This is a genomic window from Microtetraspora sp. AC03309, assembly GCF_020826795.1.
Lineage (GTDB): Bacteria > Actinomycetota > Actinomycetes > Streptosporangiales > Streptosporangiaceae > Microtetraspora > Microtetraspora glauca.
In genome coordinates, this window is record NZ_JADDIL010000009.1 from 1 (window position 1) to 55,617 (window position 55,617).

General features: G+C 70.7%; 54 protein-coding genes and 2 pseudogenes (1 of these 56 only partly in view). 23 read left to right on the top strand and 33 right to left on the bottom strand.

The genetic code is table 11. The features are described 5' to 3' along the window. The 4 genes from IMZ11_RS06765 to IMZ11_RS06780 form a co-directional block, all read right to left on the bottom strand. Positions 1 to 982, bottom strand: a 982-nt coding sequence (locus IMZ11_RS06765; RefSeq protein WP_228638607.1) for a serine/threonine-protein kinase, incomplete at its 3' end; no start/stop codon positions are given. Positions 983 to 1,117: 135 nt separating this feature from the next. Next, positions 1,118 to 2,728, bottom strand: coding sequence for a penicillin-binding transpeptidase domain-containing protein (locus IMZ11_RS06770; protein ID WP_228638610.1), 1,611 nt, complete (start codon positions 2,726 to 2,728; stop codon positions 1,118 to 1,120). Between the two features lie 66 nt (positions 2,729 to 2,794). Beyond that, positions 2,795 to 3,445, bottom strand: coding sequence for a 1-acyl-sn-glycerol-3-phosphate acyltransferase (locus tag IMZ11_RS06775; protein ID WP_228638613.1), 651 nt, complete (start codon positions 3,443 to 3,445; stop codon positions 2,795 to 2,797). A gap of 465 nt (positions 3,446 to 3,910) precedes the next feature. Further along, positions 3,911 to 4,765 (bottom strand): patatin-like phospholipase family protein, encoded by an 855-nt coding sequence (locus IMZ11_RS06780; RefSeq protein ID WP_228638615.1) that lies wholly within the window; start codon positions 4,763 to 4,765, stop codon positions 3,911 to 3,913. 82 nt (positions 4,766 to 4,847) lie between these two features. Between IMZ11_RS06780 and IMZ11_RS06785 the strand changes: the two genes are divergently transcribed. Together IMZ11_RS06785 and IMZ11_RS06790 are read left to right on the top strand one after the other, a co-directional pair. Continuing rightward, on the top strand, positions 4,848 to 5,408 hold the full coding sequence (locus tag IMZ11_RS06785) for a TetR/AcrR family transcriptional regulator (protein ID WP_228638617.1): 561 nt from the start codon (positions 4,848 to 4,850) through the stop codon (positions 5,406 to 5,408). A 21-nt stretch (positions 5,409 to 5,429) separates the two neighbouring features. Continuing rightward, the gene (locus tag IMZ11_RS06790; protein ID WP_228638619.1) at positions 5,430 to 5,720 is read left to right on the top strand and encodes a hypothetical protein; all 291 of its coding nucleotides are present in this window, start codon (positions 5,430 to 5,432) and stop codon (positions 5,718 to 5,720) included. 26 nt (positions 5,721 to 5,746) lie between these two features. Here IMZ11_RS06790 and IMZ11_RS06795 read toward each other — a convergent pair whose 3' ends face one another. Next, positions 5,747 to 6,298: a hypothetical protein gene (locus IMZ11_RS06795; protein WP_228638621.1), complete on the bottom strand. Its 552-nt coding sequence runs from the start codon at positions 6,296 to 6,298 to the stop codon at positions 5,747 to 5,749. Between the two features lie 331 nt (positions 6,299 to 6,629). Between IMZ11_RS06795 and IMZ11_RS06800 the strand changes: the two genes are divergently transcribed. Beyond that, positions 6,630 to 7,376: a phosphotransferase family protein gene (locus IMZ11_RS06800; protein ID WP_228638623.1), complete on the top strand. Its 747-nt coding sequence runs from the start codon at positions 6,630 to 6,632 to the stop codon at positions 7,374 to 7,376. A 64-nt stretch (positions 7,377 to 7,440) separates the two neighbouring features. Here the strand turns inward: IMZ11_RS06800 and IMZ11_RS46625 are convergent. From IMZ11_RS46625 to IMZ11_RS06810, 3 genes and pseudogenes are all read right to left on the bottom strand, one after another. Further along, positions 7,441 to 7,524 (bottom strand): annotated as a pseudogene (locus IMZ11_RS46625) (IS5/IS1182 family transposase); the annotation flags it as partial. A 12-nt stretch (positions 7,525 to 7,536) separates the two neighbouring features. Beyond that, positions 7,537 to 7,686 (bottom strand): annotated as a pseudogene (locus IMZ11_RS46630) (transposase); the annotation flags it as partial. Positions 7,687 to 7,925: 239 nt separating this feature from the next. After that, positions 7,926 to 8,744 carry an NAD-dependent epimerase/dehydratase family protein gene (locus tag IMZ11_RS06810; RefSeq protein WP_228638624.1) on the bottom strand — a complete coding sequence of 273 codons (819 nt, stop codon included), beginning with the start codon at positions 8,742 to 8,744 and terminating at the stop codon, positions 7,926 to 7,928. Positions 8,745 to 9,058: 314 nt separating this feature from the next. On the opposite strand from IMZ11_RS06810, the gene IMZ11_RS06815 reads away from it, so the two are divergent. Beyond that, entirely contained in the window at positions 9,059 to 9,583 is a 525-nt protein-coding gene (locus IMZ11_RS06815; protein WP_228638625.1) for a GNAT family N-acetyltransferase, read from the top strand. Positions 9,584 to 9,644: 61 nt separating this feature from the next. Here the strand turns inward: IMZ11_RS06815 and IMZ11_RS06820 are convergent, their stop codons facing one another. Next, complete coding sequence (locus tag IMZ11_RS06820; protein ID WP_228638626.1) at positions 9,645 to 10,604, bottom strand: tyrosine-type recombinase/integrase; 960 nt, start codon at positions 10,602 to 10,604, stop codon at positions 9,645 to 9,647. Positions 10,605 to 11,007: 403 nt separating this feature from the next. Here IMZ11_RS06820 and IMZ11_RS06825 point away from each other — a divergent pair, with 403 nt between their 5' ends. After that, positions 11,008 to 11,760: an aminotransferase class IV gene (locus IMZ11_RS06825; protein ID WP_228638629.1), complete on the top strand. Its 753-nt coding sequence runs from the start codon at positions 11,008 to 11,010 to the stop codon at positions 11,758 to 11,760. A 45-nt stretch (positions 11,761 to 11,805) separates the two neighbouring features. Here the strand turns inward: IMZ11_RS06825 and IMZ11_RS06830 are convergent, their stop codons facing one another. Next, positions 11,806 to 12,987 carry a thiolase family protein gene (locus IMZ11_RS06830; RefSeq protein ID WP_228638632.1) on the bottom strand — a complete coding sequence of 394 codons (1,182 nt, stop codon included), beginning with the start codon at positions 12,985 to 12,987 and terminating at the stop codon, positions 11,806 to 11,808. A gap of 106 nt (positions 12,988 to 13,093) precedes the next feature. Here IMZ11_RS06830 and IMZ11_RS06835 point away from each other — a divergent pair, with 106 nt between their 5' ends. After that, positions 13,094 to 13,534, top strand: coding sequence for a helix-turn-helix domain-containing protein (locus tag IMZ11_RS06835; RefSeq protein WP_228638635.1), 441 nt, complete (start codon positions 13,094 to 13,096; stop codon positions 13,532 to 13,534). Here IMZ11_RS06835 and IMZ11_RS06840 read toward each other — a convergent pair. The 3 genes from IMZ11_RS06840 to IMZ11_RS06850 form a co-directional block, all read right to left on the bottom strand. Further along, positions 13,531 to 15,381: a SpoIIE family protein phosphatase gene (locus tag IMZ11_RS06840; RefSeq protein WP_228638638.1), complete on the bottom strand. Its 1,851-nt coding sequence runs from the start codon at positions 15,379 to 15,381 to the stop codon at positions 13,531 to 13,533. The two genes, IMZ11_RS06835 and IMZ11_RS06840, sit on opposite strands and share 4 nt — an antisense overlap. Positions 15,382 to 15,518: 137 nt before the next feature. Then, positions 15,519 to 16,343: an ABC transporter permease gene (locus IMZ11_RS06845; RefSeq protein WP_228638640.1), complete on the bottom strand. Its 825-nt coding sequence runs from the start codon at positions 16,341 to 16,343 to the stop codon at positions 15,519 to 15,521. Further along, positions 16,340 to 17,338 (bottom strand): ATP-binding cassette domain-containing protein, encoded by a 999-nt coding sequence (locus IMZ11_RS06850; RefSeq protein ID WP_228638643.1) that lies wholly within the window; start codon positions 17,336 to 17,338, stop codon positions 16,340 to 16,342. Before IMZ11_RS06850 ends, IMZ11_RS06845 begins: the two co-directional genes overlap by 4 nt. Before the next feature lie 80 nt (positions 17,339 to 17,418). Between IMZ11_RS06850 and IMZ11_RS06855 the strand changes: the two genes are divergently transcribed. Beyond that, on the top strand, positions 17,419 to 18,207 hold the full coding sequence (locus tag IMZ11_RS06855) for a TetR/AcrR family transcriptional regulator (RefSeq protein ID WP_228638647.1): 789 nt from the start codon (positions 17,419 to 17,421) through the stop codon (positions 18,205 to 18,207). A 150-nt stretch (positions 18,208 to 18,357) separates the two neighbouring features. On the opposite strand, the gene IMZ11_RS06860 is transcribed toward IMZ11_RS06855, so the two are convergent. Next, positions 18,358 to 19,005, bottom strand: coding sequence for a TetR/AcrR family transcriptional regulator (locus IMZ11_RS06860; RefSeq protein ID WP_228638650.1), 648 nt, complete (start codon positions 19,003 to 19,005; stop codon positions 18,358 to 18,360). Positions 19,006 to 19,163: 158 nt separating this feature from the next. Between IMZ11_RS06860 and IMZ11_RS06865 the strand changes: the two genes are divergently transcribed. Further along, positions 19,164 to 19,538 (top strand): nitroreductase family deazaflavin-dependent oxidoreductase, encoded by a 375-nt coding sequence (locus IMZ11_RS06865; RefSeq protein ID WP_228638653.1) that lies wholly within the window; start codon positions 19,164 to 19,166, stop codon positions 19,536 to 19,538. 256 nt (positions 19,539 to 19,794) lie between these two features. On the opposite strand, the gene IMZ11_RS06870 is transcribed toward IMZ11_RS06865, so the two are convergent. Both IMZ11_RS06870 and IMZ11_RS06875 read right to left on the bottom strand, forming a co-directional pair. Next, entirely contained in the window at positions 19,795 to 20,013 is a 219-nt protein-coding gene (locus tag IMZ11_RS06870) for a hypothetical protein (protein ID WP_228638656.1), read from the bottom strand. A 56-nt stretch (positions 20,014 to 20,069) separates the two neighbouring features. Continuing rightward, positions 20,070 to 20,765: a class I SAM-dependent methyltransferase gene (locus IMZ11_RS06875; protein WP_228638658.1), complete on the bottom strand. Its 696-nt coding sequence runs from the start codon at positions 20,763 to 20,765 to the stop codon at positions 20,070 to 20,072. A 191-nt stretch (positions 20,766 to 20,956) separates the two neighbouring features. Here IMZ11_RS06875 and IMZ11_RS45055 point away from each other — a divergent pair, with 191 nt between their 5' ends. After that, positions 20,957 to 21,088: a hypothetical protein gene (locus IMZ11_RS45055; RefSeq protein ID WP_255706112.1), complete on the top strand. Its 132-nt coding sequence runs from the start codon at positions 20,957 to 20,959 to the stop codon at positions 21,086 to 21,088. 141 nt (positions 21,089 to 21,229) lie between these two features. On the opposite strand, the gene narI is transcribed toward IMZ11_RS45055, so the two are convergent. From narI to IMZ11_RS06910, 7 genes are all read right to left on the bottom strand, one after another. Continuing rightward, complete coding sequence (narI, locus tag IMZ11_RS06880) at positions 21,230 to 21,976, bottom strand: respiratory nitrate reductase subunit gamma (RefSeq protein ID WP_061258565.1); 747 nt, start codon at positions 21,974 to 21,976, stop codon at positions 21,230 to 21,232. Beyond that, complete coding sequence (gene narJ / locus IMZ11_RS06885; protein WP_228638661.1) at positions 21,973 to 22,662, bottom strand: nitrate reductase molybdenum cofactor assembly chaperone; 690 nt, start codon at positions 22,660 to 22,662, stop codon at positions 21,973 to 21,975. The genes narI and narJ overlap by 4 nt, the downstream gene beginning before the upstream one ends. After that, complete coding sequence (gene narH / locus IMZ11_RS06890; RefSeq protein ID WP_228638664.1) at positions 22,659 to 24,314, bottom strand: nitrate reductase subunit beta; 1,656 nt, start codon at positions 24,312 to 24,314, stop codon at positions 22,659 to 22,661. Before narH ends, narJ begins: the two co-directional genes overlap by 4 nt. An 81-nt stretch (positions 24,315 to 24,395) precedes the next feature. After that, on the bottom strand, positions 24,396 to 28,151 hold the full coding sequence (locus IMZ11_RS06895) for a nitrate reductase subunit alpha (protein WP_228638667.1): 3,756 nt from the start codon (positions 28,149 to 28,151) through the stop codon (positions 24,396 to 24,398). 54 nt (positions 28,152 to 28,205) lie between these two features. Further along, positions 28,206 to 29,366 (bottom strand): nitrate/nitrite transporter, encoded by a 1,161-nt coding sequence (locus tag IMZ11_RS06900; RefSeq protein WP_228638670.1) that lies wholly within the window; start codon positions 29,364 to 29,366, stop codon positions 28,206 to 28,208. A gap of 309 nt (positions 29,367 to 29,675) precedes the next feature. Further along, a complete protein-coding gene (locus IMZ11_RS06905) occupies positions 29,676 to 30,113 on the bottom strand; it encodes a hypothetical protein (protein ID WP_228638673.1) in 438 nt (145 codons plus the stop codon). Beyond that, positions 30,110 to 32,641, bottom strand: coding sequence for a multicopper oxidase domain-containing protein (locus IMZ11_RS06910; protein WP_228638676.1), 2,532 nt, complete (start codon positions 32,639 to 32,641; stop codon positions 30,110 to 30,112). The genes IMZ11_RS06905 and IMZ11_RS06910 overlap by 4 nt, the downstream gene beginning before the upstream one ends. A 95-nt stretch (positions 32,642 to 32,736) precedes the next feature. Between IMZ11_RS06910 and IMZ11_RS06915 the strand changes: the two genes are divergently transcribed. Together IMZ11_RS06915 and IMZ11_RS06920 are read left to right on the top strand one after the other, a co-directional pair. Further along, entirely contained in the window at positions 32,737 to 33,012 is a 276-nt protein-coding gene (locus tag IMZ11_RS06915) for a hypothetical protein (RefSeq protein ID WP_228638679.1), read from the top strand. A 241-nt stretch (positions 33,013 to 33,253) separates the two neighbouring features. Beyond that, complete coding sequence (locus tag IMZ11_RS06920; protein WP_228638682.1) at positions 33,254 to 34,786, top strand: nitronate monooxygenase; 1,533 nt, start codon at positions 33,254 to 33,256, stop codon at positions 34,784 to 34,786. Between the two features lie 489 nt (positions 34,787 to 35,275). Here IMZ11_RS06920 and IMZ11_RS06925 read toward each other — a convergent pair whose 3' ends face one another. Further along, positions 35,276 to 35,911, bottom strand: a complete 636-nt coding sequence (locus tag IMZ11_RS06925; protein WP_228638686.1) for a TetR/AcrR family transcriptional regulator — start codon at positions 35,909 to 35,911, stop codon at positions 35,276 to 35,278. Between the two features lie 141 nt (positions 35,912 to 36,052). Here IMZ11_RS06925 and IMZ11_RS06930 point away from each other — a divergent pair, with 141 nt between their 5' ends. From IMZ11_RS06930 to IMZ11_RS06965, 8 genes are all read left to right on the top strand, one after another. Beyond that, positions 36,053 to 37,411 (top strand): Rieske 2Fe-2S domain-containing protein, encoded by a 1,359-nt coding sequence (locus IMZ11_RS06930; RefSeq protein ID WP_228638688.1) that lies wholly within the window; start codon positions 36,053 to 36,055, stop codon positions 37,409 to 37,411. Then, positions 37,408 to 37,956 (top strand): aromatic-ring-hydroxylating dioxygenase subunit beta, encoded by a 549-nt coding sequence (locus IMZ11_RS06935; RefSeq protein ID WP_228638691.1) that lies wholly within the window; start codon positions 37,408 to 37,410, stop codon positions 37,954 to 37,956. Before IMZ11_RS06930 ends, IMZ11_RS06935 begins: the two co-directional genes overlap by 4 nt. A 21-nt stretch (positions 37,957 to 37,977) precedes the next feature. Further along, positions 37,978 to 38,775, top strand: coding sequence for a 3-(cis-5,6-dihydroxycyclohexa-1,3-dien-1-yl)propanoate dehydrogenase (gene hcaB / locus IMZ11_RS06940; RefSeq protein WP_228638693.1), 798 nt, complete (start codon positions 37,978 to 37,980; stop codon positions 38,773 to 38,775). Positions 38,776 to 38,838: 63 nt separating this feature from the next. Further along, complete coding sequence (locus IMZ11_RS06945) at positions 38,839 to 39,744, top strand: VOC family protein (RefSeq protein WP_228638697.1); 906 nt, start codon at positions 38,839 to 38,841, stop codon at positions 39,742 to 39,744. Next, entirely contained in the window at positions 39,741 to 40,574 is an 834-nt protein-coding gene (locus IMZ11_RS06950) for an alpha/beta fold hydrolase (protein WP_228638700.1), read from the top strand. Before IMZ11_RS06945 ends, IMZ11_RS06950 begins: the two co-directional genes overlap by 4 nt. Positions 40,575 to 40,763: 189 nt before the next feature. Then, positions 40,764 to 41,927, top strand: coding sequence for a LacI family DNA-binding transcriptional regulator (locus IMZ11_RS06955; RefSeq protein WP_228638702.1), 1,164 nt, complete (start codon positions 40,764 to 40,766; stop codon positions 41,925 to 41,927). 13 nt (positions 41,928 to 41,940) lie between these two features. Beyond that, positions 41,941 to 42,702, top strand: coding sequence for a hypothetical protein (locus tag IMZ11_RS06960; RefSeq protein WP_228638705.1), 762 nt, complete (start codon positions 41,941 to 41,943; stop codon positions 42,700 to 42,702). 398 nt (positions 42,703 to 43,100) lie between these two features. Beyond that, a complete protein-coding gene (locus IMZ11_RS06965) occupies positions 43,101 to 45,023 on the top strand; it encodes a glycoside hydrolase family 2 protein (RefSeq protein WP_228638708.1) in 1,923 nt (640 codons plus the stop codon). Positions 45,024 to 45,093: 70 nt separating this feature from the next. Here IMZ11_RS06965 and IMZ11_RS06970 read toward each other — a convergent pair whose 3' ends face one another. Together IMZ11_RS06970 and IMZ11_RS06975 are read right to left on the bottom strand one after the other, a co-directional pair. Then, complete coding sequence (locus IMZ11_RS06970) at positions 45,094 to 45,510, bottom strand: cupin domain-containing protein (protein ID WP_228638711.1); 417 nt, start codon at positions 45,508 to 45,510, stop codon at positions 45,094 to 45,096. A 63-nt stretch (positions 45,511 to 45,573) separates the two neighbouring features. Further along, on the bottom strand, positions 45,574 to 45,948 hold the full coding sequence (locus IMZ11_RS06975) for an AraC family ligand binding domain-containing protein (RefSeq protein WP_228638714.1): 375 nt from the start codon (positions 45,946 to 45,948) through the stop codon (positions 45,574 to 45,576). A gap of 59 nt (positions 45,949 to 46,007) precedes the next feature. On the opposite strand from IMZ11_RS06975, the gene IMZ11_RS06980 reads away from it, so the two are divergent. Beyond that, positions 46,008 to 46,472: a MarR family winged helix-turn-helix transcriptional regulator gene (locus tag IMZ11_RS06980; RefSeq protein WP_228638716.1), complete on the top strand. Its 465-nt coding sequence runs from the start codon at positions 46,008 to 46,010 to the stop codon at positions 46,470 to 46,472. A 149-nt stretch (positions 46,473 to 46,621) separates the two neighbouring features. Here IMZ11_RS06980 and IMZ11_RS06985 read toward each other — a convergent pair whose 3' ends face one another. After that, positions 46,622 to 46,933 carry a type II toxin-antitoxin system PemK/MazF family toxin gene (locus tag IMZ11_RS06985; RefSeq protein WP_228638719.1) on the bottom strand — a complete coding sequence of 104 codons (312 nt, stop codon included), beginning with the start codon at positions 46,931 to 46,933 and terminating at the stop codon, positions 46,622 to 46,624. Beyond that, complete coding sequence (locus tag IMZ11_RS06990; protein WP_061258552.1) at positions 46,930 to 47,190, bottom strand: hypothetical protein; 261 nt, start codon at positions 47,188 to 47,190, stop codon at positions 46,930 to 46,932. The genes IMZ11_RS06985 and IMZ11_RS06990 overlap by 4 nt, the downstream gene beginning before the upstream one ends. A 437-nt stretch (positions 47,191 to 47,627) precedes the next feature. Here IMZ11_RS06990 and IMZ11_RS06995 point away from each other — a divergent pair, with 437 nt between their 5' ends. After that, positions 47,628 to 48,350, top strand: coding sequence for a VOC family protein (locus tag IMZ11_RS06995; protein ID WP_228638721.1), 723 nt, complete (start codon positions 47,628 to 47,630; stop codon positions 48,348 to 48,350). Positions 48,351 to 48,473: 123 nt separating this feature from the next. Beyond that, positions 48,474 to 49,502: an aminoglycoside phosphotransferase family protein gene (locus IMZ11_RS07000; protein ID WP_228638723.1), complete on the top strand. Its 1,029-nt coding sequence runs from the start codon at positions 48,474 to 48,476 to the stop codon at positions 49,500 to 49,502. A 119-nt stretch (positions 49,503 to 49,621) separates the two neighbouring features. On the opposite strand, the gene IMZ11_RS07005 is transcribed toward IMZ11_RS07000, so the two are convergent. From IMZ11_RS07005 to IMZ11_RS07015, 3 genes are all read right to left on the bottom strand, one after another. After that, positions 49,622 to 50,275: a DUF4328 domain-containing protein gene (locus IMZ11_RS07005; RefSeq protein ID WP_228638725.1), complete on the bottom strand. Its 654-nt coding sequence runs from the start codon at positions 50,273 to 50,275 to the stop codon at positions 49,622 to 49,624. 208 nt (positions 50,276 to 50,483) lie between these two features. After that, positions 50,484 to 51,797: an MFS transporter gene (locus tag IMZ11_RS07010; RefSeq protein ID WP_228638727.1), complete on the bottom strand. Its 1,314-nt coding sequence runs from the start codon at positions 51,795 to 51,797 to the stop codon at positions 50,484 to 50,486. Then, positions 51,794 to 52,399 carry a winged helix-turn-helix domain-containing protein gene (locus IMZ11_RS07015; protein WP_228638730.1) on the bottom strand — a complete coding sequence of 202 codons (606 nt, stop codon included), beginning with the start codon at positions 52,397 to 52,399 and terminating at the stop codon, positions 51,794 to 51,796. The genes IMZ11_RS07010 and IMZ11_RS07015 overlap by 4 nt, the downstream gene beginning before the upstream one ends. Positions 52,400 to 52,535: 136 nt before the next feature. On the opposite strand from IMZ11_RS07015, the gene IMZ11_RS07020 reads away from it, so the two are divergent. Next, positions 52,536 to 52,988: a MarR family winged helix-turn-helix transcriptional regulator gene (locus IMZ11_RS07020; protein ID WP_228638732.1), complete on the top strand. Its 453-nt coding sequence runs from the start codon at positions 52,536 to 52,538 to the stop codon at positions 52,986 to 52,988. Positions 52,989 to 53,066: 78 nt separating this feature from the next. Here the strand turns inward: IMZ11_RS07020 and IMZ11_RS07025 are convergent, their stop codons facing one another. Both IMZ11_RS07025 and IMZ11_RS07030 read right to left on the bottom strand, forming a co-directional pair. Further along, positions 53,067 to 53,675: a dihydrofolate reductase family protein gene (locus IMZ11_RS07025; RefSeq protein ID WP_228638734.1), complete on the bottom strand. Its 609-nt coding sequence runs from the start codon at positions 53,673 to 53,675 to the stop codon at positions 53,067 to 53,069. A gap of 230 nt (positions 53,676 to 53,905) precedes the next feature. After that, positions 53,906 to 55,617, bottom strand: partial view of a heavy metal translocating P-type ATPase gene (locus IMZ11_RS07030; protein WP_228638736.1) — the 3' portion only. It continues 256 nt past the right edge of the window; only the last 1,712 of its 1,968 coding nucleotides appear in the window; the start codon falls outside the window, past its right edge; it ends in the stop codon at positions 53,906 to 53,908.

The following is a 55,617-nucleotide window of genomic DNA, read 5'->3' on the forward strand; positions in this document are numbered from 1 at the left end:
TGGGGGAAGCGGGGGAGGAGGGATGGGTGGCATCCGCCACCGGACCCCGCTCCGTCGGCGGTGTCGCCTGCAGCGTCTGCCGGAGCGTGGACTGAGGAGCCCCCTGCGCCGCGGCGGCGGGGCCACCGGTCTGCTGCCAGGTCGCCTGCACCGAGTGCGCGGCCTGCTCGGGGCCGGCGGCACGGCCGACCATGTGGTCCAGGAGTTGCTGCGAGGTCGGCCGGCGCCCGGGATCCTTGGACAGCGCGTAGCCGACCAGGTCACGCAGCGCCGGGTCCAGCCCGGTGAGGTCGGGCTCGTTGTTGAGCACCTGGTAGAGCACCGCGTGAAGCGTCTCGCCGTGGAACGGCGGGCGGCCGGTGGCGGCGAAGGCGACCAGGCAGCCCCACGAGAACACGTCACAGGCCGGTGAAACGGGCTCGCCGCGCAGCACCTCGGGCGCCATGTAGCGGGGCGTCCCGATGAGCTCGCCCGTGCCGGTGATCCCGCCGAGCGTGTCGCGGGCCCTGGCGATGCCGAAGTCGATCACTCGGGGGCCGACGGGGGAGAGCAGCACGTTGGACGGTTTCAGGTCACGGTGGATCACGCCCGCGCCGTGAATGGCGGTGAGCGCGGTCGCGACCCCGACCGCGAGGGCGTCCAGGCTGGAGCCGCGCAACGGGCCCGAGGACTGTACGGCGTGCTCCAGGTTGGGGCCGGGGACGAACTCGGTGACGACGTAGAGCTGGTCACCGTCGAGCGCGGCCTCGATCACGGCGGCGGTGCAGAACCGCCTGACCCGGGACGCCGCGTCGGCCTCACGGCGGAAGCGCATCCTGAACTGCTCGTGCCGGCTGAACTCGGGGTTGATCACCTTGACGGCGACCTGTTGCCCGTCTGGGGAATCGCCCAGGTAGACCGTGCCCATGCCGCCCACGCCCAAGCGGCCGAGCAGGCGATATCCGCCGATCTGAAGGGGATCTCCCGGAGTGAGGTCGTTCACCGCGCCATCCAACCGCCGTACGTAATGTTCCACACATTCAGCGGCAAAGCCTACAGAGATCTTCTCGCGGACCCAGCATGTGCGGCGAAAGCGCCCCGGGATGCGCCCGGGAGCGCCCGCGGATGTCGCGGGTTGTCAGAGTCCCCGGAGGAACGCGGCGGCGACCGGTGCGGCGACCTTGCCTCCGCCGCCCCCGCCCTCGACGACGACCGCGAAGGCGACGTCGCCGCGGTAGCCGATGAACCACGCGTGGGATTCCAGCTTCTCGCCGGTGCCGAACTCCGCGGTGCCCGTCTTGCCGGCCGTACCGGACGGGAGGCCGGCGGAGTGCGCGGTGCCCTTGCTGACAACGGCCCGCATCATCACGCGGAGCTGCTCGGCGACGCCGTCCGGCAGGTCCGTGGGCGAGGCCTTCTGCTTGATCGAGGGCACCAGCGTCGGCGGCCGCCAGGCACCGTCCGCGACCGCGGCCGCGACCGTGGCCATGACCAGCGGGCTCGCGGTGATCCGGGCCTGGCCGAAGGACTCCGCGCCCAGTTCGGCGTCGCTGGTCGCCTTGGGCATGCTCGCCTTGGTCGCGGGGACGCCGATATTGAGCGCCTGGTTGAAGCCGAGGTCGGAGGCGATGTCGTACAGCTTCTGCGCGCTGAGCTTGGTGGCGGTCAGCGGCGCGAAGGTCGTGTTGCACGAGTGGGCGTAGGAGTCGAGGAACGACAGCGCCCCGAACGCCTCGTGGTCGGAGTTGCGGATCTGCAGCCCGCCGACCGACACCGTCTTGGGGCAGGTGACCTGCGACGACGGTGTCAGGCCCGCCGCGAGCAGACCGGCGGCCGTGATGGTCTTGAACGTGGATCCGGGGGGATAGCGGCCGTCCAGCGCCCGGTTGAAGCCGCCCTTGTTGTTGACGACCGCGAGGACCTCACCGCTGGACGGGCGCACGGCGACCAGCGACGTGGGCTTCTCGATGTCGCGCACGGCGTCCGCGGCGGCGCGCTGGACGTTCAGGTCCAGGCTGGTCCTGACGTCGCGTCCCGTCGAGCCCTTCATGGTGGCCAGGGTCTTCTTCCCGGCGAGGATCTCGGTGGTGGGCGTGCCGGCCAGCGACTTCTGGAAGGTCTCCTGGAGACCGCCGCGGCCGATCGCGTCGCCCGTCTTGTACGCCGAGCCCAGGGCCTTGACGTCCTTGGCCGTCGCCTTGTCGAGGTACCCGACGAGCTGCTGGACCGAGCCGCCCATGTCGCCGCCGTCGATGCGGTCGCCGTTCACGTCCATGACGGCGCCGCGCCGCGGCCAGGTCGTCTTGAGGGACAGGTGGACGGTGCCGTCGAGCGCGGGATGGACGGCGCGCGGCGCCCAGGCGACCTTCCAGTAGTGGTCCTTGACCGCGAGGTCGATCGTGCCGTCGTAGGTCCACTCGCCGACGTCCTTGAGCGTCGCGGTCGCGGTGTAGGCCGCGGTGGCGCGGTCGTCTCCCGCCGGGGTCACCGCGCCGAGGGTGACGGCGACCGCGGTCGCGCCCAGGTTTTTGGTGAGTTCGGCGTAGGCGGCCTCGAAGCCCGCCGCCTGTGTGGCCAGCTCGGCCTTCATCGCGGTCAGATCGCCGCGCGCCCACGCGGAGGTGAAGCGCTGCGCGGTCTCCTGCGGGGTGCCCCTCGTGTGGAGGACGTAGTAGGCGCCTCCCGCGGCGGCGCCGGCCACCAGGACGGTGGCGGCGGTCGTGATCGCGATCGTACGTCCTCGGGGCACGCGTTGCCTCCCAGCCTCGAAACCGGCACAGAGCCTATCGCGGTCAAATCGCCATACAAACCGCGGTCAGGACGCGTTCTTGACGCTCGCGGCGTACTTGTTCACGTATTCCTGGCCGGACAGGTCACGGATCGCCTCCATGATCTGGTCGGTCACCTGCCGGCGGTCGCGCGCGCTGCCCGGGTCGCCGGTGTAGACGGTCGGCGCGCCGATCCGGATCCCGATGCGGGTGATCCGCGGCACGGACGCTCCCGGGGGCAGCACGCGGTCGACGCCTTCCATGGCGACCGGGACGACCGGGGCGCCCGTGGTCAGCGCGAGCCACGCCACGCCGATCTTGCCCTTGTACAGGCGCCCGTCGGGGGAGCGGGTGCCCTCGGGGTAGATGCCGAAGAGCTCGCCCGCCTTCAGCACGCCCGCGGCGGCGTCGAGCATGGCCTGGGCCGCTCCCGCGCTCTCCCGGTCGATCGCCAGGTTGCCCGTGCTGCGCATGAACATGGCCGTCACCGGGTTGCCCGTGAAGTATTCGTTCTTGGCGACGAACGTGACCTTCCGCGGCAGCAGCGCCGGGAGGAAGAAGGAGTCGAGGATGGAAAGGTGGTTGGACGCCAGGATCGCGGGCCCGGTCTCCGGCACGTGCTCCCTGCCCTCGACCACCGGCCGCCACAGGAGCCGCACGGTGGGCGCAGTGACGATCTTGGCGATGCGGTAGAGCACGGGCACTCCTCAGGATCTCCGCCGGTCCGGCCTCACGCCGACGGCGACGCGATCAACCCTAAGCCAGGGCGGGGTGCGACCACCGCGCGCGCCGCGTCCCAAGGTTTCGTACGACTTGGCCTGATCTTCGTCCAGTAGTCGAAACCCCCGCGAGAGCTGGTCTCGCGGGGGCCTGGCACGTTAAGGCCGATGTGGTGGTCGCCTCCTCGGCGAGAGGCACAACACGGCTCCAGCCGAACGGTATTCCGTGAAGGCGGTAATTGCGGCCCGGGGGACACATCCACATCGGCACTACCAAGCCTAACGGACGCCCGGCGGTGGTCATTCCGGTTCCCCGGATCTCGGCGCGTCAGCACCCATTGTTATATCCAGAAATATCCCTTTTGTGCCGATTTATTGTGACGCTTGGGCGGCGTTGGTGGAGGGCAGGGTCGCGTCGGGGACGGCGTCGAGATCGGGCGGCGCTCAGTCCGTGTCTGATCCGGTCTTCCACGCGAGACGGAGCTGCTCCGCGGCATCGGTGGCCTGGCGAAGGCCCGCCTGGTAGGCCGGTTCCCAGGCCGTCCGGTCGTTCAGGTCCGAGCCGAACGCGCGTAGTGATTCCGGATCGGGCTCGATGGTCACCACGGTGCGCGCCCCGGCGACCGCCAGCTCCTGGTGGAGCAACTCGCGGGGAAACAGGTGCGCCTGCGGGTCGATCACGACGAGTGTGCGGGCTCCGGCCGCGAGTCCGGCGTTGGTCGCCGACCGCAGGGAGCCGTCCATGTATCGGCGGCCGTTGACGGTGATCGGTGGGTAGATGCCAGGGAAGGCGGTGCTTGCCGCCACGGCGGAGGGCAGCGGTGCGCCACTGGCACGGTCGAAGACCTCCTGCTCGCCGGTCTCGGCGTCCAGCGCGGTGATGAGCAACCGCCGGTCCGGCCATTGGTCTGCGCCGGCCATGGCGCGCATCCGGGCGATATGTGCCTGCTCGGGGCCGGTCTCGGCGGCGAGCGCGATCTGGCCCACTCGGCGTCGCGCCTCGTCCGGGTTCGAGGCGGCACTGCCGAGCACCGCGAACGCCTCGCCCAGCCGGCGCCCGTCCACCTGGGGAGGAGTGCTGCCGGAGCCGGCAGGGCGCACTGGGGTGGCGAGCCGGTCGGGGTCCTGGCCGGTGGCCAGCAGCGCGGCGATGATCGCACCGGCCGAGGTGCCGACGATCAGATCGGCCTCGCCGAGATCCACCCCGCCGCGGCGCAGTCCGCAGGCGAGCCCAGCCATCCAGGCCATGCCGACGAGACCTCCGGCGCCCAGTACGAGTGCCCGGTCGATCGAGTGCATGACTGTCTCCTCCCATTATTGAAACAGTCGTACCATATATGGACGTAGGCTCAGATTGGCGCTGGAGAGAGGGTGATCCACCGTGGGGCGACCCCCAGATCCCGCCCGACGGGAGGCCACGCTGGCGCGGGCGACCGATTACGTACTGGCGCACGGCCTGGCCGGGTTGAGTCTGCGGCCGCTGGCCGCGGCTCTCGATACCAGCCCGCGGATGCTGCTCTACGACTTCGGCAGCAAGCAGGAGTTGGTGTCTGCCGTCCTCGCCGAGGCCCGCCGCCGCGGTGCGACACGGTTGGCTGAGAACCTCCCGCCGCAGGCGGCCTCTCCGGAGGAACGCCTGCGCGGCATCTGGGCCTGGATGAGCGCACCCGAGCGCGCCCCGTACGTCCGGCTGATCTTCGAGGTGCACGCCGACGGCCTGGCACACCCCGAGAACTACTCGGACCGAGCCGAGGCGATCACGAACTGGTTCGACACCCTGGGCGCCACGTTCCGCGACATCGCCACCACCCCTGACGACACCGTCACTCCCACGTTGGTCATGGCCGTCATCCGGGGCCTCCTGTTCGATTTGACGACCACCGGCGACCGCCACCGCACCGACCGCGCCCTGGACCGCTTCTGCGAACTCCTCCGGCATTGAACGAAGACAAACGATCACGCGGTGACCGCAGGCCACAGCGCGGACTCTGCCCGCGGCTCCACCGTCGGGACCGACATCGCTGATTTCCGCGAGGACATCGCCGTCGGCAAGGCGGGGCAGGGCGACCTGGAGCGGTCATTCGCGCTGCCGCGGGACGATGTCGCAGACCTGAGGGCCGGGCAGGTCGAGATCCGTAACCTGCTCTCCCGGATCGTGGCCAAGCTCGACGACGTCGCCCGGTGGTCCGACACGAGAGAGGGCCGCCCCTGCGCGAGGACGGCCCTCACCCTTGAAGAGGGAACACCTGTGTGACGCCCCGCCCACGGGGCGGGATTACGTCACTGGGCGAGCGAGTTCGTCTGAACTCGGCACACGCCGTACGGCCCGGTCGACGTGGCCTCACGGACCACCTTCCCATCCACCTTGATCCGGCACGTCACCGTGCCCTCGCCTTCGGCGTTCTGCACCCACAGGGATATCCCTCCGGGCCCCTCGGACGCCTGCACGGTCTTCGAGTACGGCAGCGGCACTCCCGCTTCCTGCTTCACGTCGAACCCCATCGTGAAGGTCACGTTGCCGGCGGTTTTCGCTCCGCCGTCTCCGGTCGCTTCCAGGACCACCTCGTGCGCCGGCCCGGTGCCCTCGACCGGCATCGATGGGAACGGCGTGAACTGGTCGAGCGCCTTCTGTACTTCGTCGGCGCTTTTGTTGGCCACGGTGATGACGAGTGCCGTACACCCGCCGATGACCAGCAGGAGGACGGCGCCGATGATGACCAGGATGAGAGCGACGTTGGTCTTCTTGGGCGGGGTGGGTGGCGGGTAGCCGTAGCCGGGAGGAGGGCCGTAGTTGGGCGGCCGGTCTCCGGGCGGGCCCTGCTGATATGCCATCGTGACTCCGGGGTTGATCATCTCGGTTGTCCTGGGGGACGGATGATTCTCCCGGCGGGGTTACCTGGCCAGAGTCGCGGTGATCGGATCGTTAGCCCGGTCGGGGTCACGGCCATTTCCGGTCAGGATGATGAGCCGAACATTTCGCGGGCTGAGCTGCGGAAACGCGCTCACCGAAGGCTTGCCGTCGTCCGTCAGGCCAAGGGCTCCTAACCTGGTCAGCGGTCGGTGTCGCGCACGAGGCCGCTTGGTGGCGAGACGCGGTCAGCCGCGCAATCGCACGCGACAAACCCGGTGACGTCGACGATCACCCCCGGGATACTGGTCGCCCATGGACGAGGTCAAAGTGGTCGTCGCCCATTCCGAGCGCGCGACCATGCGCGTCGGCGACGTGTTCCTGAAGGTGGACGCCGATCAGGCGCGCATCGACGTCGAGGTCGAGGCGATGGCCCTGGCGCCGGTCCCGACCCCGAAGGTCCTGTGGCACAAGCCGCCCGTGCTCGCGATCGCCGCAGTCCCGGGGACGGCGCTCGGCCGCCTCGGCGAGCCGTCGACCGCGTCCCCGGCAGCGTGGGCCGCGGCGGGCGCCGCCATCCGGAGGTTGCACGACGCGCCGTTGCCGCCCAGGCCCGGCCAGGCCGGCCGGGGCCTCGACGAGTTGGCGGCGGATCTCGACGGCGAGTGCGAGTGGCTCGTGACGAACGGCGTCCTGCCCGCCGACCTGGTCACCCGCAACCGCCAGGTCGCCGACGCCGCGCTCCGGCCCTGGGCTCCGGTCTTCACGCACGGCGACCTGCAGATCGATCACGTGTTCGTCGACGGCGACGGGATCACGGGCATCATCGACTGGTCCGAGGCAGGCCAAGGTGATGCCCTGTACGACCTCGCCACCTTGACGCTCGGACACGAGGAGCACCTCGGCGACGTCGTCGCCGGGTACGGCACCGACGTCGACCTCGACGTGATCCGCGCGTGGTGGTCGTTGCGAAGCCTGCTGAATGTTCGCTGGCTGGTCGAGCACGGCTTCGACCCGTTCGCGCCGGGCTGTGAGATCGACGTGCTGAGATCCCGGCTGTGAGGCTGCGCGGGCCCGACCGCTAGGAAAAGTCCTGTCGGAACGATCAGTGCATGAGGCGTCGCCACTTCGGTCGCCGGCTGGGCCGACCCCGCTGGCCACGCACCGGCGGGATCGCCCGCCGCAGCGGCATGAGCTGGGTGACATCGTTACCGGAGTAGAGCACGAACACGATGCCCGATAGGACCTTCCGGTTGTCCAGGCGTTTGCGGCCCGGATGATCTGTACGGCGTGGCAAGACCGGCAACGACGGTTCGATCCGCGCCCACAACTCATCCGAGATGATCCACGGCGGCTGCTCGCCCTTCCTCACACAGGTGATCGACCTGTAGATGATCAACGGTATTCCTCGATCATTTGGTTAGGGCTTCTAAGGAGTAATCGGCATGACCAATGCCTAACGGACGCTGCGGTGGTGGTCATGCCGGGTCCCCGGATCTCGGCGCGCCAGAGCTAATTGTTATATCCAGAAATATCCCTTTTATGCCGATTTATTGTGACGATTGGGCGGTGGGGGAGCGCGCGTCGGCTGGGCGCGAGAGGGGCACGCCGTCAGTGGACGAACGCGAACCCGGCGGCCCGCAGCCTCGCGGAGGTCACCGGTATGGTCGGCGTCTTGATCTCCCCCCGATAGGTCAGCTCGGGCCAGCCCTCGGCCGCGCAGATCTCGCCGAACGCCGAGGCGTTGGTGGGGGGCAGGACCGCGTCGGGGACGGCGTTGAAGATCCCGGTGAGGCCCTCGGACACGACGAAGTCGAGTGCGGCCGCCGCGTCCCGGTAGTCGATTCTGTACAGCAGGGCGTCGGCGGAGAAGGGGACGCTGCCGCCGAGTGCCTCGTGGGCGAACTTCACCCGGGTCGGATAGTCCATGTCGCGCGAGTGTCCGTACACGTCGGGAATGCGGACCACCGCCCCTTGCGGTGTCGCCAGGACGGCCTCCTCCGCGGCGACGAAACTACGTGGCGAGGCGTCCGGGTCATCGGTGGTCGGGGTGGATTCGTCCACGAGGGATCCGGTGCCGGCTCCGTAGACGGAGACGGAACTCGTGAAGACGACCCGGGGATGCACCGCGGCGGCGGTCCGCGCGCTGGCGGTGAGAGTGTCCGCGTATTCGGCGACCCGCTGCCGGGCGTCGAAGGATCGGGTGACGCGGGGGCTCATCGTCAGCACGACGGCGTCCGCGTCGCTCGTCGCCTGCTCCACGGCCGCCCGGTCGCTGCCGCGCAGCACCACGACGGTGGAGCAGGCCTGCTGGATCTCCCCGATGCGCCTGGCCGAGGTGGTGGTCCCGGTCACCCGGTGGCCGGCGGCGGTCCAGCGGCGTGCGAGTTCCATGCCCACGTTGCCGCAGCCGATGATTACATAGTGCACTGCGCGACCCTCCTTGGGAAACGGTGTTTCACTTTGACCCATCCGGACGCCCCGTGCCAAGGCCCGGATGGCCGGATCCCGGATGCCGGACCTACGCGTCGGGTCGCGGCCAAGGAGACGGTCCGACCGCCTGATCCCGGGCCCGGCGATGTCCCCAGCGATGTTTTCCGCGATGTCCTGGGCCCCCGACCAGGTGTTTCCCCCGACGCGGGAGCCGGACGAACGGACAGTCGCCCGATATGTCCGGCCGGCACCGCGGTATGGGCCGACAGGGCCGAGGACCCCGGTACCCCATCTGCCGGTACCGTGAACGGATGATCGAGACCGAGCGGCTGGTGCTGCGGCGCTGGCAGGAGAAAGACCGCGAGCCGTTCGCGGCGCTGAACGCCGACCCCGAGGTGATGGAGTACTTCCCGGCCACGCTGACGCGGGAGAGGAGCGACGCCCTCGCCGACCGCGTCGCGGCCGAGTTCGACGATTGCGGTTTCGGACTGTGGGCCGTCGAGCTGTCCGGGACGTTCATCGGGTTCACCGGGCTCTCGGTTCCGCGGTTCATCGCGCATTTCACGCCCTGCGTCGAGATCGGCTGGCGGCTGGCCCGGTCCGCGTGGGGTCACGGCTACGCGACCGAGGCGGCTCGGGCCGCGCTGCGGCACGGCTTCGGCGAGCTCGGGCTGAAGGAGATCGTCTCGTTCACGGCGAAGCAGAACATGCGCTCCCAGCGGGTCATGGAGCGCATCGGCATGACCCGTGACCCCGAAGGCGACTTCGATCACCCGACGCTGGACGAGGACAGCCCGCTGCGCCGCCACGTCCTCTACCGCGTCGGCCCTGCTTGATCTTCAACCACTAACGAGTGTTTCGGACCCTCGGCACGGCGGAGATCCACCGAAACACGATTCAGCGCAGTGGTTTGGCCGGGGGCATCTCCAGGCGGTCCACGGCCTCCCTGCGGCGCCGCTCGGGACGCCGGTCGTACCGTGCGGTGGTCGCGGGGGAGGCGTGGCCGACCAGGGCCTGCGTGGTGGCGAGGTCGACGCCCGCGTCGAGCAGCTCGCCGATGAAGGTCCGCCGGAAGTCGTGCGGTGTCCTCTTGGCGGCACCCGCGTCGGAGAGGCGGCGGGCCACGATGTCGGAGATCGCCTGCCCGCTCATGTGGGTGCGGCGCAACCGGCCGGCCTTGTTGATCGCGCAGAACAGCGGCCCCGCCTCCCGTCCGCGCGCCGAGAGCCACAACTCCAGCCGCGCGACCGCGGGAGCGGTCAGATAGACGAGCCGCTCCTTGTCGCCCTTCCCGCGTACGCGAAGCGATCGGGACGCGGAGTCGAAGTCGGCCAGGGCGAGCCCGGCGAGCTCCGCCCGTCGGCAGCCGGTGGAGTACAGCACGGCGAGCATGGCGCCGTCCCGCAGGCCGGTGGGGGAGTCGCCGTCGTCACAGGCCGCGAGTGCGGCCCCCAGCACCTCCGGCGGGACGTGCTGCCCCGCGGGCACCCGGGTGTGCTTGTAGGCCGGCAGGTCGGCCGCCCGCTGGTAGTCCTCGCTGGTCATCAGGCCGAGCCGCCAGGCTTCCTTGAGCACCCGCCGCAGGGCGACCAGATGCTTGTTCACGTGCGAGGGGGACCACCCCTGCTCGCGCATCGCCGTACGGAGCCGGACGGTGTGCTCGTAGCGGAGGCGCTCCCACGGCTGCCCCGCCCCGGTGGCGTGGGGATCGCCGGTGATGAGGCGGGCGACACGGTCGAGGCAGCCGCGCATGGTCCGCTTCGACTCGGGGCTGGGGAGGGCGTCCAGGTAGGCGTGGTAGGGATCGGCCCGGGGCCTCGCGGGAGGAAGCGGTTCCGGCACGGCTGGGAAGTTCATCGCTCGCCGATCATATAATGAATCTACAATGTAAAGGCGCTGGGTGGGTCGAAAATGCCCTCAAGCCAACCGAAACCCCATCAGCAGCGGCGCGATCGACGGGCGACTCGCTGAACGACAGCGGGGATGTCGGCGCGCCGCTCTGCGCGCCCAGCCCGGCCTCCTCTCGCCGCGTCGAGACGGTCGATCGAGGCCGTTCAGAGGTGCCGACCGGCTGCGGAGCCGGGCATGGCCACGCGGCCGGGGCGGTGACCGGCCGAACCCCAGGCCGAGTCTTCACCTGTCCGCCGTGTCCGTCGCCGCTGTACGAGCGTCCTGACGGCGATCCGCGCCCTCGGTACGGTGGGCATGCGGTTCGAGGATCGTTTCCGGCCGGAAGGGGCTGATCGGCATCAAGCGCGTTGTGATCGACGGGCGGGTCGTGGGGGCGGATGCCGCCCTCGCGATGTTCGCGAGATACGGACATTTCACCGCCATGCAGGTCAGGGACCGGAGGGTGCGCGGGCTCGACCTGCACCTGGCCCGGCTGGAGGCGGCCAGCCGGGAGCTGTTCGATGTCGTGCCCGGCCCTGAGGAGGTACTCGGCTCGATCGCGGCGGTCCTGGGGGAGGACATCCGGGACGCCGGCGTCCGCGTGTACATCCTGTCGGAGGGCGACGTCCCGCACGTGTTCGCCACGGCGGGGCCGCCGTACGAGATGGCCCGGACCCCGCAGAGTGTGCGGTCGGTCGTCTACCAGCGGTTTCTCCCGCATATCAAGCATGTCGGCGGTTTCCCGCAGCACTATCTCGGGCTTCGGGTGGAGGCCGAGGGGTTCGACGAGGCGCTGCTGACCACCGCGGACGGTGTGATCGCGGAAGGATCGATCACCAACGTGGGCTGTGTCGTCGGCGACACCGTCGTCTGGCCGCAGGCGCCGATGCTGCGCGGCATCACGATGCAGCTGCTGGAGCGGGCGCTGGAACACGAGGGGGGACGCCAGGAGCGCCGCGTGCTGAGGGCGGCGGATCTGCCCGGATATGACGCGGTCTTCCTCGCCAATTCGCGAGGTGTCGTCGCGGTCGGCCGGGTGGACGACGTGGAGCTGAAAGTGGACGAGCGGGCGATGGACCGGGTGCGCGATCTTTACGAGCGCATCCCGTGGGATCCGCTCTGATCGGCCGGGTGGGCTCGTCGTGCTGGAGGTTCGGCGGAATCACGGTCACAGGGCCTCAAGGATGACGGCATTGGCCATGCCGCCGCCCTCGCACATGGTCTGCAACGCGTAGCGCGCGCCGTGGCGGGGCATCGCGTTGACCAGGGTGCTCATCAGGCGGGCGCCGCTGGCCCCGAGTGGGTGGCCCAGTGCGATGGCGCCGCCGTGGACGTTGACCTTCGCCGGATCGGCGCCGGTCTCCCGGATCCAGGAGAGGACGACGGCGGCGAACGCCTCGTTCACCTCGAACAGGTCGATGTCGTCCAGGTGTAGTCCCGCTCTGCGCAGGACCTTCTCGGTGGCGGGGATGATCCCGGTGAGCATCAGGAGCGGGTCGGATCCGATGACGGCGAAGCTGTGCAGCCGGGCCTTCGGCCGCAGCCCCAGCCTGGCGGCGTTCTCGCTCGTGGTGATCAGCACCGCCGAGGCGCCGTCGTTGACGGGACAGGAGTTGCCCGCGGTGACCGACCAGTCGATCTGCGGGTACCGCTCCGCCATGGCGGGGTCGTAGTAGGCGGGCTTCAGCCCGGACAGCACCTCGGGTGTCGTGCCCGGCCGGATCGACTCGTCGTCACGGACCAGGTCGTCGCCGACGCGGATCGCCGCGATCTCGTCGGCGAACGCTCCGTCGGCGGTGGCCCGTGCGGCGCGCCGATGCGACTCCACCGCGTAGGCGTCCATCTCCTGTCGGCTCAGCGACCATTTCGCGGCGATCAGTTCGGCGCTGATTCCCTGCGGTACCAGCCCTTCCGTGTAGCGGGCGGCCACGCCAGGGCCGAAGGGGTCGGTGCCGGGTGGCACGTTGGACCACATCGGTACCCGGCTCATCGACTCGACGCCGCAGGCGATCACCATGTCGTACGCGCCGGCGAGAACGCCTTGGGCGGCGAAGTGCACCGCCTGCTGGCCGCTGCCGCACTGGCGGTCCACCGTGGTCGCCGGGACGCTCTCCGGAAGCCCGGCTGACAGCGCCGCCCATCGCGTGGTGTTCTGTGCCTGCTCGCCTACCTGGTCCACGCAGCCGCCGATCACGTCGTCGATCGAGTCGGGGGCGATGCCTGTGCGCTCGACCACCGCGCGAATCGCGTGGGCGAGGAGGTCCACGGGGTGCACCTGGTGGAGCGCCCCGCCCGGTTTTCCCTTGCCGATCGGTGTCCGTGCGACCTCGACGATCACCGCGTCTCGCATGCTTGCCTCCATGCTGAGTGGGTTGGATAATCAAACGCACCATGTCACGGACTAAGTTGGAAATCAAGACCGACCCGACGGTCGAGAAGTCAAGGAGGTAGCCGCCATGCCGTCCCGTCCCCGGGAGTGTTCGATCGCCAACGCGCTCGCGGTCGTCGGCGAGCGATGGAGCATGCTCGCCATGCGTGAGATCTTGCTCGGGGTGCGGCGCTTCGACCAGATCGCCCGCAACACCGGTGCCAGCCGCGACATCCTCGCCGTCCGTCTGCGCAAGCTCGTCGACGTCGGCCTGCTGGAGCGGGAGCAGTACGAAGAGCATCCGCCGCGCTACGAGTACGTTCTCACCGAGGCCGGTCAGGCGCTCCATGCGGTACTGCTCACGCTGATGGCCTGGGGCGACCGCTATGTCACCGAAGGGGACCCGCCCACCGTCTGGGAGCACGAGTGCGGCGAGGTCCTGCGCCCGATCACGGTCTGCGCGCACTGCCACGAGCCCGTACGTCCCGAGGGGATGTCGGTGCTGCGCATCGATCAGCCCCGGCCCTAGGTCGGCTGCTTACGGACCGGCGAGGCCGGCAGGCGGAGGGCGAGTAGCGCGATGTCGTCCTCGTTGTCGGCCGGGCGCGCCCGAGCGATGAGCTGGTCGCAGAAGGCCCCGAGCGGTCGGCGGGCGAGCGAGGCGGCGTGGCGGCCGAGGTGGGCCATTCCCCGGTCGATCGACTCGTTCGGAGACTCGATCAGACCGTCCGTGTAGAGCACGAGCGTGGCCTTGGGCGGCAGCGGCGCCGTGGCGTCGGGTCGTTCTGTGGCCACGTCGGTGCCGAGCAGGAGGCCCTGCCCGTCCTCGAGGAAGGACACCTTGCCGTTCTCGGTCACCAGCAACGGCGGCGGATGGCCCGCGCTGGTCCAGCGCAGTCGCCACGGACCGCCTTCCGGGCCTTCGACGCGGGCGAACACCAGCGTGGCCAAAGTGGCGGTGCTGATGTGCGGGAGTGCCCGGTCGAGGCGGTCGACCACCAGGCTGGGCGGACCCTGGTACTCCCAGGCGTACGCGCGGAGCAGGTTGCGCAGCTGGGACATCTGGGCGGCGGCGGTGAGATCGTGGCCGATCACGTCGCCGATCACCAGGGCGCTGACGCCGTCGGGGAGGACGAACACGTCGTACCAGTCGCCGCCGACCTCGGAGGCGTGCGGCGCCGCGATGTAGCGGGCGGACATCTGCAGGTCGTCGACTTCCGGCATCGGGGGGAGCAGGTGGCGTTGCATGGTCTCGACCGACCGCCGTTCCCGCTCGTACAGGCGGGCGTTGTCGACGGCCAGACCGGCGCGGCGGCCGATGTCGTCGACGAGGGAGAGCTCGCCGGGGCCGAACTGCCTGTGCTGGGCGGCGCGGCCCACGGTCAGGGCTCCCAGCACCTGGCGTAGCCGTCCTCTCAACGGCGCGATGACCGCGGAGTGCATGCCGGTCGTCTGGAACAGGTCGCGTTGCACGGCGGCGATCCCGGAGTCGGGTAGTTCGTCGTACATGTCCGGGGTGACCAGTGTGGAGGGGGCTCCGAGCAGCACCTGGACCAGGGGTTGCCGGGACTGTTCCGTCACCGGCGGCATCGGGCCTTCGAGTTCCTCCACGTTCACGATGGTGCCGTTCTCGTCGTGCACCACGGTCACGCGCCGTAGTTCTTCGTTGTCGTCGAGGAGGTCGACGACGGCCCAGTCCGCGAGGCGTGGGACCACGAGCCGGACGAGTCGGCGCAGTGCCTCCTCCATGTCGAGGGTGGAGGTGAGGGCCACGGTGGATTCGGCGACGAGGGCCAGGCGGTCGGTCAGGTCGATCAGTTCGGCGTTGTGCGACCTGTTCTCGTCCAGGCTCCGTTCGGAGAAGATCACCACCGTTCCGGTCCGGTCGTCGTCGATGGCGTACGGGGTGCTGACGCAGTAGGCCGGTAGGAGGGTGCCGTCGCCTCGGGCGAACCATTCGGTGTCGGCGTGCATGGTGGTGCCGGACAGTAGTGCCTGGAGCAGCCGGCATTCCGCGCGCTGCGCGACCGTGCCGTCGGCGGTCCGGTGCAGCAGGTCGTGGGCGTCGTGGCCCATGACGTCCGCGGCGGACCGGCGGAGCAACTCCTCGCCGCGGGGGTTGAGGTAGACCACCCGCGCCCACCGGTTCAGCACGTACAGCCCGGCGTCGACGGTGGGCAGGAGCCGCTGGAGCAGTTCGTCGTGCTCGCTGGAGCGTTGGGGCGGCGGTGGGGCGCCGTCGGCCGGTCCGTGCGGTGGCCTTTCCACGGAGGAGGCGTCCATGGAGGAGGCGTCCGCGGAGGAGGTGTCCATGGGGGCGCGCGTCGCCGATGGCGTGTGGCGTCGTGGTGCCCGCTCGTGCGCCGGGTCTGTCATGGGCGCGCCTCCTCTCCGCGGATCTCACCGTGCCGGTGTCGGGGGTTCCTTCTCCCATCATCGACCTACGCTGCGGAAACGTGGAGGCGCCCCGGTGCCGGAGACCGGGGCGCCTTCGTGGACGGGGTGTGCGCGGGTCAGCGGTCCAGTCGCCGGTAACACCGTACGGACAGGGGGAAGAAGATCGCGATGAGCAGCGCGGGCCAGGCGACGGCCATCGGGAGGGCGTGCTGGGCGATCCAGGAGTCGCCCGTGCCGGGGTTGCCGAACAGCGCGCGGACGGCGGTCACGGTGGAGGAGAGCGGGTTCCACTCGGCGAGGGTGCCGAGCCAGGCCGGCATGGTGGCGGTCGGGACGAAGGCGTTGGACAGGAAGCCGACCGGCCAGACGAGGATCTGCACGGCCGCGAGGGACTCGGGGCCGCGTGCGAGCAGGCCGAGGTAGATGCCGATCCAGAGGAACGCGAGCCGGAGCAGGAGCAGGAGCGCGATGGCGAGCAGTGTGTCGCCGGCGTCGCCGTGTGACCGCCAGCCGACCGCCAGGCCGCATCCGATCATGACGGCGAGGCCGAGGGCGGAGTGCGTCATGTCGGCGGTGGCGCGGCCGGTGACGACGGCCGACGGTGCCATGGGCAGGGAGCGGAACCGGTCGGTGACGCCTCTGGCGGCGTCGGTGGCGACGGCGGCGAAGGTGGTCTCGATGCCGAAGAGCATGGTCATGGCGAACATGCCGGGCATGAGGAACTCGCGGTAGTCGCCTCCGCCGGGGACCGCGATGCCGCCGCCGAGCAGGTAGCCGAACATCAGCACCATCAGCACCGGGAACAGGAGGGCGACGGCGACGTCGCCGGGGCGGTGGCGCCAGTGGGTGAGGTCTCGCCGGGTGACGGTCCAGCCGTCGGCGAGGGCCCAGCGCAGCCGGGCCGCCGGGGTGCGGGGGATCGGGGGGACGGCGGTCGTCACGCGGCCTCCTCTGTGCCGTTGCGGGAGTGATGGTCGGGTCGGGGTGGATTCCCTGGTGTGCCTGCGGTGCCGGTGAGGTGCAGGAAGACCTCGTCCAGGGTGGGGCGGCGCACGGCGATGTCCTCGGCTGTGACGGCGGCCTCGTCCAGGGCGCGTACCACCTCGGTCAGGGCGGTGATCCGTTGGTCGACGGGCGCGCTGATCCGCCGGGTGTCGGGGTCGAGGTGCGGTTCCGCGGTGGCCACCCGGGCGAGGGCGGCCGCGGCGGCGGGCATGTCGCGCGGGTCGCGCAGGGTCAGGTCGATCCGGTCGCCTCCGATCATGCCTTTGAGCTCGTCCGGCGTGCCGTTCGCGATGGTCCGGCCGGAGTCGATGACGGAGACGCGGCCGGCGAGTTGGTCGGCCTCCTCCAGGTACTGGGTGGTGAGCAGCACGGTGGTGCCGGTGGTGACGAGGGCGCGGACGGACTCCCACACCTCGGCTCGGGCGCGGGGGTCCAGGCCGGTGGTGGGTTCGTCGAGGAACAGCACGGCCGGCATCAGGATCATGCCGGCGGCGAGGTCGAGTCGTCGGCGCATGCCTCCCGAGTACTGGCCGACCGGTTTGTTCCCGGCGTCGGTGAGGGCGAACTGTTCCAGCAGGTCCGCGGCTCGGGCGCGGGCCTGGCGGGCGCCGAGGTGGTGGAGCCGGCCGAACATCTCCAGGTTCTGCCGGCCGTTGAGGATCTCGTCGAGTGCCGCGTTCTGGCCGACGAGCCCGATCCGGTGGCGTACCTCGGGGCCGCGGGTCGCGACGTCGAGTCCGGCGACCTCGGCGCGTCCGCTGTCGGCGCGCAGCAGCGTGGTGAGGATGCGCACGGCCGTGCTCTTGCCCGCGCCGTTGGGGCCGAGCAGGCCGTGGACCGTGCCTTCGGGGACGGTCAGGTCGAAGCCCGCGAGGGCCTCGGTGTCGCCGTACCGCTTGCGCAGTTCCTCGGCGACGACGGCGAAGGTCATGCGGCTCCTCCTCGGGATGTCGTTTTCCGTACGCTGTACCGTACAGCCTACGGTACGTGGCGGAGTAGACTGCGCTGACCATGACGACGGAGTACACCGGCAGGGGAGATCCGGCCCGCAGCCTGGCGCTTCTGTGGCGGACAGGGGAGCGGTCCAGCCGCAAGGGCAAGCCGGATCTGAGCGTGGATCGCATCGTGCGGGCGGCGATCGAGGTGGCCGACGCCGAGGGCCTGGCCGCGCTTTCCATGCGGAAGGTCGCCGAGCGGCTCGGGGTCGGCACGATGTCGCTCTACACCTACGTGCCGGGCAAGGCCGAGTTGGTCGACGTCATGCTCGACACCGTGTACGGCGAGTTGCCCAGGCCCGAGGACCTGCCCGCGGACGTGGCGGGGAGCTGGCGGGCGAGGCTGGAGCTCATCGCGCGTGACTACCGGGTGCTCTATCACCGGCACCCGTGGATGCTGCAGGTCGGGACCAGCCGCCCGCCGCTCGGGCCGAACGTGACAGCCGTCTACGACTACACGCTGCGCGCGGTGGACGGCATCGGTCTCGAGGACACCGAGATGGACGCGGTGGTCACGCTCCTGACGGGGTTCGTCAACGGGGCGGTCCGGGGTGCGGTGGAGGCGGAGCAGGTCGAGCGGCTCACCGGCATGACCGACGAGCAGTGGTGGTGGGCGCACGCCCCGTTCCTGAGCAAGGTCCTGGACCCCGGGCGCTATCCGACCGCGGCGCGGGTGGGAGCGGCGGCGGGCGAGGCGCACAACGCGGCCTTCGATCCCGAGCACGCCTTCACGTTCGGTCTGGCCCGGGTGCTGGACGGCGTCGAGGTGTTCGTCCGGTCCAGGTCCGCGTCCGGGCCGTCATAGGGGCCTGTACGGGTTACGGATCTTCGCACCTCGTACAGGCTCTGGCACGATGTCGTCGCCCATGTTTCGACGGTGAGCCTGTACTGGGGTGCCGAATGCGACCCCTGTGATGCGATCCCTGTGCCGTCGGGCGCCACGGTGTCGGGGTCTCTATCTCCGGCGAGCTTCGAGCGCGTCCAGAATCAGGTCCAGGCCGTAGCTGAACTCGCTCGTGTGGTCGTAGCCCGGCCGCAGGGCATGGTCGACGATCATCTCCGTGAGGTACGGCAACTCGTTCGCCGGCAGGTGCTGGAGGATGCCGCCGGCCACTTCCTCGACATCGTCCGGCGTCGTCACCGGCAGGTTCGCCTCCTGGAGGACGAACCCGCCGATGTAGCTGTCGATGAGCGAGACGGCGTGCGCGGCCATCGGCAGCGTGAACCCCGCCTCCCGGAGGACACCGAGGACGGCGTCGTGGTGGCGTAGCGTCGCCGGCCCCGGGTCGCGACGGGAGTCCATGAGGCCGAGGGCCCAGCTGTGCTGCGATAGGACCGCACGTGCGGAGGAGGCGCGCGTACGGATCGCGTCGCGCCAATCGTCGCTCTCGGCACGGGGTAGCTCGATCGCCGCGAACACCATGTCGACCACGCCGTCGAGGATCGCGTCCTTGTTCGGTACGTGGTGGTAGAGCGACATCGCCTCCACGCCCAGTTCCTGCGCCACCCGTCGCATCGTGATCGCCTGTACGCCGCCGCGATCCGCGACCCGGATCGCGGCTTCCAGCACGAGACCTCTGCTGAGCGGTTGTGGTGGTGACACGGCGGCTCCATGGGCGATTGACAACCTTACAAGCGTAAGCCAATCTTACACACGTAAGTCGCCTTACTGGTGTAAGTCCGCGCGGGTTGGCATCAGCTGGGGCGCGGTGAACCTCTGACCTGCGATGCGCCCCGCCGGGGCGGGAGAAGGAGATCCGGATGCCGATGCCGAGGTGGTGGGGGCATGTGAACAAGCGGGTGTTCAACCCTCGCGCGATCGCGAGCGGGAAGTGGCCGGTGCTGGTTCACGTCGGTCGCGTTTCCGGCGCGACGTACCGTACGCCGCTCGACGCGCATCCTGTCGACGGCGGCTACCTGTTCGTTCTGGTCTATGGATCACGCTCGGACTGGGTGCGGAACGTCCTGGCAGCCGACGGGGCGCGGCTCCGGGTCGACGGGAGGGAGGTGGAACTCGCCGCCCCACGCCTCGTCGGGGAAGACGAGGCGTTCCAGGCCCTCTCCGATGCGGTGGCACGCCCACCGAAGCTGCTGCGCATCACCGCGTTCCTCCGTATGGACCTGGTCGCAGGCTGACGATCGACGTCCAGCGCGGCGGCAGGCCGGTCCTGAGGGAAGCCTTCCTGTGCGGAGCAGCCGATGGGAGGGCTCAGGCAGTGGACGGCCGGAGGAGGGGCTCCGCGCTCTCCCATGAACCGTCGATGATCTCCACGGGCTCCTCGCCGACGCCGAGGTCCTTGAAGCCGCTGGAGGTGGCGACGCATACGACCGGTCCGTCGAAGGACGCGCCGAGCTTGTGGTGGGCGGCCAGACCGGCCGCGCTCGACAGCTCCTACCACAGGCCCGCCCGGCCCAGTGCCCGCTGGGCCGAGCGCAGCTCCTCATCGGTGACCGGCACCGCCTCGCCGACGCTCTCCCGTACGGCGAGCGCACCGCGATGTCCCCCCGCCTCGCAGGCGATGCCGTACGCGCGGGTCGGGCTCGTCTCCACGACCGCGGCCGGAACTCCGGTCGCGAGCGCGTGGCCGTGCGGCCCGCCCGCGGCCGGCACATGGCAGGCACGAGCGGCTTGATCTGGCGGGGACGACACCAGTCGCCCAGCTGGGATCAAGGACGCACCAGTCTCACAGCCAGGAAGGACGGCGCCTGCTGCAGCTTGGTGTAAGCCGCCTCATCAACCTCGCGCAGGCGGGGCACTGGGCGCGGCTCGACGAGCCGCTCCAGGGCAAAACCAGCGGCAAGCAGCTCACCCAGGAACATCTCCAGTGGCATCCGCTGGAAGCGGATCGAGAACGGGCTGCCTCTCAGAGGAAGCTCGACCCAGTCGTCGGCGTAGTACGAACCGCCGAAGTGACGCCAGTCGGCGGCCGGATGGGTCGTCGAGACCAGGAGCCATCCTCCGGGCCGCAGCACCCGGTGCAGTTCCCTCAGCAGTTGGACGCGATGAGTGAGGTGGTGGAACACCAGCGCGCACACGGCCCCGTCGAATGATGCGTCATGGGCGAAGTTCAGCGGCTCTTCCAGGTCATGCAGCAGGAACTCGGCCCGTTCACCCACACGCGCTCGCGCGTGCTCCAGCAGCGTGCGACTGCCGTCGACACCGACCACCTGAGCACCGCGCGCCAGCAGTTCGACCGCGTAGTGCCCAGCACCGCATCCGACATCGAGCACCTTCGCGCCGTCGACGTCACCGGCGAGTTCCAGCATCGCGGGCCGATCGGTGTAAGCGTTGTACGGGCTGATACCGGCGTGCTCGGCGAAGTAGTCTCCCAGCGCGTCGTGGTAGGCGGTCTTCGGGGGCATCAGCACATCATGGCGGCGGCGGTAGCCGACCGCGAATGGATTTCATTCGCCGCACAGTCACGTTCACGACGGGACACCGCGCACTGGCACCGCTGCGGTCGATCGGGCCGGCATGTCCGGTGGTGGGAGAGGGGACGGGTCGACCCCGTCCCCTCCTCGATCGCGCTCAGCGGCTACACGAGATGGTGACCGTGGCCAGGCAGAAGCCCAGCCCGTCGGGGAAGGCGCTCGAGCTGACCGTCCGGCATGTCGCGCTGGTGCCCGTGGACGGCCTGCCGGTCCAGCTCAGGCTGATGCGCCCGGACGGGTTGCGCGTCGAGTGAGCCGGGGTGGGCGAGCCGCCCCCGGTACCGGCCGGCGGGGTTGCAGCCGGTACGGTCCGGGGGCGGCGGGCCCGCTCAGTGGGGCGCGCGATGCGGGCCTGCTCAGCGAGGCTTGATCGATGGTCTGATCGAGGGGCTCGCTCAGCGAGGCGGCGGACCGGCCGGCTCCCAGCCGCGCCGGGCGGGCCGGGTGCCGCGCTCTCCACCGAGGTCGCGGCTGCGGTACACCACGTACGGCCGGGTCAGGTAGCCGATCGGCGCGGTGAGCATGTGCACCAGGCGGGTGAAGGGCCAGATCGCGAACAGTGCGAGCGCCGAGAGGGCGTGCAGCTGGAACAGCAGCGGCGCCGCGGCCATCAGCGACATCTCCGGCTGGAAGGCGAAGATCGACCGGAACCAGGGCGAGATCGTGGTCCGGTAGTCGTAGCCGCCGCCGAGGATGTTGGCGGCGACCGTGGCCGACAGGCCGAGCACGAGGGTCAGGGCCAGCATCGCGTACATGAGCTTGTCGTTGCGGGTGGTCGCCATGAAGACCGGTCCGACGGTACGGCGGCGGTAGATCAGGATCGCCAGGCCGCCCACGGTGCACACGCCCGCGACGGTGCCGAGCACCACGGCGGTGATGTGGTACGTCTCCTCCGACACGCCCACCGCCTCGGTCCAGCTCTTGGGCACCAGCAGGCCGCCGACGTGCCCGAGCAGCACCATCAGGATGCCGAAATGGAACAGCGGGCTGCCCACGCGCAGCAGTCGCGACTCGTACAGCTGGGAGGAGCGGGTGGTCCAGCCGAACTTGTCGTAGCGGTAGCGCCAGACGTGGCCGAGCACGAATACCGTGAGGGCCAGGTAGGGGGCGATCCCCCAGAGGATCAGGTCCAGAGCGTTCAACGGTGATCTCCCGTGACGGCGAAGGGTTCGAGGCCGACTTCCTCGGCGGGCGGGCCCTGCGCGGCCAGTCGCAGCGCGGCCGCGCGCTCGCGCACGCCGAGCGGCGGCAACGTGGCCAGCACGGCGGCGACCACGTGCGCGTACGGCGAGCCCTCGGCGGTGAGCGCGTGGTGGAGAACCTCGATGCCGGCCCGGTGCTCGTGCAGCAGCCGGCCGGCCTCGCGGGTCGCGCCGCGCCCGGACAGCTCGCACACGACGGCCAGGTGGTCGGGCAGTTCTCCGGCGGCCGGTTCGAACCCGGCGGCGCGGTAGGCGTGCTTGAACCGCAGCAACGCCATGCCGCGGCGGCGGGTGTCGCCGTAGGTGTAGTAGGTGAGGTACGGGCAGCAGCGGCGCTTGAGGTCGAAGATCGCCACGTAGTGTTCGGCCAGCTCGGGCAGCGGGGTGGCGTCGAGGTGGTCGAGGAAGGCGGTCAGGTGGCGTGCGGCGTCCCCGGCGGGCAGCCGGGACACGGCTCGTGCCAGTACAGGCCGGGCCTCATGCAGCCGCTCGTCGGGATAGTCCAGCAGCACCGAGGCGACCAGGTGGACGGTGCGCAGGTCGGGCTGTCCGGCATCCTGATAGGCGCCGTCGCCGGGGTGGCCTTCCCGGACGTCTTCAGGCGCGGGGGCGTGTCGGCGGATCACCTGTCCTCCTTCTTTCGCGGGAACAGCCCGGTGGGCAGTCCCTTGCCGTCCCAGTTGAGGAGGTTGACCCGTCCTTCCCGGTCGGCGGGGTCGACGAGCGCGCCGCTCTCCTGTCGTTCCTTGAGCGCGTGGAAGGTCTCCACCGCGACCGGTCGTGGTTGTCCTGACGCCTCGCCGAACGGGCCGCTCATGCCGGGGCCGCCGTCGTAGTCGAGGCTGCAGCCGGTGGCGAGTTCCTCCAGCTGGGCCCCTTGCTCGGCGTGGGCCTTGGGGATGACGTACCGCTCGTCGTAGGGGGCGATGGCGAGCAGGCGGTGCATCTGCTCGATCTGCTCGCCGGTCAGTCCGACGGCGGCGGCGATGGACTCCCTGGGGGCGCGGCCGAGGTTGACGCGGCGCATGTAGGAGCGCATCGCGGCCAGTCGCCGCAGCACGTCCCGCACGGGCTCGGGGTCGCCCGCGGTGAACAGCTCGGCGAGGTACTCGACGGGGATGCGCAGCGAGTCGATCGCGCCGAAGAGGTTCCCGGCCTCCTCGCCGTCGTGGCCGGTGCCGGCCAGGGCGTCGACCACGGGCGACAGCGGCGGGATGTACCAGACCATCGGCATCGTGCGGAACTCCGGATGCAGCGGCAGCGCCAGGCCGTATTCGAAGATCAGCTTGTGTATGGGGGAGCGGCGGGCGGCCTCCAGCCAGTCCTCGGGGATGCCGTCCCGGCGTGCCGCCGCGATCACCTCCGGGTCGTGCGGGTCGAGGAGGACGCCTTTCTGCGCCTCGAACAGGTCCTTCTCGTCAGGGACGGTCGCGGCGTCGATCACCCGGTCGGCGTCGTAGAGGATCAGGCCGATGTAGCGCAGCCGGCCGACGCAGGTCTCCGAGCAGACGGTCGGGATGCCCACCTCGACGCGGGGGTAGCAGAAGGTGCACTTCTCGGCCTTCCCGGTCTTGTGGTTGAAGTAGACCTTCTTGTACGGGCAGCCCGTCACGCACATGCGCCAGCCCCGGCAGCGGTCCTGGTCCACCAGGACGATGCCGTCCTCGCTCCGCTTGTACATCGCCCCGGACGGGCAGGAGGCCACGCACGAGGGGTTCAGGCAGTGCTCGCAGATGCGCGGCAGGTAGAACATGAACGCCCGCTCGAACTCCAGCTTGACCTGGTCGGACATCCTTCTCAGGATCGGGTCGGCGGGGGCGAGTTCGGGGGCGCCGGCCAGGTTGTCGTCCCAGTTCGCGCTCCAGGTGATCTTCGTCGGGGCGCCGCTGATGAGGGATCGGGGCCGCGCGACGGGCGTGCTGTCCTGGACGGGCGCGGAGAAGAGCCGGTCGTAGTCGTAGGTCCAGGGTTCGTAGTAGTCCTGGATCGACGGCATGACCGGGTTGGCGAAGATGTTGAGCAGCTTGCGGAGCCGTCCGCCGGCCTTCAGCCGGAGCCGGCCGCGCCCGTTCAGCTCCCAGCCGCCCTGCCACTTCTCCTGGTCCTGGTAGGTGCGGGGGTAGCCCTGGCCGGGGCGGGTCTCGACGTTGTTGAACCAGACGTACTCGGTGCCGGACCTGTTGGTCCACGCCTGTTTGCAGGTGACCGAGCAGGTGTGGCAGCCGATGCACTTGTCGAGGTTCATCACCATGGCGAGCTGGGCCATGACCCTGGTCATCGCTCGTCCACCTGTCCTTCGTATCCGTTGCCGTCGTGTCGCTCGGGCCTCATCGCGGGCTCACCGTTCCTCGTTCGCGCATCAGTAGTCGACCTCCTGGGCGCGGCGCCGGATCACCGTGACCTCGTCGCGCTGGTTCCCGGTCGGGCCGAGGTAGTTGAAGGCGAACGAGAGCTGGGCGTAGCCGCCGATCAGGTGGGTCGGTTTGACGAGCAGCCGCGTCAGGGAGTTGTGGATGCCGCCGCGTTTGCCGGTCGTCTCGCTCTTGGGCACGTCCACGACCCGCTCCTGGGCGTGGTACATGTACACGGTGCCCTGCGGCATGCGGTGGGAGACGACCGCCCGCGCCACGACCACGCCGTTGCGGTTGACCGCCTCCACCCAGTCGTTGTCCGCGACGCCGGCCTTGGCGGCGTCGGCCGGGCTCATCCAGATGGTGGGGCCGCCGCGCGAGAGCGTGAGCATCAGCAGGTTGTCCTGGTACTCGGAGTGGATGGACCACTTCGAGTGCGGGGTCAGGTAGCGCACCACGACGCCGTCGGACACCGACTCAGGCTCGCCGAACATCGCGGTCATGTTCAGCGGCGGCCGGTAGACCGGCAGGGCCTCGCCCGCCTCCTGGATCCAGTCGTGGTCGAGGTAGAAGTGCTGCCGTCCCGTGAGCGTGTGCCAGGGTTTGGCGTGCTCGACGTTGGTGGTGAACGCCGAGTAGCGCCGTCCGCCGGTCTCGCTGCCCGACCACTCGGGCGAGGTGATCACGGGCACCGGGCGGGCCTGGGTGTCGGCGAAGGTGATGCGCCGGTGCTCGTCGGCGAGCCCGTCGAACGAGGTGCCGGTACGGCGGGCCAGCGTGGCGTAGCCCTGCGCCGCCAGGTGGCCGTTGGTGGTCCCGGACAGCGCGAGGATCGTCTCGCACATGGCGATGTCGGTCGCCAGCGAGGGGCGGCCGGCGGCGACGCCCGACCTCATGGTGCCGTTCTCCCGGCGGAGCCGGTCGATCTCGCTCTCCACGTCGAAGGTGAGTCCCTTGGTGGTGGCGCCGAGCCGGTCGACCAGGGGGCCGAGGGCGGCCATCTTGGCGGCGATCGCGCCGTAGTCCCGCTCGACGGTGACGATCTTGGGGAAGGTGCGGCCGGGCACGGGGGTCTCGCCGGTCTCGCGCCAGTCGCGTACCCGGCCGTGCGGGGTGGCGAGCTCGTCGGGCGTGTCGTGCAGCAGCGGCACCGCGACGATGTCGCGGCGGACGCCGAGGTGCCGTTCGGCCAGGGCGCTGAACGCCTCGGCGATGGCGTGGAAGGCGGCGAAGTCGGTGCGGGTCTGCCACGGCGGGTCGATGGCCGGGGTGAAGGCGTGCACGAACGGGTGCATGTCGGTGGAGGACAGGTCGTGCTTCTCGTACCAGGTCGCGGCGGGGAGCACGATGTCGCTGAACAGCGTGGTGGAGGTCATCCGGAAATCGAGGGACAGCAGCAGGTCGAGCTTGCCGCGCGGCCCGCCCGCCTGCTCGCCGGTCTCCGCTCCGGTCTCCGCGCGGGCTTCGTCGTGGGTGTCCCGCCAGACGACGTCGCGGGGGCGCCGGCCGGGTTCGGCCTCGGTGGCGCGGAGCGAGGAGTCGGCGCCGAGCAGGTGGCGCAGGAAGTACTCGTTGCCCTTGGCGGAGGAGCCGAGCAGGTTGGCCCGCCACACGGTCAGGACGCGCGGCCAGTTCTCCGGCGCGTCGGGGTCCTCGCAGGCGAAGCCGAGGTCGCCCGACCGGATCCGCTCCACGATGTACGGCCCGGCCTCCTGACCGGCCGCCGCGGCCTCGTCGGCGAGGTCGAGGGGGTTGCGGTCGAAGGTGGGATAGGACGGCATCCAGCCCAGGCGGGCCGACTGGGCCAGCAGGTCCGCGGTCGCCTTCCCCGCGAACGTGCCGCTCCCGAGGGGCGAGGCGACCACGTCGGTCGTGTAGGTGTCGTAGCGCCACTGGTCGGTGTGCAGGTACCAGTAGGCGGTGCCGATCATCTGCCGGGGCGGGCGTGCCCAGTCCAGCCCGAAGGCGAGCTGGGCCCAGCCGGTGATCGGCCGGCACTTCTCCTGGCCGACGTAGTGGGCCCAGCCGCCACCGTTGACTCCCTGGCATCCGGTGATCGTCAGGAGCGCCAGGAAGCAGCGGTACATGGTGTCGGAATGGAACCAGTGGTTGGTCCCCGCCCCCATGATGATCATGGATCGGCCGTGGGACTCCTCGGCGTTGGCGGCGAACTCCCGGGCGATCCTGGCCACCCTGGCCGCCGGGACCGAGGTGATCTCCTCCTGCCAGGCCGGCGTGTACGGCACGGCGGGGTCGTCGTACCCGTACGGCCAGTCGCCGGGGAGGCCCGGGCGGGCGACGCCGTACTGGGCGAGGAGCAGGTCGAAGACGGTGGTCACGAGGTGGCCGCCCACCCGCCGGACGGGGACGCCCCTGAGCAGCGCGCCGCCGCCCGCCCAGTCGCCGGACGGGCCGCCGGAGGGCTGGTCGAACCGGGGCAGCGCCACGACGACGGACTCGCCGCCGACGCCGTCCGTGCCATCGGCGCCACCCGTGCCGATCAGGGTGAGGGCGGGGTCGGTGTCGCCGAGGTCGAGGTTCCAGCGGCCTTCCCCCTCCGGCGCGTAGCGGAAGCCGACCGAGCCGCCCGGGATCACCGGCTCCCCGGTCCGCTCGTCGAGCAGCACGGTCTTGAACGCGGCCTCCTGGCCCTCCTCGCCGAGATCGGCGGCGGTGAGGAACTTGTCCGGCAGGTACGCGCCGTCGTGCTCGCGCAGCCGTACGAGGAAGGGCAGGTCGGTGAAGCGCTTGGCGTAGCCGGTGAAGTACGGCGTCTCCCGCTCGACGAAGAACTCGTTGAGGATGACGTGGCCCATGGCCATGGCGAGAGCGCCGTCGGTGCCGGGCCGGGGCGCGAGCCACTCGTCGGCGAACTTGGCCGCGTCGCTGTAGTCAGGGGACAGGACGACGACCTTCTGCCCCCGATAGCGGGCCTCGGCCATGTAGTGGGCGTCCGGGGTGCGCGTGACGGGCACGTTGGAGCCCCACAGCATCAGGTAGGCGGCATCCCACCAATCCGCCGACTCGGGGACGTCGGTCTGGTCGCCGAACACCTGGGGCGAGGCGACGGGCAGATCGGCGTACCAGTCGTAGAACGACAGCATCGACCCGCCGATCAGGGACACGAACCGGGCGCCGACGGCGTGCGAGGCCATCGACATCGCGGGGATGGGCGAGAAGCCCGCCACCCGGTCCGGGCCGTACGTCTTGATCGTGTGCACGTGCGCGGCGGCGATCATCTCGGTCGCCTCGTCCCAGGTGACGCGGACCAGGCCGCCCCTGCCGCGGACGGACTGGTAGCGGCGCCGCTTGCCGGGGTCGGAGACGATCTCGGCCCACGCCTCGACGGGGTCGCCCAGCCGGGCCTTCGCCTCGCGGTACATCTCCACCAGCACGCCCCTGGCGTACGGGAACCTGACCCGGGTGGGGGAGTAGGTGTACCAGGAGAAGGCGGCGCCTCTGGGGCAGCCGCGCGGCTCGTACCCGGGCCGGTCTGCGCCGGCGCTGGGATAGTCGGTCTGCTGCGCCTCCCAGGTGATGACGCCGTCCTTGACGTACACCTTCCAGGAGCAGGATCCGGTGCAGTTCACGCCGTGGGTGGAGCGGACGACCTTGTCGTGGCTCCACCGGTCGCGGTAGAAGGCGTCGCCCCGGCGCCCGCCGACCTGGTAGAGGGTCCTCCGGTCGCCGGACGGCTCACCCCTGTGCAGGTGCCGGCCCAGCTTCAGCAGGGCGTCGTCGATGGGCCCGTCCATGCCCGCCATGTGTGTGCTCCTCTTCGTTCGCGTCGTCGATCGATGTGTCGGGGGTGGTGCGGGTCAGGGTTGGTCGGCCACGCGGAGCACGAACCAGCAGTAGACGAACGCGGCCGCCGCCACCACGGCCAGCAGCATCAGGCCGATGGCGTATGTGCCGGTCGCCTGGAAGATCAGGCCCATCACGATGGGCGGCAGGAACCCGCCGAGTCCTCCGGCCGCGCCCACCACGCCGGTCGCCGAGCCCACCATGGTCGCCGGTACGGCCCGGCCGAGCAGCGCGAACACGGCGCCGTTGCCGAGGCCGAGCGCCGCCGCCATGATCAGGAAGCCGGTGGTCGCCAGCGGCATCGCGGGGCCGAAGGCCACGATGACCGCGCACACGACGACGGCGGCGAGCGCACCGCTGAGCACCGGTCGCCCGCCGACCCGGTCGGCCAGCCAGCCGCCCACCGGACGGGCGAGCGTGGCCAGCACGACGAAGCCGGCCGAGCGGGCCGCCGCGTCGGCGGTGGTCAGCCCGTAGGCGTCCTTGAGGTAGAGCGGCAGGTAGACGCCGAAGGCGACGAACCCGCCGAAGGTCAGCGCGTACATTGCGGCGAGCTCACCGGTGATCCGCAGCCGCGCGGCGCGGGTGAAGCGGGTGAGGAACGGCTCGGTGGACGGGGTGACGCCCGGGGCGTCGCGGCCGATGGTCAGGAAGGCCAGCCCGACGACGACGAGCGCGGCGGCGACGACGAAGAACGGCGTGCGCGCGCCGAAGTCGCGGGCCAGCCAGGGGGTGACGAAGCCGGAGATGGCGGTGCCGATGTTGCCCATCCCGAAGACGCCGAGGGCGAGGCCGCGCCGCGCCGGCGGGTACCAGGCGTTGACGTATGGCACGCCGATCGCGAAGGTGGCGCCGGTCAGTCCCAGGAGGAAGCCGCCCACCAGCAGCGAGGGGTAGCTGTCGGCGAAGGCGAGGAAGAGCACGGGCACGATGCCGACCAGGCCGGCGACGCCGAACACCGAACGGCCGCCGAAGCGGTCGGTGAGCCCGCCGAGCACGATCCTGCCGAGCGATCCGACGATGACCGGGACCGCCACCAGCATCGACACCTCGAACGGGGTCAGGGCGAGCAGGTCCTTGTACGTCGGCCCGAGGGGGCTGAGTAGCGCCCAGGCCCAGAAGTTGACCGCGAAGGCCGCCGTCGCGAGGACGAGCGCGCGGGTACGGCCAGCCATGGCCGTGTGTGTTGTCAGAGGAGTGACGGTGGTCATTCTCGCCCCAGTTCCCAAAATTGCATCCTGCATGCAAGTTTTGTGGCCCGTTATGGGAGAGCATCAGGGACTTTGGTCCCGGTCGTGGCAGCGTAAGGTCCCGATGATCTTCGGCACTGCGGACCACGCGGCGCGGCAGGCGGCCCGGCAGGTGACGACGTCGGGCGGCAGGTCAGGACTCAGGTGCGCGGGTGGTCGTTGTCGGGGTGGGATCCGGTGTGTCCGGTCGTCTGGCCAGGACGGCAGGTCGGGACGGCAGGTCGGGACGGCAGGTCAGGTCGCCGGCAGTGCGGCGGCGAGCACGATGATGCCGACCGAGCCGACCAGGGCGGCCACCGCCATGGTGCGGGCCAGGCCGGGCAGCCCCTTGGGGGAGGCCCAGCCGTGTACGGCGGCCGCCGCCATGACCGCGCAGAACAGCGCGAGCTTGGCCGCGAGAATGCGGCCGTAGCCGGGTTCGGCGAGTGAGGCCCAGGTCACGCCTTTGTGCCAGGCGATGGCCACGCCGGTGCCGATCTGGAGCGGCAGGAACACCGCGCCGGTGAACATGCCGAAGCGGCGGCCGACGGCGTTAAGCACCGTGGCGCGCCGTTCGGCGTCCAGCAGGCGGCGGGCCAGCGGCAGCACGACGAGCGACACGGTGAGCTGGCCGCCGACCCACAGGGCCGCCGACAGGACATGCAGGAAGCGGACCACCGACCACCAGGTCATGGCGCGCTCACACGGAACACGCCGTGCGCGCCCGCCTCGGCGTGGCGCATGTCGTGGTCGACGATCGGATAGGTGCCCGGCTCGGGGAATCTCAGCTCCACGAAGCCGCCCTGTGCCGGGGCCAGGTCGAGCGCCTGGGCTCCGCCGGGGCCGCCCTTCTTCAGCATGTAGGCGCCCTCCTTGTAGACGGTGTCGTACGGCGCGCCCACGACGTGGAGCGAGGTGCCGTCGCTCGGCCCGGCGGCCACGGCCCAGATCCGCACCCGCTCACCGGCCTTCGCCTCCAGCGGGGCGTGGTCGTAACCGGAGGCGGTGCCGTTGAACATCCAGCCGTCGGGACGCCCCTGGACGATCTTGTCGACCTGGGCCTGGCCGCCCGGTTCCCCGAGGTAGAGCTCGCCCTGCACCAGGACGTACTCCCGGTCGACGCGGGGAAGGTCCGGCGGATCGACGATCACCGCGCCGTACATGCCGTTGGCGATGTGCTGCGACATGGGCATCGTGGAGCAGTGGTACAGCCAGGCTCCGGCGAAGTCGGCGCGGAACCGGTAGGTCAGCCGCTCTCCCGGCTGGATCGTGCGCATCGGCCGGTCGGGGGCCAGCGCGCCGGCGTGGAAGTCGAGGCCGTGGCCCATCGCGGCGTCGTTGACGAAGGTGACCGTGAAGACGTCGCCCACGCGGCCGCGGAGCACAGGACCGGGAACCGTCCCGTTGAACGTCCACACCCGTTGCCGCACGCCGGGCGCCACCTCCAACTCGGCCTCCGTGGCGCGGATCTCGACCTGGTGGTCCGTTCCTCCGGGGGCGGGCTTGAGGGTCGCGTCGTATGGTTTCCACCCCGCCGACATCGGCGCGGTCAGGTCCAGGCGGCCCGTGCTCGCGTTCATGTCGTGGCCGCTCATCTGCTGGTCGTGGGCCGCCTGCGCGGTGCTCGCCGTTCCCGCGGATCCAGCGGACGCGGCGGGCAGGACGCGCATGGACATCCCGGCCACGCGATGCCCCACGACGGTGCACCAGCCGTCCACCGCCGTCGCGGGCATGTCGAGCACGATGGTGGCGCTCCGGCCGGGATCGAGCATCGGGGTGCTCTGCCCCGTGGACAACCGCAGGTCGTGGCGCTGGCCGTCCCGGTTCGTGACACGCAGGGTCAGGCGGGTGCCCGGCGGAGCCTCGATCGTGCCCGGCCGGATGCGCATGCCCGACAGGGTCACCTCGACCGTACGGGCCGCGCCCGACACGGCGCCCGACATGCCGGCGGCCGCCGGCGCTGTAGTACCCGGCGCTGTGGTGCCCGGGACGTCCTGGACCGCGACGACGACCGCCGCGGCGGTCAGGACGCAGCCGAGGAGCACCCCGGCGATCCCCGGCACCGCCGGGCGGCCCGCCAGGACGGGCCCGAGCACGACCGCGAGGGCCAGGACGACGAAGGCCGTGACCGAGCCGATGAGCAGCGCCCAGCCCAGCAGCCGCAGCGGGCCGGGCATCGGGAGGACAACCAGGGGGACGGCGAGGTTGGCCGCGGCGAGCCGGACCCGCCAGCCGCGTTCGAGCAACGCCGCGTTCCGCTTCAGCCGGGCGGGGCCGCCGCCCGCGATGGCGGGCAGGAGGTGGCCGAGGGAGCCGAGCAGCGTCTGCGCGACGAATCCGGCGAGCACCAGCGGCAGGAGCGTCTCCAGCGCGCGGCCGGCCTGGGCCGCCGGGCGCACCGCCACCATGACGAGATCCGCGACGAGCGCGACCTCGAACCAGGCCACCCCGGCCGCGAGGGTCCAGCCGGCCGGGGTCGTCGGGCGGCGCCGCCGCAGTGTCTCCACCAGCGGAGCCAGCGCCACCGCCGCCGCGGCGGCGTAGAGCGCCAGACCCGCGGCCGCGACCCAGCGCCATCCGAGGAGCAGCCCGACTACGGCGACGGCCAGGCCGGGCACCGCCAGCCGCAGTGCCGTACGGGATGCCTGGCGGGTCAGGGCGGACACCTTCGTGCGCAGGACCGTCGGCCAGAGCGTGAACAGCGTCCCGAGTACGGCCAGGCCGATCCAGCCGAGGACGTTCACCGCGGCGTGCGCCGCGTGCAGCCGCTCGTGCGCGCCTCCGGGCACGACCCGGGCGATCAGGAGGCCGCCCAGCAGGCCGCCCGCCGCCAGCGCGGCGCCCGCGGCGACGTACCAGGGGACGACGTGGGCGAACGGGCCGGGCAGCGCCCGGCGACGCATCCTGACCAGGACGGCGGTGTGCCAGACGACCACCGCGACGATCACGGCCGCTCCCGACGCCGCCGCCCACCAGGGGCCCAGGGCGGCGCCCGCCAGCACGGCGGCGGTACCGGCGTTCGCGGTCCCGAGGCGGGCCGCGCTCCAGCGCGGGTCCGGGGGGCGCGCGTGCAGCAGGGTGACCGTGAAGTGCTCGCTCCAGATCAGGATCGCGCTGGTCGCGGCGCCGAGCAGGAAGAGGTGGACCAGCAGCCAGCGGGGAGCGGGCAGCGTGTCCCCGGCCAGGGCCGCGAGGACGGTCAGCCCCAGCCAGGCCACCACGACCGCGTTGGCCTTCAGCAGGCGGCTCGCCCGGCGGCCGGGCCTCGCGGGCGTTCCCGGCGGTTCCTGTGGTCCGGCGGGTGCCGGTCCCGGCGATGCCGATGGCCCAGGCGATGCCGATCCCGCAGGTCTGGGTGCCGCAGGTGCTGATGCTGCAGGTCCCGGTGCCGCAGGTGCTGATGCTGCGGGTGCCGATCCCGCAGGTGCTGATGGTCGCGGCTGCGCGGGTGATCCTGAGGGTCCGTGCGGCCGTTCGGAACCGGTCGACACCTCGGCCGAGGTCATGGAGGGCTGCCTTCCTGCCTGAGGGGCGCGCGACCGCGTGCCCGATCCGGTCGGTGCCCGCCGCGCCCGGCGCGATCCCATGCTGACATGCCCGCCGAGGCGGTCACGTGGGACCTTCGGCCCTGTTCGGGGGGACGATCGGCCGTTCTTTGACCGGAACTTTGTTCGTTTTGTAGGGATTTGTGTGACTGGGGACCCCCGCGCTCGGGACTTTGGTCACTACAGGGAGATCACCGCGAACCGGTTGACTCGTCACGCCATCCACCGGAGTACCTGGCGTCACCGGGACGCGAGAGCCCGATGTCCGCCGAGCAGGAGGTTTTCCCCTTGACGATCGCCGAGCAGCCGGTCCCCGGCCCGGTACGGTCCGCGGCGGCCACGGCCGAGGGCGGGCTTCCCACGCTCATCCAGGGAGGGATGGGAGTAGGCGTGTCCGGGTGGCGGCTGGCGCGGTCCGTCGCCCGGACCGGACAGCTCGGCGTGGTCTCGGGGGTGGCGCTGGACGTCACGCTGGCCAGGCGGCTCCAGCAGGGTGACCCGGGAGGGCACCTGCGCGGGGCACTGGCCGAGTTCCCCGTGCCCGCGATCAGCGAGCGGATCCTGGCCAGGTACTACGTGCGCGACGGGATCGAGCCCGGCGCGCCGTACCGGCCGGTGCCGCGGCTCGGCCTGCGCCCGAACCGGGCACGGGACGAACTGGCCGTGGTCGCCAACTTCGCCGAGGTGTTCCTCGCGAAGCGGGACGGCGGCACGATCGGCATCAACTACCTGGAGAAGATCCAGATGGCGACGCCGGCGGCGGCCTACGGGGCGATGCTCGCGGGGGTCGACTTCGTGCTCATGGGGGCGGGCATTCCGTCCCAGATCCCGCGGCTGCTCGACCGGCTCGCCGCGCACCTGCCGGCCGAGGTCACGGTCACGGTCGCGGGGGCCGAAGGTGGGGAACGGCACGCCGTCGGCATCGACCCGGTCGCGCTGCTCGGGCGTACTCCCGAGCCGCTGGTCAGGCCGCGGCTGCTGGCCATCGTCTCCTCCGACGTGCTCGCCGGCTATCTCGCGCGTACGCCCGAGACCCGGCCGGACGGGTTCGTGGTGGAGGCGCCGGTGGCGGGCGGGCACAGCGCGCCGCCGCGCGGCCGGATGCGGCTGGACGAGACCGACCAGCCGGTGTACGGGCCGCGTGACGAGGTCAATCTCGCCAAGGTCGCCGCGCTCGGCCTGCCGTTCTGGCTGGCCGGAGGTTACGCGAGCCGGGACGGGCTGGCGCGGGCACTGGAGGCCGGCGCCGCGGGCGTCCAGGTGGGTACGGCCTTCGCGTTGTGCCGCGAGTCCGGCCTGGACGACAAGCTGCGGCGGAGGCTCCTTGAGCAGGCCAAGGATGGCACGCTGCGGGTGCGCAACGACCCGCACGCCTCACCGGCCGGGTTCCCCTTCAAAGTGGCCGGACTGCCCGACACCCTGGCCGCCCCGGAGGTGCACGAGCGCCGCCCCAGGCTGTGCGACCTCGGCCATCTGCGCACGCCGTACGTCAAGCCGGACGGCGGTGTCGGCTTCCGGTGCCCGGCCGAGCCGGTCGACGCGTTCCTGCGCAAGGGAGGACGTCTCGAGGAGACGGAAGGCCGCAGGTGTCTGTGCAACGGTCTGGTCGCCGCCATCGGTCTCGGGCAGCACCGTCCGGACGGGTACCAGGAGCCGCCGCTGCTCACCCTCGGTCAGGACCTTGATTTCCTCGGCGACCTGCCGGAGGGGTACACCGCCGCCGACGTCGTCGCTCATCTGCTCGGACCGGGCGGTGCCCCCGGCTCCGCCGGAGCCGGCGACGACCGGCGGGAGGGCGGGCTCCCGCCGGAGGGCTCCTGATCGCCCTCCGGCGGTCAGCCGCCTCGTGAACGGCCGGGCCGTGATGCAGGCGTCCCAGCCGTGTGTGTCGCCGCCCGAGGGCACCTGGCCGCCTCCCGCACTGAGACCTTCATCGATTTGCCGCTCACGGCGGCGGATAGGTCCAGGTGTGGCCGCTCTACCCAGAACACACAGATCGGGACGCCTCGCTCGACGAGAAACTGCAGCGGTCCGGCAGTAGGGCAGTCAAGGGTAGGTCCGGCACCAGAGTCGTCGATGTCTGCCCCAAGGAAATCGTGGCGATGCCGACCACCCCGCTCGGCGGAGCGGCGGCCTGCTACCCGTCCCGGTACATAGAGCCGAAGACCCACCTCGTCGAACATCGCCGGTGTGGCGATGCCGGGGTCGACGAGGTGTACCAGGCCGTGAACGAGCAGGACGGAAGGTACAGCCGCTGCGGCGGTCGGAGGCATCAAGGCCGGATGGTGTCGCCGAGTCCGGGAGCCGCACTCAGTCCCGGGTCGCCGATGCCGCCTGGTGGGCGATCTGGGCGGCCGTGGCGCTGATGGCGGTCGCGAGCAGGTCGAAGGATCCCGACAGGTCGAGCGGCTGGGTCTGGTTGGCGATGAACAGGCCGTCGGCCATGACGAAGGTGAGCATGACGAGCTGCTCGATGTCGGCGGGGCCCAGTTCGGGGAAGAACGCCGCCCAGACCTCCTGGATGCGCCGGCCGACGGTCTGGCGGACCTCGACGAACCTGGCGCGGGCGGTGAGCTCCTCCGGTCGCTTCTCCAGGACCAGCATCAGGCCGAGGCGTAGGAAATCGGGGAACGTGGCCAGGGCGCTGCCGATCCGGTGTGCCATCAGCCGGAACAGCTCGTCGCGGCCGGCGCCGAACGGGACGGGGACGGGGCGTTCGAGTTCGGCCATCCAGCGGGTGTAGCTGCGGTCGATGACGGCGGCGACCAGTTCGTCCTTGTCCTTGAAGTGCCAGTAGATCGAGCTGGCCGGCAGCCCGGATCGCTTGCTGACCAGGCTGATGCTGGTGCCTTCGTAGCCGCGCTCGCCGGTGATCTCGGTGGCGGCGTCCAGGATCCGCTCCCGGGACGCCTCCCCGTTGGCGCGTGTACGTCGTGCTTCAGCCACGCCCTGATTCTCCCAGGTCAGGCCATGTAGTAGTCACTACAGCAAGATATCCAGTCTAGAAGCGTTATGCGTCTATTGACATAGCGTCACCAGCTCCTTACCGTAACGATCGCTACGGGAATTCGAAGAGGAGGCGGTGGCATGACCGTTCAGCTGGACGGGTTGGTCTCACTGGAGCGGGGCGAGGTGGATCGCCGGATCTTCAGCGACCAAGAGATCTTCGATCTGGAGATGGAGCAGATCTTCGGGCGGGCGTGGCTGTTCCTGTGCCACGAGACCCAGATCCCGAACCGCGGGGACTTCTTCCAGGCGGTGATGGGCCGCGACAACGTGCTGGTGGTCCGGCAGAAGAACGGCGGAATCAAGGCGCTGCTGAACTCCTGCGCCCACCGCGGCAACGCGGTGTGCCGGGCGGAGGAGGGTAACGCCCGGAACTTTCTGTGCACCTACCACGGCTGGTCTTACAACATCGACGGGCGTCTTCAGGGCGTGCCGGGGCAGCGGAAGTTCTATCAGGACGATTTCGACAAGTCCCGGCACGGGCTGCGCGAGGTCGCCCAGGTCGCCTCCTACAAGGGGTTCGTGTTCGGCACCCATGACGTCTCGGCGCCGCCGCTGGATGAGTTCCTGGGCGCGACCGGCCGGCTGGGCCTGGACCTGCTGGCCGAGCGGGGCCGGATGGAGGTGGTTCCCGGCATCCAGAAGTTCGTGATCGACTGCAACTGGAAGTTCGCGCTGGACAACCTCTACGACTGGTACCACCCGCAGGTCACGCACGCCTCGGCGTTCCACAAGGGAGTTCTGGGCGACGCCTCGGACGGGGAGCCCGCCGCGGAGGCGATCGACATGGCCGGGGTGAGCATGCAGAGCGGCGCCGACCTGTCGGCTCCGCGCAGCGGCATCACCGGGATCGACTTCGACCAGACCGTCGTGGTCGGCGAGTACGGCCACGCGATCGGCGGCCCGACGGCCGATTCGGTGGGCAACCTCGAACTCGACCGGTCGTGGCGGCAGACGCCGCAGGCCCGCGAGGCGCTCGGCCCGATAGGCGTGAACGTCGCCGGGCACCCCGGCGTGTTCCCCACCACGTGGGTGACGACCACCTCGCAGCTGTCCCTGCGGATCCCGCGCAGCCCGTCCACGACCGAGATCTGGTGGTTCACCTTCGTCGACCGGGACTCCGCGCCGGAGATGCAGCAGCTCACGGTCATGATTGCCAACCGGGTGTTCGGCCCGGCCGGGCTGCTGGAGCAGGACGACGGCGAGAACTGGTCGCAGAGCACCCAGCAGACCTACGGCACCGCCAGCCGCAGGGTTCCCCAGCTGCTCAACATGGGGCTGGGGCAGGGGCAGATCGTCAAGGAGCACGGGTTGGCCCGGATCGACGGCCACACCAGCGAGCACGCGCAGCTGTGGACCTACCACTGCTGGGCCCAGTGGCTGAAGGGCCTGGACTGGGCCGATCTGAAGGCCGCGACCACCCCGGGAGAGACGCTGTGACCACCTCTGATCACACCCTGCCCGCCACCGCCGGCGAGATCGCCGAGATGCTGCTGCACCACCAGGTGCAGAAGTTCCTGTTCGACGAGGCCGCGCTCCTGGACGCCCACCGCTACGAGGAGTGGCTGGAGCTGTTCACCGACGACACCCACTACTTCATGCCGATTCGTCGCACCCGGATGCAGCACGAGCTGGACCAGGAGTTCACCCGGCCCGGCCAGATGGCGTTCTTCGACGACGACAAGGTGCTGCTGACCGGCCGCGTCACCAAGCTCGGCACCGGACGCTCCTGGGCGGAGGACCCGCCTTCCCGCACCCGCCACCTCATCACCAACGTCCGGATCGTCTCCGACGACGGTCACGAGCTGATCGCCGAGTCCAACTTCCATCTGTACCGGACCCGCCTGCACACCGAGGAAGACTCCTGGTACGGGATGCGCCGCGACACCCTGCGCCGCACCGAGGCCGGCCTGCGGATCGCCGCCCGTGCCGTCTACCTCGATCAGACCGTTCTGCTGTCCCGCAACCTCAGCAACTTCTTCTAAGCACCCGGGGGCGACCATCACATGGGCTGGCTGGAAGGAACCACCGCGCTGGTCACCGGCGCGGGATCGGGGTTGGGGCACGCCATCGTCAACCGCTACGTGGCCGAAGGCGCCCGCGTCGGCGTCCTGGAGATCGACAGGAGCAAGGCGGACGCACTGACCAACCGGTTCGGTGACGCCGTCCGGGTGACCGTGGGCGACGCCCGCCGGTACGACGACAACCTGCTGGCGGTCGAGGACACGGTCGCGGCGTTCGGCGGGCTGGACGTCTGGGTCGGCAACGCCGGTCTGTGGGACTACGGGACCTCGGTCGACGCCCTCCCCGCCGCCGCGATCTCCGACGCGTTCGATGAGATCTTCTCTCTCAACGTCAAGGGCTATCTCCTGGGGGTGAAGGCGGCCCTGCCCGCGCTCCGCGACAGCCGGGGCGCGGTCATCCTGACCGCCTCCAACGCCGCGTTCTGGCCCGGCGGGGGCGGGCCCCTCTACACCGCCTCCAAGCACGCCGTGGTCGGGCTGGTCAAACAACTGGCCTATGAGTTGGCGCCCGACGTGCGCGTCAACGGGGTGGCGCCCGGCGGGATGCCGTCGGACCTGCGCGGCCCGCGCGCCCTCGGCCTGGCCGACACCTCCTGGTCGTCGCTGCCCGTCGACGACCTCATGAAGGAGTTCTCCCCGCTCGGCCGGGCCATCGCCCCGGCCGACTACACCGGCCACTACGTGCTCCTGGCCGCCCGGCATGAGTCGGCGACCGTCACCGGCTCGATCCACAACTGCGACGGCGGCATCGGCGTCCGCGGACGCCCCACCACCGCCTGACCCTCCTGCACCTGACCCCCTGCCCAGACGCTGGACGGCGCCGCCTACATGAGGAGCAGCAGCATGATCGAAGCATTGAACTACATCGGGTTCACCTCACCCGCCGCCAAGGAATGGGAGACCTTCGGCCCGGAGATCCTCGGCGTCCAGCTCGCCGACCCGGGCCCCGAGGGCAGCGTCCGCATGCGCGTCGACGACGCCGCCCACCGCATCAGCGTCCACCCCGCCGACTCCGACGACCTCGCCTACCTCGGCTGGGGTGTGCGAGGGCCCTCCGCGCTCATCCGCGTCACCGACCGGCTGGAGACCTCCGGGACCGAGGTCCACCGCGGCGAACCCGAACTGGCGGCCGAACGCGGCGTCACCGAGCTGGCCTGGTTCACCGACCCGTTCGGGTTCCGGCACGAACTGTCGTGGGGCCAGCTGACCATGCCCTCGACTTTCCTGCCCGGCCGGCCGCTGTCGGGATTCGTCACCGGCGAGCAGGGCTTGGGCCACGCCGTCCTCATCATCCCCGACCTGGTCGAGGCCGAGGCGTTCTACGGAGGCGTGCTCGGCTTCAAGGTGTCGGACGAGATCGACATGCATGGCATGCCCGTGCGGTTCTACCACTGCAACACCCGCCACCACTCCCTCGCCCTCACTGCCGTCCCCGGCGTCGTCGGCTTCCACCATCTGATGCTGGAGACCACTGCGCTGGACGACGTCGGCATCGCCTACGACCTCATCCTGGAGCGCGGCATCCCGCTGGCGATGACGCTCGGCCGCCACACCAACGACCTCATGACCTCCTTCTACGTGCGGACCCCGTCGCGCTTCGAGATCGAGTACGGCTTCGGCGGTGCCCCGATCCAGTCCACCCCGCCGACCCCGCGAGCGTTCGCCCGCACCAGCATCTGGGGCCACCACCCGCCCGCCGAGCCGCTCGCCCCCGGCATCATCCGCGCCTACGTCGAGGAGAACCGTTGATCACCCGCCGCGACGTGCCGGTCGGCGAGTACGTCTTTCACCTGTTGGAGGCCGGGAACCCCGCGATGGACACCGTGCTGTGGTTGCACGGTTCGGGGCCGGGCGCCAACGCCGAGACCAATTGGTCTCGCGCCCTGGCCGACCTGTCCCGCGACCTGCACCACATCGCTCCCGACATGATCGGGTTCGCCGACTCCACCCACCCCGACCCCGCCCCGTCCAGCGCGTCGGCCTTCGCGCAGCTGAGGACCCGGACGCTGCTCGGCCTGCTCGACGAGCTGGGGCTCGAACGCGTCCACGTCGTCGGGAACTCCATGGGTGGCATCATCGGCCTCGCCATGGCACTCGCCGCTCCCGGACGCATCGGCCGGCTCGTCCTCATGGGCTCCGGCGGCGCCCCCGTCACCCCCACCCCCGACCTCCTCAAACTCATCACCTACTACAGCAAGCCCACCGTCGACGCGCTCGCAGATCTCATGCGCGCCATGATCCACGACCCCTCCGTGCTCGGCACCGACCTGGAGAAGGTCGCCGAGACCCGGATGGAACGCATCCAGCGGCCCGAGGTACGCCGCTCCCACGAGGCGACCTTCGCCGTCGACATACCCGGCCTCTACAGCCCCGAGCAGCTCGCCACCCTGGAGCATCCCGCCCTCGTCATCCACGGCCGCGAAGACCGCATCATGCCGGTCGAAGCCGGCCAGTATCTCGCCCAGCACCTGCCCAACGCCCAACTGCACACCCTCCCCAACACTGGCCACTGGACCCAGATCGAACAGCCCGAACGGTTCGCCTTCCTGGTCCGCTCCTTCCTGGCCGGGAAACTGTGATCGCCGATCCCGCACTGCCCGGCGTGGATCCGTTCGCCGCCGCGGTGACCGATGCCGCGCGGCGGCTCGCCAAACCCGCCGCCGATCATGACGCCGCCGGTCCCGGCCCGACTGTCCGGTGGCGCGTCGTAAGACGCGGGGGCGGCACTAGGCTGTCGCCCCGGAGCACGCGGTTGGGGAGGCGCGAGGATGAGGCCCGCCCGGATTCAGGACGTCGCGCAGCGCGCGGGCGTCTCGTGGAAGACGGTGTCCAACGTGCTGCACGAGCGGGCCAACGTCCGCCCGGAGACCAGGGCACGGGTGCTCGCCGCGATCGAGGAGCTCAACTACCGGCCCAGCGTCGCCGGCAGGCAGCTGCGCATGGGTCGCGCCAACCTGCTCGCCCTGGCCGTGCCCGCGATCGGCAACCCGTACTTCAGCGAGCTGGCGCACGTCATGATCGAAGGCGCGGCGCGGTCGGGGTACACGGTGCTCATCGACGAGACGCACGGTGAGACCGGTCGTGAGGGTGTGGTCGCCGAAGGTTTCCGGGTCAGGGTCATCGACGGCATCATCTTCAGCCCGCTGGAGATGACCGGCCCGCAACTCGCCGCCCGCAGGGACCGCACGCCCATCGTGCTGATCGGGGAGCACGTCACTTCCGAAGAGTCCGGCCTGGACCACGTGGCGATCGACAACGTCGCCTCGGCCGCGGAGGCGACGCGGCACCTGCTGGAGACCGGACGCGAGCGGATCGGCTTCCTCGGGCACCAGTCCTGGCGGCCGCGCGGCACCGGTGACCTGCGGCTCCAGGGGTACGAGCAGGCGCTTGCCGCGGCCGGGCTCCCACTGGATCGCGCGTTGATCCTCCCGGCGGCCGCGTACTCCCGAGAGGAGGGCGACGCCCGGGTGGCCGAGTTCCTGGCGCGGCTCCCCGGCCGGGACACGACAGATCAGCACGTATCCGGCCATGACGCACCCGTGCTCGACGTTCCTGGTCGGGATGCGCCCGGTCGAGATACGCCCGGTCGGGATGCGCTCGGGCTCGACACGCTTGGGCGGAATGCGCTCGGGCTCGACGCGCTGGTCTGCGCCAACGACCTGCTCGCGATCGGCGCCATGCGCGCGCTGCGCCGTGCGGGGATCCGGGTTCCCGAGGACGTCGCCGTTCTCGGCTGGGACGACACCCCGGAGGGCGCCTTCTCCCATCCCGCGCTGACGACCGTCGCCCCGGACAAGAAGGAACTGGCGCGCTTGGCCGTCGAGGCGCTGCTGCGGCGGATCGACGGCGACACCTCGCCCCCCGTCACGTATGTCGTTCCGCACCGGCTCGTCGTCCGGGAGAGCACCCTGCCGCGATACGGCACGGAATGAGAGGACACCGCACGTGAACGGAGAGATGCGCCGGGTCGAGGAGGCGACGCCGGTCGCCGGACCCACGGCACACCCGGCGTTGGACTACTACCTGATCTTTCCTGAGGCGTGGGACGGCGACCCGTCGGCACAGCCGGACGGAATCGCCGTCGAGGAGTTCTTGCTCGCGGACGATCACACGGCGACCGGCCTGGCCAACGCCGTGTGGACGGCGGCGGACGGTGACTGGTGGAGTTCGGCGGCCTTCAGTCGCGCGATCCGCGCGGATCCGAGGCTCCGCGTCCGGGTCGTCCCGGTCCGAAGGGGTGACGCGGAGACGGCCTACCGACGGCTGGGGGCAGGTGCGCTGCCTGATGAGGCGACGTTGCGTACCCGCTTCCATGACCACGCGGCCTTGCCCGGCTCGCCCCCGCTGCGGTTCGCTCCGCCCGAGGTCCCCGAGGGATTCCACGAGAAGCGCGTCTACCGGATCCTGTTCGCCGACGCGCCGCGCGAGGACCAGGTGGCCCACCTGCGGCAGGTCTGGGGGATGACGCTCGCCGACGACGTCGCCGGCCCACAGGCTCGCGTGCTCGGCACAGCGCGTCGGCGCGTGGCCGGAGACGTGTTCACCTGGGATCTTCGCCGGATCGGCCCGGGCGTGGCCTCGAGCATCGACCTGACCGCCTGTTTGGGCGATCCGCCGGGCGACGCCGTCGGGGCTCTGCTGCGGGAGCTGATGACGATCACGCGTTACCAGGGGCTGATTCCCGTGACGATCGAGCGCCTCTCGTGATCCCCGGCGAGAGGTGTCTCCACGTCGAGGTCACGGCGTGTTCCCCGTCCTCGCCGGTCAGGTCGCCGTGAAGAGGCTCCGCGCCGACGGCTTCCCCGCCACCGACGCTGCCGTGTAAGCACGTCTCTCGCCCGTCTGTTGCGACCGCATCGGCCTCCTCGGCCGCTCGCCGCCCCCACCCGCGCCGACCTCGACATTGGCCGCTCACCCCCCGCGCCGACCTCGACCCGGTCTTCGTCCCTTCCACGGTCCGCCCCGAGGACCAACAGGACCAACAGGACCGGCATCCTCCCCGAAGCCGTTCAAAGGCAGGCGTCGTGGGGTCATGGTTGGCCTGATTCCCACGTTGTAATACGCTTCGCTCGCAGATCACGACCTCCTTCCCCCGGGAGCATCACATGCCGTCGCCCCACACCCTGGCCGTACCGATGGAGACGCCGCGCCCGGAGCATCCGCGCCCGCAGTTCGTCCGCGAGGAGTGGATGTCACTCAACGGCGAGTGGGAGTTCGAGATCGACCAGGCCGACTCCGGTCTCGAACGCGGGTTGCGCGACCGCGCCCTGAACAGCCGCATCATCGTGCCGTTCGCTCCTGAGTCGACCCTGTCGGGGGTCGGCATCACCGACTTCCTGGAGGCCGTGTGGTACCGCAGGACGGTCACCGTTCCCGCCGGGTGGGTGGGGCGGCGGGTCCTGCTGCACTTCCAGGCCGTCGATCACGACACCACCGTCTGGGTGAACGGCGTCGAGGTGGCCCGGCACCGCGGCGGCTTCACGCCGTTCACCGCCGACCTGGGCGGGGTGGTCGAGCCCGGTGAGGAGATGACCGTCGTCGTCCGGGCCCGCGACCCGCGCCAAGCCGTACAGGCTCGGGGGAAGCAGTCCACGACCTACGCCAACAGCGGCGTGCACTACACCAGGACCACGGGCATCTGGCAGACCGTCTGGCTGGAGGCGGTGCCGGAGGCCCGGCTGCGGCGCCCCCGGATCACCCCCGACGTGGCGGGATCGGCGTTCCACCTCGAGGTGCCGCTCACCGCGAACCGGCCCGGATGGACGGTCCGCGCCGTACTCACCGACGCCCCGCGCGGCGGCGACCCGGGTGAGGACGCGGGTACGGCGGCGGAGGGTGTCGCGGGGGAGACGACCGGACAGGCGGCGGGAGAGGTCGCGGGAGAGGTCGCGCGCGCGGAGGTGCGCGCCGATCTCGATCTCGCGCCCCGGGTGGTCCTGCAGGTTCCCGCCGACCGGGTACGCCTGTGGTGTCCCCAGGATCCGCACCTGTACGGCCTGCGCCTGGAACTGCTCGACGCCGAAGGCGGCGTCGTCGACGGCGTGGACAGCTACGCGGGCCTGCGTTCGGTGTCGATCGACGGGCGGGCGCTGCGCCTCAACGGCCGGCCGGTGTTCCAGCGGCTCGTCCTCGACCAGGGGTACTGGCCCGACGGCCTGATGACGGCGCCGAGCGACGCGGCGCTGGTGGCCGACATCGAGCTCTCCCGCGAGGCGGGGTTCAACGGTGCCCGGCTGCACCAGAAGGTGTTCGAGGAGCGCTTCCTCTACCACGCCGACCGGCTCGGCTATCTGGTGTGGGGCGAGTTCGGCGACTGGGGCGCCTCGACCGGAGCGGGCTGGGAGGACAACCAGCAGCCGACCGCCTCGTTCGTCACCCAGTGGCTGGAGGCGGTGGAGCGCGACTACAGCCACCCCTCGATCGTCGGCTGGTGTCCCCTCAACGAGACCCACCAGGTCATCCACGACCGCGTCACCACGCTCGACGACGTGACGCGGGCGATGTTCCTCGCCACCAAGGCGGCCGACACCACGCGTCCGGTCCTCGACGCGTCCGGCTACTCCCACCGGGTGGCCGAGAGCGACGTCTACGACTCCCATCTGTACGAGCAGGATCCGGAGCTGTTCGCCGAGCAGCTGTCCGGTCTGGCGGACGGGCGGCCGTACACCAACGTGTTCGGCGCCGACGTCGCCATGTCCCTGCCGTATCGCGGGCAGCCGTACTTCTGCAGCGAGTTCGGCGGGATCTGGTGGGACCCGGACGCGGCGGCCTCGGCCGGGGGCGACGACAACGCCGTCTCCTGGGGATACGGCGCACGCCCGGCGAACGAGGAGGAACTGCAGTCCCGCTTCGCCGGGCTCGTGGGTGCGCTGCTCGACAACCCCGAGATGTTCGGCTACTGCTACACGCAGCTCACCGACACCTTCCAGGAGCAGAACGGCGTCTACCGGTTCGACCGCTCCCGCAAGCTCGACGTGGCCCGGCTGCGTGCGGCCCAGTCCCGTCCGGCGGCGTACGAGCGGCCGTGACCCCAGTTCGCCCTGCCACCGGACGTGTGATCGTCAAGCCGCGTACGCCGAGTGACGGCGCCGCCGTGCGTCAGGCGACCCAGGGCGGCACGATCCGGTCGGTGCCCTTGGGGGCGAGGTCGCACGCGTCGGCGGCCGAGACGCCGCCGGGGTTGTAGACCCGGGCACTCGCAGGCGCGGTGACGACGGCGGCGAAGCCGTCATGAGGGTCGGCGAAGATCTGGCGGGTCACGTCGGCGGGCAGCACCATCGTGTCACCGGGAGCGACATGGAGCCGCTCGCCGTCGATCTCGAGGGTGCAACCACCCGTGAGCAGGGTCCAGATCTGTTCGGTGTCGAAGGCGTGCAGCGGGCCCTCGGTGCCGGCCGGCATGTCCACGCGCCACATGGCCCGCTCCGCGCCGCCCTGGGTGGGCGAGGCGAGCGTGGTCATGACGCCGTTGGGCGTGGTGGTTCTGCGGGCGTCGGCGGAACGGATGACGGGCATCAGGGATCTCCTCAGTGGTCGGGCGAACCGGTTCTCGATGTGGTGACGACGGGGGTGTGCGGGTCAGGCGATCCACGGCGGCACGCCGTGCACGGTGCCGTCGGCGAGCAGGGCCGTCGCGCCGGCGGCGGCGGTCACCATGGCGGAGTAGCCCTCGGGCCCGGCGGTGACCCGACGCGGGGTCGAAGGGGGCATGACGACCGTGTCGCCCGGGGCGACCTCGAAGGTCTCGCCGCCCAGCTCGACCGTCGCGGCGCCGGCCGTGAAGGCCCATACCTGCTCGGTGTCGAAGTCGTGCGGCGGGCCCGCCACGTCGGGGTTCGCGTCCACGCGCCACAATGCTGCCGCCGTACCGCCCTGGGTGGGCGAGGCGAAGGTGGTCATGACGCCGCCGGGGGTCTCGGACCGGCGGGCTTGGTCGGCACGGATGACAGGCATGTCTGCGTCTCCTAAACTAGGCAACTACGTTGTCTAAATAGTGAACCAGGTTGTCTATCGTGTCAAACGACCCTCCCGGCTTCGAGCTGCCCCTGCGGCTCTTCCTGGGATTTCGCACCCTCATCGACGCACTGCACGCCGAGCTCGCCCGGCAGGGGCATCCGGAGATGCGGCCGATGCACGGGTTCGTCATGCAGGCGATCGGTATGCGCGGCACGACCGCGGTCGAGCTCGGCCAGACGCTCGGGGTCTCCAAGCAGGCCGCCGGAAAGACCGTCGAGACGCTGGAACGCCTCGGCTACGTCGAGCGCGCCCGCGACCCGCACGACACCCGCCGCAAGATCGTACGGCTGACGCCGCGCGGCCTGGACGCGCTGACCAGGTCGGCGCGGATCTTCGAGGAGCTACGGGCGGGCTGGGCCGAGAAACTGGGGGAGGAGCGGCTCCGCGCGCTGGAGGCCGACCTGCGCGCGGTCACCCCGCAGGAGGTGTTCCGCCTCGACGTCCCCGGCTGGTTCGGCTGACTTCCACCCTCGATCGGGCTGAAGGACGGGCAGGTCGGTGCGTACATGGATCGGGAGAACGTGCGGGCCATCGCCGACATCGAGGCCCTGCCCGCCGCCCGCTGAGGCGAGACCTCTGGAGCTTCGAAGCGGGCGGCCCCCTCACGGCCTCAGTTGGCGAATCCGAAAATCGCCGCGAGCATCCCGCGTACGTCGACGAGCTTGGGCTCGGGAATGTCGCCGACCTTCTCTTTCAACCGGCCGGCGTGGACGGTCGTGATCCGGTCGATCATCGCGGCGCGGCCGCCGCCCACGTCGACCGAGAAGGCCGTGAGCGCGCCCGCCATGTCGGCGGCTTCGACGTACGCGGTCAGCACGTTGTCGCCGTACAACGTGTGGTAGAAGTCGCCGGACACGATGAGCCTGACCTCCTCGCGGTCGGCCAGCCGTACGGTCCAGAGCTCCCCGAAGCGGTGGGTCACGCCGCGGCCCCGCCCTGCTTGTCCTTCAGCGCGAGGCGCATGTCGTCGGCCATCGCGGCCTCGTCGGCCTCCTGTCCGGCGGTCGCCGGGGAGCCGTAGAACGCGGCGCGCGTCATCTGGTCGTGGTGTGCCGTGATCTCGCGGAGCAGCCCGCGCTCGATGACGGCGGACAGGCTGAGGCCGTTCGCCTCCGCGTGGGCTCGTGCCTTCTCGAGGATCCACGGCGCGATGCTGATCGACGTCTTCTCCTTGGCCATGCCTTGACTATAGGTGCCTGGCAATACCAGCGGTAGGAACCGAAGTATTAACCCCTTTTGGTATGGCTCGCAGGGTACGGATTCTCGAAGTTCGGTGGCCCGTGGCATGTCGGGCAACGGCACCCGACAAGCTCTGCCGCCGGTGGCGTCGGTCTTGTGGAGCCGGTAACGCACGCCGCCTCGGGCGGCGGGACTCGCCGCGAAGGCCGTCACCGGCACGGGCCGCGCTTCGCTGCACATGATCGACGTGGCGTTCCGGCGCGACGGAGGGGGTCGATCGTCCACTGTCCTGATCGCGGATCGTGCGCCGGAAGCGTCACCGTCTGTCCCAAAATGCGTTGGCGTCGCAGTCCTCGAGCTGGCTAGCGTTGGCTTCCGTCATGCGTGGGAGGACGTGCCCTGTCTACGCCTGTGAGTCAACAGATTGGAGATGCGGGATGACTGCTCAGCTCGTGGCGCTCTGCTTCGATGCGAATGACCCGCTCCGTCTCGCCCGCTTCTGGGCCGGAGTCCTGGGCTGGGAGATGGTGAACGACCCCCACGACGGCATCACGCTCCTGCCGAGCGATGACACCGGGTTCCGGATCCGATTTCTTCCGACCCAGGAGAAGAAGACCGGCCCGAACCAGATGCACTTCGATCTGACGAGCACGTCCCTCGAAAACCAGCAGCAGACGGTGGCGAGGTCGCTCGAACTCGGCGCGCGGCACATCGACATCGGGCAACTCCCGGAAGAGGATCATGTGGTGCTCGCCGACCCCGAAGGCAACGAGTTCTGCGTCATCGGGCCGGACAACAAGTTCCTCGCTGACTGCGGATTCATCGGAGCGCTCTCGTGCGACGGTTCGCAGGAGGTCGGGTACTTCTGGAGCGAGGCGCTGGGGTGGCCGTTGGTCTGGGACCAGGACCAGGAGACCGCCATCCGCTCGCCGCACGGCGGCCCGAAGATCACGTGGGGCGGTCCGCCAGTGGCGCCGAAGACCGGGAAGAACAGACTGCACTTCGACCTCGCTCCACCTACGGACGATGATCGGCAAACGCAGGTCGACCGTCTCATCTCCCTCGGAGCGACTCCAATCGACATCGGCCAGGGCGAGGTCGGTCAGGTAGTGATGGCCGATCCCGATGGCAACGAGTTCTGCGTGTCGACCTCCCGATAGCGTGACCGGACCTGGGGTGAGGCGCCTCCAATCCACCCCGCGGCACGATGTGATGCCGGAGGTGCCCCATCCTGAAGGCGGCGCGTCGCCGCCCGCCGCCCGGAAACCGCCTAGATTGCGATCATGAGCGCGGAGTGCCGTCCAGGGACCGATGTCGGTGGACCGGTAGCACAGGGGTGTCCCGGCCCACCGGGACCGCACGGCTCGCCCGGGTCCGGGATCGAGGTTCCGGCCGCCCTGGCCGCCTCCCACGACAGGTATCGCGGCGCGGAGGGCCGTGCCTGGATCGCCGCGCTGCCGGATCTGGCCGCCGACTTCATGGATCGATGGCAGTTGCGCGCCGACGGTCCGCCCTCGCACGGAGCCGTGGCACTCGTGCTGCCGGTCGTCCGCGCGGACGGCGCCCCGGCGGCCCTCAAGCTCCAGCCCGTCGACGAGGAGACCCGTGGCGAGCCGGTCGCCCTGCGTGCCTGGGATGGGGACGGGGCGGTCCGGCTCATGCACGACGCGACCGAATCGGGGGCGATGCTGCTGGAACGGCTGGACGCGTCCCGACCGCTCTCGACCGTCCACGACGACATGGCCGCCGTCCGGATCCTGTCCGAACTCCTGGCGCGGTTGGTCGCCCTTCCCGCGCCGGAGGGGCTGCGGCGCCTGGCGGATGTCGCCGCCGCGATGCTCGAACAGCTCCCGTGGGCCCTCGCCCGCCTGCCCGACCCTTCCGACCGTCGCCTGCTCGACACCTGCGCGGGCGCCGTACGGGACCTGCTCGGGGAGGCCGGCGACCGGCTCCTGCACTGGGACCTGCACTACGACAACGTCCTGGCTCCTCGCCCGTCGTCATCCGCGCGGGAGCCGTGGCTGGCGATCGACCCCAAACCGCTCGCCGGTGACCCGGGGTTCGAACTGCTCCCCGCACTGGGTGACCGATGGGACGAGATCGTCGCCAGTGGCGATGTGGCCCGTGCCGTACGGCGCCGCTTCGACCTGATGACGGAGATTCTCGGCCTGGACCGGCGACGCGCGACGGGATGGACGCTCGGCCGCGTGTTGCAGAACGCGCTCTGGGACGTCGAGGACGGCGAGACCGCTGTCGCACCGGAGCAGAAGACGATCGCCGGGGTGCTGCTCGACGGCCCCCGGTCACCGTAGTCCCCGCCGCGCGCCCGGGACCGAGCGCCCGCCAACGGCTTCACCCGACGCGCAGCGAGGCGCAGCGCGGATCCCGGTGACAGGAGCCCGGCGTTCGGGCGGCGGCTCGGCGGCGATGGTCAGGTGACCGGTTCCGTCTCGGGTACGCGGGCGATCTCCTGAAATGCGGTGATCTTCAGGACGACCGCGATGGCGAGCGCGCCCGCGACCAGCGCCAGCACGACATGAGCGGCGAGAACCGCGGGGGCGAGGACATCCTTGCTCACCAGAGTGATGGAGCCGAGCGGCTTTCCGCTGGACATGACGCGGGCCGCCGCTCCTCCGGCCGCGTTCATCGCCAGGTAGGCGAGCCACCACGTCCGGACGAGAGCCGGCCGGCGGGCCGTACGGAGGTCGCCGCCGAAGCCGCGCGGACCGTGGCCCGGCCTCGATGCGACCCAGATGTCGTCGATGATCCCTTTGGGGACGAACAGGTTGGCGACGGGCAGGAACCAGCCCGCCACCATGAACAGCGCGGCGTACCGGTGGAAGCACTCCGGGGAGATGGCGTACGCGTTGGCGCGGGCGCGCGACAGCCAGCCGAGGACGGCGATCCCCGCCGGGACATGGGCGAGCGTGTACAGACCGATCAGAAGCCAGGACCGCCGGTCGTGGGGCTCGCCGCCGACGAGGTAGGCCGTGGACATCCCGGCGGACGCGACGGCCGACACTGCGAGCAGGACGACGGCCGTGGTTCCCAAGGCGCGGATCGGGCGCAGGGAGCGTACGGGCACCCAGCACACATTCATACGGGGTCCTTCGGGGGAAAGATCACGAAAGATCGAGTCGCGCCAGTATGCCGGATCTTCGGCCTCGTCTGCCCTTCGTGCTTCACGCCGGGAGCGGGAGTTCGCGGCGCGGGCCGAGGTGGTCGACGGCCGGGTACGTCGAGTGGTGAGGACGCCGCGAGTGGGCGGTCCGGCCTTCCACCGGCGGCGCCGGTCAGCGAGGTGGCAGGACCGGCTCCGCGTCGGGAAGCGGCGGCCCCGGCTCGCCGTACGCCCGGCGGGAGGCCGGTAGGTCCCGGGAGCGGCGGATCGGGGAGAAGAGCAGGATCAACGCGGCGGCCGGGACCCCGGCGGTCATGATCCACATGGTCGGGCGAACACCGAGCACGGCGCCCAGTCCTCCGGCGAGCAGAGCTCCCAGCGGGATCGTTCCGTAGTTGAGGAAGGAGATGCTCGCCGTCAGGCGACCGAGGAGCTCCGGCGGGCAGTAACGCTGCTGGAAGCTCGCCTTGATCACATTGCCGGCCACCACGCCCGCCGAGACGCAGAATCCGCCGATCACATAGAGCGAAAGCCCGGCTCCGGCGAAGGAGAGCGGGATGAGCAGCGCGAACACCGCGAGCCCGAGTTCGAACACCAGCGTCGCCCGGGCGGTACCGATCCGCTCGGCGATCCCGCGCGCCACGAGGGCCCCCGCGACGCCACCGCTGCTGGTGGCGGCGATGAGTCCGCCGATCGCGCCGGGAGCCAGGCCGACGCTCTCGGCGAGGAAGACGACCTGGATCGACTGGTAGCCCACGAGGGCCAGGTTGGAGGCGGATCCGAAGAGCGTCAGCGTACGAAGCCAGGGATCGCGGACGACCAGCCGCAGGCCGTCCCCGACGTCGCCGAGCAGCGCCCTGGAACGGAGTCCGATCCTGTCGGCGGGTGGTTCCCGGTGCCGGATGCCCGTCAGGCACAGGACGGAGACGAGGAACGTCCCCGCGTTGACGAGCATCCCGTTCACCGCACCCGCCACCTGTGCGACCAGGCCCGCGGCTCCGAGCCCGGCGATCTGTGCGGCTGACGCGCTGCCGTGCAGCTTGGCGTTGCCCTCGGGTTGGTCGCCGGGGTCGAGAATGCCGGGGAGGTAGGCGGTGTAGGCGGTCTGGAAGAACACCGCGGCCGCGCCTGCCAGCAGCGCCACGACCAGCAGCAGGCTCACGTTCAGATGGCCGGTCCATCCGGCCACCGGAACGGCGGCGAACAGCACGAGGGATACCGCGGCGGCGGCCAGCATGATCGGCTTGCGGCGCGTCCGATCCACCCAGACGCCGACGGGGAGGCCGATGACCAGCCAGGGCAGCCAGGCGGAGGCGCTCAGCAGGCCGACCTCGAACGCACCGGCGTGCAACGTGGAGACGGCGATCAGCGGCATGGTCAGGTGCGTGACCGAGGCGCCGAACTTGCCCGAGGTCTCACCGCACCACAGCAGCCGGAAGTCGCGGTGGCGGCGCAGGAGGCCACCGCCGCGCGTGTCGCGACTCATGCGCCGCCCCGCCTCCCGCGAGGGAACGACTGGATCTGCACGATGATCGGCAGCGCGCCCGGGGCGGGTTCGGCGTCCTGCGGAAGGGTGTGGCGGGCGATGACCGCCATCAGTTCGGCGTTGAGCGCCTTGAGCTGGGCGGGTGTCATCCGCAGGTCTCGCCAGTCGGAGATGGTGTCGGCTCGCTGCCAGTCGTCGTCCCAGTCCTCGTTCAGATAGTTCACGACCCGGTTGAAGTACTGCTGCACCAGCTCGTGCATATAGACCGAGAGGGCGCCCCTGGCGTCGGGATCGTCGCGGAAGTCGGCCGTTGAAAGGATCTTGGGTTCGTCGACCACCCGCCACCAGCGCTCACGCTTGGTTCCGCGCCCCACCTCCTCCTCGATGAAGCCGTGCTGGGCGAGGTGCCGCAGGTGCCAGCTGACCGTGCCGGTGTTCTCGCCGAGACGCGCGGCGAGCCCCGTGGCGGTGGCGGGGCCGTCCATCGTCAGCAGCTCGAGGATGCTCATCCGCAGAGGGTGAGCCAGCCCGCGCAGGCTTCGGGAGTCGAGCCGCCGCCTGGGCTTGGTGGGAGGCAGGCCATGTTCGGACTCGTGGGTCATCCCGGCACCCTACATCTTGCAGCGTGTCCTCTGCATAGTGTCCTCTGCGAAGGACTCTCTGCATCTTTTGCGCTGCGTCGGCGAGGGCCGGGCAGGTGATCGTGGGTTATGCCAACAAACTTGCTAGACTCGCGAGATGGTGGACGAGACGGCCGACAGCGCCGCCCCCACGCGGTTGATGACCACGCCGAGCTGGCTGATCACGCAGACCGCGACACATGCCCATCGTTTTGTCTCCGAAGGGCTCGCCGCCGTGGACGCGCGCGCCTACCACTACCGGCTGCTGGCCGCGCTGGAGGAGTTCGGGCCGGCCAGCCAGGCGGCGCTGGGCCGCCGGTGCGGTGTCGACCGCAGCGACATGGTCGCGATGATCAATGAGCTCGCCGACAGGAGACTGCTCGAACGCGCTCCCGACCCCAGCGACCGGCGCAGGAACATCATCACGATCACTCCGGCCGGGGTGCGGCAGCTCCGGCGGCTCGACGACGTGCTGGCCGAGGTCCAGGACGTCCTGCTGGCTCCGCTCGCCGCCGAGGAGCGGGACCAACTGGCCGGCCTGCTCGCCCGGGTCCTGCGCCACCACCAGTAGGGACGGCCCCGCCCGACGCCGCCGAAGCGACCCACCCACGACGCCGCCGGGCCCGACCTCGCGGCGCCGGAGAGGGCGTTATACGACAGAACCGTACGAGGGCTTGCCCGCCCACTCGTAGGTCACGTACACGACGCCGGCGTCGGTGACGGTCGACCCGGTGAGCTTCAGCCCGGCCGGAGCGGTCCCCTCGGCGAACAGCCGCTTTCCCTGGCCGAGGACGACGGGGAAGGTCAGCAGACGGTACTCGTCGACCAGTTCGGCCTTCTGCAACGAATGAATGAGGTCGCTGCTGCCCTGGACGAGGATCTCGCCGTCGGTGCTCCGCTTGAGATCGGCGACCGTCTGGGCCGCCTCGCCCACCAGGACCTGAGTGTTGCGCCACTCGGCGTTCATCGGCGTCCTGGTGGTGACGTACTTCGGCATGCTGTTGATCTTGGCGCCGCCCTCCTCGTCGGGCACGCCGGGCCAGTGCGAAGCGAGGATCTCGTACGACCTGCGCCCCAGAAGCATGCCGTCCGCGCGGTCGAACTGCTCGCCCATGATGCGGCCGAACCCCTCGTCCACGTGCGGGGGAAGCCATCCGCTGTGCGGGAAGTCGTTGGAATCGTCCTCGCCGGGCCCGCCGGGAGCCTGCATGACACCGTCCAACGACACGAAGGTCGAAACCACCAGTCTGCTCGCCATCTGCCGTTCCTTCTCTCGCGTTGGGGGAAGAGCGGATCCGTCCGGCCCCGCTGTGTTCACGTTCCTTCAGCCTGGCGGAGCCCGCTTACGGATTCCTTAAGGTCTCCTTCGATACGGGCGGCCGATACGGATGGCTTGATACGGATGGCTTGATACGGATGGCGAGCAGCGTCCACGCACCGAGGGGACGCACGGGATTCCAGACGTCCTCTCGCGCGACGTCCTCGCCCCTAAACCGGCGCCTTCACGTCCGCGCGGGCGCGCAGCCAGGCGGCCTCGCGCAGCAGCCGCAGGCCGTTGAGGCCCACGATCACGGTCGAGCCCTCGTGTCCGAGGACGCCGAGCGGCAGCGGCAGGGTGCCGGCCAGATCCCAGATCACCAGGCCCGAGATGAACACCGACGCGATCACCAGGTTCTGCACGACCAGCCGCCTGGCCCGCCGGGACAGCGCGACGACGGTGGGGATGGTGATCAGCTCGTCGCGCACGAGCACGGCGTCGGCCGTCTCGAGGGCGAGATCGGACCCGGCCCGGCCCATCGCGACTCCCGTGTGCGCGGCGGCGAGCGCGGGCGCGTCGTTGACGCCGTCGCCGACCACCAGCACCTTGCGGCCGGTCGACTGCAGGTCACGGACGACGGCCACCTTGTCCTGGGGGAGCAGCCCGGCGCGGACGTCGGCGATGCCCGCCTCGCTCGCCAGGCGCTCCGCCGCACGCGGGTTGTCGCCGGTGATCAGGACCGGGGACGTTCCGGTCAGTGAGGCCAGCGCGGTCACGGTCGCGGCCGCCTCGGGGCGCGCCTGGTCGGCGATGCCGATCACTCCGGCGGGGCTGCCGTCGACCTCCACCAGCACCGCGGTGCGTCCCTCCGTCTCCAGTTCGGCGACCAGGGCCGCGGCGTCCGGGCTGCGGGTCTGGTCCAGCATCCGGATCGGGCTGCCGACCGCGACCTTGCGACCCCGCACGGTGGCGGTCACCCCGGTGCCGGGTGTGGAGGTGAAATCCTCCGCCACGGGCACGCCGACACCGCGGGCGCGGGCGGCGTCGACGACCGCGCGGGCCAACGGGTGCTCGCTGGGGTGCTCGGCCGCCGAGGCGAGGGCGAGCAGGCCGTTGTCGTCCAGGCCGGATCCGCGCAGCACCCGCACCTCCGTGACGTACGGGGTGCCCTCGGTCAGCGTGCCGGTCTTGTCCAGCGCGGCCGCGTCCACCTGTCCGAGGCGTTCCATCACGGCGGCGGACTTGACCAGCACGCCGTGCCGTCCCGCGTTGGCGATGGCGGACAGCAGCGGCGGCATGGTGGCCAGGACGACCGCGCAGGGTGAGGCGACGATCATGAAGGTCATGGCGCGCAGCAGGGCCCCGGTGAGGTCGGCGCCCAGGGCCAGCGGCACGGCGAAGACGGCGAGGGTGGCGACGACGATCCCGGCGGAGTAGCGCCGCTCGACCTTCTCGATGAAGAGTTGCGTCCTGGCCTTGGTCCTGGACGCCTCCTCGACCATGGCCACGATCCGGGCGATGACCGACTCGGAGGCGTCCCGGTCCACCCGCACGCGCATGGCGCCGGTGCCGTTCACGGTGCCGGCGAAGACCTCGTCGCCGACCTCCTTGACCACCGGCAGCGGCTCGCCCGTGATGGTGGCCTGGTCCACCTCGCCGGCTCCGGACAACACGCGGCCGTCGGCGCCCACCCGCTCGCCGGGCCGGATCAGGATCACGTCGCCGACCGCCAGATCGGTCGTGGGGACGACCTCCTCGCGGCCGTCGGCGAGTAGCCGGGTGGCGGTGGCCGGCGCGAGGTCGAGCAGGCCGCGCACCGAGTCCGCGGTGCGGGCGGTGGCCAGCGCCTCCAGCGCGCCGGAGGTGGCGAAGATGACGATGAGCAGGCCGCCGTCCATGACCTGCCCGATGCAGGCCGCTCCGATCGCCGCCACGATCATCA

Bases quoted from the DNA above. Each gene is read 5' to 3' on its own strand.
- IMZ11_RS06780 (WP_228638615.1), bottom strand. From the start codon at position 4,765: ATGCACTCGATCGACCGGGCACTCGTACTGGGCGCCGGAGGTCTCGTC.
- IMZ11_RS06795 (WP_228638621.1), bottom strand. From the start codon at position 6,298: ATGGCATATCAGCAGGGCCCGCCCGGAGACCGGCCGCCCAACTACGGC.
- IMZ11_RS06800 (WP_228638623.1), top strand. From the start codon at position 6,630: ATGGACGAGGTCAAAGTGGTCGTCGCCCATTCCGAGCGCGCGACCATG.
- IMZ11_RS06815 (WP_228638625.1), top strand. From the start codon at position 9,059: ATGATCGAGACCGAGCGGCTGGTGCTGCGGCGCTGGCAGGAGAAAGAC.
- IMZ11_RS06820 (WP_228638626.1), bottom strand. From the start codon at position 10,604: ATGAACTTCCCAGCCGTGCCGGAACCGCTTCCTCCCGCGAGGCCCCGG.
- IMZ11_RS06830 (WP_228638632.1), bottom strand. From the start codon at position 12,987: ATGCGAGACGCGGTGATCGTCGAGGTCGCACGGACACCGATCGGCAAG.
- IMZ11_RS06835 (WP_228638635.1), top strand. From the start codon at position 13,094: ATGCCGTCCCGTCCCCGGGAGTGTTCGATCGCCAACGCGCTCGCGGTC.
- IMZ11_RS06840 (WP_228638638.1), bottom strand. From the start codon at position 15,381: ATGACAGACCCGGCGCACGAGCGGGCACCACGACGCCACACGCCATCG.
- IMZ11_RS06850 (WP_228638643.1), bottom strand. From the start codon at position 17,338: ATGACCTTCGCCGTCGTCGCCGAGGAACTGCGCAAGCGGTACGGCGAC.
- IMZ11_RS06855 (WP_228638647.1), top strand. From the start codon at position 17,419: ATGACGACGGAGTACACCGGCAGGGGAGATCCGGCCCGCAGCCTGGCG.
- IMZ11_RS06865 (WP_228638653.1), top strand. From the start codon at position 19,164: ATGCCGATGCCGAGGTGGTGGGGGCATGTGAACAAGCGGGTGTTCAAC.
- IMZ11_RS06875 (WP_228638658.1), bottom strand. From the start codon at position 20,765: ATGCCCCCGAAGACCGCCTACCACGACGCGCTGGGAGACTACTTCGCC.
- narH (WP_228638664.1), bottom strand. From the start codon at position 24,314: ATGACCAGGGTCATGGCCCAGCTCGCCATGGTGATGAACCTCGACAAG.
- IMZ11_RS06895 (WP_228638667.1), bottom strand. From the start codon at position 28,151: ATGGCGGGCATGGACGGGCCCATCGACGACGCCCTGCTGAAGCTGGGC.
- IMZ11_RS06900 (WP_228638670.1), bottom strand. From the start codon at position 29,366: ATGGCTGGCCGTACCCGCGCGCTCGTCCTCGCGACGGCGGCCTTCGCG.
- IMZ11_RS06905 (WP_228638673.1), bottom strand. From the start codon at position 30,113: ATGACCTGGTGGTCGGTGGTCCGCTTCCTGCATGTCCTGTCGGCGGCC.
- IMZ11_RS06915 (WP_228638679.1), top strand. From the start codon at position 32,737: ATGCCGATGGCCCAGGCGATGCCGATCCCGCAGGTCTGGGTGCCGCAG.
- IMZ11_RS06930 (WP_228638688.1), top strand. From the start codon at position 36,053: ATGACCGTTCAGCTGGACGGGTTGGTCTCACTGGAGCGGGGCGAGGTG.
- hcaB (WP_228638693.1), top strand. From the start codon at position 37,978: ATGGGCTGGCTGGAAGGAACCACCGCGCTGGTCACCGGCGCGGGATCG.
- IMZ11_RS06945 (WP_228638697.1), top strand. From the start codon at position 38,839: ATGATCGAAGCATTGAACTACATCGGGTTCACCTCACCCGCCGCCAAG.
- IMZ11_RS06955 (WP_228638702.1), top strand. From the start codon at position 40,764: ATGAGGCCCGCCCGGATTCAGGACGTCGCGCAGCGCGCGGGCGTCTCG.
- IMZ11_RS06965 (WP_228638708.1), top strand. From the start codon at position 43,101: ATGCCGTCGCCCCACACCCTGGCCGTACCGATGGAGACGCCGCGCCCG.
- IMZ11_RS06970 (WP_228638711.1), bottom strand. From the start codon at position 45,510: ATGCCCGTCATCCGTTCCGCCGACGCCCGCAGAACCACCACGCCCAAC.
- IMZ11_RS06975 (WP_228638714.1), bottom strand. From the start codon at position 45,948: ATGCCTGTCATCCGTGCCGACCAAGCCCGCCGGTCCGAGACCCCCGGC.
- IMZ11_RS06990 (WP_061258552.1), bottom strand. From the start codon at position 47,190: ATGGCCAAGGAGAAGACGTCGATCAGCATCGCGCCGTGGATCCTCGAG.
- IMZ11_RS06995 (WP_228638721.1), top strand. From the start codon at position 47,628: ATGACTGCTCAGCTCGTGGCGCTCTGCTTCGATGCGAATGACCCGCTC.
- IMZ11_RS07000 (WP_228638723.1), top strand. From the start codon at position 48,474: ATGAGCGCGGAGTGCCGTCCAGGGACCGATGTCGGTGGACCGGTAGCA.
- IMZ11_RS07010 (WP_228638727.1), bottom strand. From the start codon at position 51,797: ATGAGTCGCGACACGCGCGGCGGTGGCCTCCTGCGCCGCCACCGCGAC.
- IMZ11_RS07015 (WP_228638730.1), bottom strand. From the start codon at position 52,399: ATGACCCACGAGTCCGAACATGGCCTGCCTCCCACCAAGCCCAGGCGG.
- IMZ11_RS07020 (WP_228638732.1), top strand. From the start codon at position 52,536: ATGGTGGACGAGACGGCCGACAGCGCCGCCCCCACGCGGTTGATGACC.
- IMZ11_RS07025 (WP_228638734.1), bottom strand. From the start codon at position 53,675: ATGGCGAGCAGACTGGTGGTTTCGACCTTCGTGTCGTTGGACGGTGTC.